We start from the raw sequence: 57267 nt of genomic DNA on the forward strand, positions 1-57267 counted from the left end.
GCGCACACCTTCGATCAGGTCGCCACGCTCGAACCATTGCCGGTCCAGGTGCAACTCCAGGTCGAAACAGTTCTCCAGGCTCAGATGGCGACCGCGGCGGAGCATTTCCAGGGTCACGGCCATGGCCAGGGGCGAGCGGGTGTCCAAAAGGTCGGCGGTTTCGAGCGCCCAGGCATGGCTGTTGGCGACGGTGACCTGGCGTAACTGCTCGACGATGCTCGGCACATCGGGAAGGGCAAAGAAATGGTCGATGGCCGGACGCAAATCGGCCAGGGGCGCGGCCGGGAGTTGTTGCACACCGAGTTTGGCGAGCAGGCTTTGCAGGTCCTTGAGCGGCGTGTCGTGCCACTCCAGCCGATCGAGACGCTCATCGAACCGTTCGAGCTTACGGCTTTCCACGTACCAGTCGGCCAGGCCGCAATACAACGCATCGGCCGCGCGAATCTGTACGCCGCTGACGCCCAGGTAGAGCCCCAGTTCGCCGGGAATCCGTGGCAGGAAATAACTGCCGCCTACGTCGGGAAAATAGCCAATGCCGACTTCCGGCATGCCCAGGCGGCTGCGTTCGGTCACCACCCGCAGGTCGGCGCCTTGCACCAACCCCATGCCGCCGCCCAGGACAAAACCGTCCATCAGGGCCAGGACAGGTTTGCGGTAGTGGTGGATCGTCAGGTCGAGGGCGTACTCCTCGACGAAGAAGGTTTCATGCAGGCTATCGCCCTGCTTATGACTGTCGTACAGCGAGCGGATATCACCGCCAGCGCAGAACGCTTTGCCGCCGGCGCCACGCAGGACGACGGCGCGGATCTGTGGATCGAGGGCCCAGGCATCGAGTTGCTGTTGCAAGCGGCGCACCATGTCCAGGGTCAGGGCATTGAGGCCGGCGGGGCGATTCAGGGTCAAGTGGCCAATATGATTGCGAACTTCGACCAACACTTCACAGGCCACGCTTGCAACGGGGCCTGTGACTTGGGATGAAACCTGAGCAGTCATCGCTAACTCCCTGCTTTTATTGTTCTTTATAAATTTTGTCGCACGTCTCCGCTCAGGATCGTAACAGTGCAAATTTGCATTGCACAACCGGGATACATGCAGGTCCTGTCTGCATATTTATAGCAGTCACAGGATCAGCCGCGACCCGAAAGCACTTCCGTGATGCTACGGCGCTTGGCATTCCGCTCGCTGGCGTGGATCAATCGTTCAAGGTCTTCAGGCGTGACGTCGAAGAACGCCTCCATTTCCGCCAGCGCCAGTTTCAGGTCTTCGGCGGTGATGGACTGGCGGTCCACCGGTGCATGGTCCGCCGGGATGACGGCCACGGGCTCGCTGGCTCGCTTGGGGTAGCGCACCCGCGTCAGGTTGTTATAGGCCAGCGCAAAGGCGAGCAACCCGGAACCGGCCAGCATGGCTGCGCCGACGGCTTGCCAGTCCAGAGCGACAATGGACGCGTCCGCCAGTACCAAGGTCGCCGCCACGGCGCCTGCCGGTGGATGCACACAACGCAGCCAGCACATCAACACCAGCGCCAAGCCGGCCGCCAGGCTGGCGCTGCCCAGGGTGCGCCCCAGCACATGGGCCACCAGCAACGCCACGACGGATGCGCACAGGTAGCCGCCGAAAATCGACCAGGGCTGGGCGAGGGCCCCCGAAGACACGGCGAACAACAGCACGGCGGAGGCACCCAGCGGGCCGATCAGGTGTTGCGCTACCTCAAGGCCGAAGGCCTGGCCACACAGCCAGACACTGAACATCGTTCCCAGGGCCATGCCGATGGCCGCGCGGCTCCATTCGGTGGGGCGGGTATTGATAGCGGCGGGGATCCAGCGAGAGAGCATTCAGCGGCACCAAAAAACGAACAAAAAAAGGGGCTTACCGGAGAATTCCTGAAAGCCCTTTAAGTGTTCCAACAGTTGGGGGAGGAACGCCACACAGTGTGCCGCCGGCAACCCTGGCTTACAAATTCATATTAATGCTGCTTGAGTTCATTAATTTTGAAGTAACGCCTATGCGCTCTTGGAAGCCGCGAACCACGTCGTTTCGGCGACCGGTAGCTGGCACGACTGTCCACGGCCCATCGGGAAGTAGGTGAAGCCCCTGTCGGCCATGCGCTGCGGGTCATACAGGTTGCGCCCGTCAAACACCACGGCAGCCTTCAGGCGTTGCAGGATCAAGTCAAAATCCGGCGCCTTGAACGGCTGCCATTCAGTGCAGATAATCAGCGCATCGGCCCCCGGCAAGACGGACTCGGGGGTGCCCATCAGCATCAGTTTCGCTTCGTTGGGGTACAGCTGCTGGGTCTGTTGCATGGCTTCGGGGTCGAACGCACGGACGCTCGCCCCGGCGGCCCACAGCGACTCCAGCAGCGCGCGGCTCGGTGCGTCGCGCATGTCATCGGTGTTGGGCTTGAAGGCCAGGCCCCACAAGGCAAAGGTCTTGCCCCGCAGATCGCCCTTGTAGAACGCCTTGATCCGTTCGAACAGCTTGTGTTTCTGCCGCCCGTTGATGGCTTCCACCGCTTGCAGCAGGTCGCTGGAGCAGTGCGCCTGTTCGGCGGTGTGGATCAGCGCCCGCATGTCCTTGGGAAAGCACGAACCCCCGTAGCCACAGCCGGGATAGATGAAGTGATAGCCGATGCGTGAGTCGGCGCCGATACCCAGGCGCACGGACTCGATGTCGGCCCCCAAGTGTTCGGCCAGCTCGGCGATCTGGTTGATGAAGCTGATCTTGGTCGCCAGCATGCCGTTGGCGGCGTACTTGGTCAGCTCGGCGCTGCGCAGGTCCATGAGCAGGACGCGGTCGTGGTTGCGATTGAACGGCGCATACAGGTCACGCATGGTTTGCCGCACTTCCTCGCGTTCACAGCCGATGACGATGCGATCCGGGCGACGGCAATCGGCCACGGCCGAGCCTTCCTTGAGAAATTCGGGATTGGAGACGATGTCGAACTGCAACAGCCGACCGGCCTTGAGCAGCCCCTTCTCGATGTGCGCGCGCAGCAGGTCGCCAGTGCCCACCGGTACGGTGGACTTTTCCACCACGATGAGCGGTTGCTCACGATAACGCGCGACCGCATCGCCGACCGCCAGGACCTGGCTCAGGTCCGCCGAACCGTCTTCCAGGGAAGGTGTGCCCACGGCAATGAACAATACCTGGCCATGCTGCACGGCCAGTTGTTCGTCACTGGTGAACCGCAGCCGACCGGCTTCTAGTCCCTCGCGTACCAGGGCGGCCAGGCCAGGCTCAAAAATACTCACCTGGCCTTGGCGCAGGTTCTCGACTTTTCGTTCGTCGATGTCCATGCACACCACGTCATGACCGACCTCGGCCATCACGGCGGCTTGCACCAAGCCAACGTAACCACTTCCCAATACACTGATTTTCATGGCGGACTCCCTGGAGCTCCGAACGAGCGGACTTGCACAACCAGCGGTTCGCCGCCGTGCGAATCCCAGAATAAGTCGTGGATGTTGCAGTTCACTGACAGTTTGGGATTCTGGCTTTGAGCGGCAGGAAGTACCCCGCCCAGCCGACGCTCATCGCCAGCAGGTTGGTCCCGTCGTGCAGCAACAGGCGCGCCGTCGAGCGACGGACCTGGGTGGCGCTGACACGGCCACGGGCCACGTCCAGGCGGGCGAAACCGCGCATGTGGCGTAGCACGTCGAACGTCAGCAGCGTAGACGCGGCCAGATAACAGCCGATGCGTTGCCAGTAGGGAATCTTCAGCGCCCGCAGCAGGTCGGTGGTGACATGCTGGTGCGCCACCTCTTCCTGGCAATGCCAGCGCCACAGGCGGGTCTGTGTCGACGGCTCGGCCGAGAGCAGGCCGCCGTTGCGCAACGCGACTTGGGAAACCACCGCCGTTATATGCTCGAAAGCCGCGGCCAGGGCCACTTGCGCAGCCGGTGACCATTTCGATTGCAAGGTGTCGAGGTCTTTTGCGATCGCCAATTCGTATTGGCTGATCTCGAATCCCTGTTTTTCCAACTGTTGGTTGTAGAGCCGGTGCGCTCGCTGGTGAGCGCGTTCCTCGGCGACGAAGCGGCGCGAGTCGTTGGCGAGCGTCGAGGTCTGTGGCAACCGTAACGCGGCGGATTCCACCACCGAAATCACGAATTGCTCGCCTGCCGGGAGCAGTATCGAGAATGCGTCGAACAGGTAGGTCTTGATGGGTGTTTCGTTCCAGAAGGGCTTGAACCCGGTGCCTTCGCCGACGCTGTCGGTGGCCTGCTGTCGGAGGATATCCATGGATCAGTTCCTCGCGCTTGAACTCACATTGATTGAGGCAGAGACCTCACGAATCAGCCCCGTGCAATAACCACGGGTGACGTGTGCTCGCTGGAGGTACGCCTCGTCTTCCATGAGCGCGGCATGCACCTGTGCCAGGCGAAAGCCAGGTACGGCGGGATACAAGTGGTGTTCGGCATGAAAGCCCACGCCGTGAGGAGCGATCAGCAGGCGCTCCCACCAGGGCGCAATGACCGTTCGCGAGACGTCGTGTTCCGGTTGCGCGATCGCGAAGTGTTCGGCCACGTCGCGCCAATACAGCAGCACCATCAGCACCGTGAACATGGGTAGCAGCCAATACACCGCGACAGCCAGCCAAAGATTGAACCCGGTGAGCAGCGCCGCGACTGCAATCGCAAAAATCCATTGCCGGTAGTGCGTGGAGGGTGGGCATTGCGAGGCCATTCTTGAGGTGACCAGGGCCGTTTTGAATTCGTGGAGGGTGTACAAGCCGATGCCGTGTTTCAGCAGCAGGCCGAGCATATCGAGAGTGGATTTTGGAAAGGTGAAGCGCTCCTGCCCCTTGCACGACACCCAGTTGGGATCGCGGTCGGTGGCCGTGTGCAGATGGTGAGCGGTGTGGTCGCGGCGAAAGCCGAACAGGGTGATGGTGAAGGGCAGTGCCGTCAGCAAATCCCCCAGCGTATCGTTGAGTACCGGGCGGGTCCGGCTGAACTGACGGTGGGAAAACTCATGCATCAGGATCAACAATGCGTGCTGTCGCGTACCGATGAACAGGATGGCCAGCAGCGTGGCGAAAATCGATTCTGCCTGGATGGCCATGCCTGCCGCGCACAGAATCAGCACCCACTCGGCCACCGTCAGGGCCAGTAAACGTAATGGCGCCGGGGTGCTCCATGCCAGTAGTCGGGTGCGTTCCACGGTGCCGATGCGCTGGCGAGCCTCGGCCATCGTGGGGCGTTGCGGTTCGATGGTTGTATCGTTCATGGTTTATTTCCAGAGTCGGGGACCCAGACGCATCCAGGTCGCGACGAAGGTGGGCAGGTCTGTCGCGCCGCCGGGTTTGTGTTGCTCCAGGGCCACTGATCGCGCATGCGCCTGGAACCAACGGGTGGCTGGCGCGGCATGGTGGGTGCGGTGCAGCGAGCGATGCAGGATCAGCCAGGAAATGGGCCTTGGCAGATACAGGTCCGTCGTGATCGTGGCGGGATCGCGGCGCGCCCCCTGGGCTGAGATCGGCACGCCATAGTGCTCGGCTTGTGTCAGCCAGAAATCCAGCCAGGCAAACATGCAATACGGCAACAGGTAGCTGTAGATGACTTGTCGCGGCGCCGCGTAGAGACTCGCCGCGAGCGCGACAATGAACACGACGATCAAGACATTGCAGAAACGCCACTGCCACATCGCGTGAGGCGGTAGGTAGGGGCGTGCAATGCGATTGCTGGAAAAGCTGATCCATAGCTGTTCCACGGGACCTAGCAGGCAAATCAGGCGGGTTCGCCATGACTTTTCGTACATCAGCCCTTCGGGATCGTCGGCCTGGCAGGTCTTGCGATGATGCTCCAGGTGAAAATGGCGATAGCCGACGAAGTTGGCGGCGAAAATGGCCGCTGCCACCATCCCCACCGCGTCATTGAGCCGCGTGCCGACGAGGAACTGGCGGTGTACGCCCTGATGCTTGATCTCCTGGACCCCGATCATCAGGATCGCCTGGAGCAGGATCAACGGTGCGAGCACCTGCCAGCCGAACGTGTCCTGGCCGGACAGCCAGGCAATCAGCGCGGTATTCAGGATGCACAGGGCCACGAACAGGTAACTGGGCAGGTTGGCGCGCGAGGCACGCTTGAGGGCATTCACAGGCATTTTTTCAGGCGTTGCAACCAGGGCAACGGTACTCTTTTCCAAATGAAGGAAAGGCTCGACAGTGGCACTTTCCCCTGGATCAGGACGCCGACGTCCAGTGAAGGACCGTGGGGGAAATAGTTGTCCTTGACCGCGATGATCCGGCGAAAGCCCTTCTTGAAGTAGTAACGCAGTTGCGGGTCCACTGGCAGGCCCTGGCGTGCGCTTCGCACGTATTGGTTAACCGGGGTATCCGGGTTTTTCCTGAGCCAGTCGCGCAGGCCGGGCACCGGCGAGCCGAGGTAGATATCGGACCATCCGTGTTTGAGGGCGTAGGGCCAGAAAAACTCGAAAATCGCGTTCGCCGCTTTTGGATCGACGCTGCTCAGGCTGATGCCGAACAGGGCGCCGGTCCTAGCCGACTCGTCGCCCTGCCGGTGCCGGGTGCAGTCGGCCCAGGTCGAGCACTGGCGTATCACCTCGTGACGGGTCGGCTTCATGAACAATGAGGCCAGCGCAGCCCCGCTGCGGGCGCAAAATGCGCCGACGCTCAAGGCCGGAAACGCGTTGATCCGCGAGGCCAGCGCGGTGGCGTCGGCACGTTGGTCGTCCGTCCATTTGCGCTGTTCGAGTTCCAGCAGCAGGGGGATATCGGCCTGCGATAGAAAGCGTACATGGATGGGGGGCGCGTCAGACGGGGTACGCTTTGGATGGATGGGGTTTTCGTAAGTCTTTTTATTCGGTATCAGCTGCTTCACGTAAGGGCTCACCGACAGGGCTTGAGGGGCAGGCGGCGCTAACGGTAGGGCATGGTTGTGAAGATCTGATGACGAAGCGGGCGTCTATCGCCTCGGGTACAACAGTCGACTTGCCTGAAGAGGGGCAGGGGCCCGCTGCGCAGGCCAGCGGGAGCGAGCTCCCTCGCCACAAGAACCCTAATCCGCATCCAGGCGGTAGCCTGCCGGCAGTTGTGCCACGAACTCGCCGACCACGTCCCGGGTCAGGCTGACGATGTCTTCGACCCGTTCCATTCCCGCGCCGGTTCGCCAGCTGGCGACGATGTCCATGACCGAGGGCAGTGGCACGCCCTCAACCAATGTCAGCGTGCCTTGGGCGAGTTCGCCCTGCACCAGCGCCGCCGGCATGGCGCCGATACCGAAGCCGTCGCGAACCAGGCGGGTGATGGCCGATGCCGAGTTCACGCAGTTGATCCGCGGCGAGACGATGTTGGCCGAATGCAGCAGGTTGAGAATGTCCTGGTGGGGCCTTGAGTTGCGCGAAAACGTCACGATGCGTTCCTGGGAGAGATCTTCCAGCGACGCATAGTGACGGTCGTAGACCGAGCCGCGACGCACCACCCAGTGCATCGGATAACGGGTCAGCAATGCGTTGCGCACGCTGTCCAGGCGCAGGATATCGGTCTGGAAAACGATGTCCTGGTAGCCTTTTTCCAACTGCGAACACAGGTTGCTCGCGGTGTCGGCCGACAGCTCGATTTCCAGGGCCGGGTAACATTCCATCAGCCGCGTCACCAACGGGCTGAGCCAAGTGTGGATCACCGTGTCCATCGCGCCGATGCGGATCCGTCCGCGTACCTGGCGCGGATCCTTGATCACTGCCTTCATGCTTTGCACCGTGTCCATGATGCGCTCGGCGTATTCCAATACCCGTTGTCCTTCGGAGGTCAGCGACACCCCTTTGGAGTCGCGCACGAACAGGCGCACGCCCATCTCATCTTCCAGGGCTGCGATCCGACTGGAAATGGAGGCCTGGGTGGTAAACAGCTTTTCCGCAGTGAGGCGAAAGCTCTTCAGGCGGGCCACCCAGACGAAGGTTTCGAGAAACTTGATGTTCACTTGGGGCGGTTCCTTGGCAATGTCATGGGTGAAACGGCTGCAGGAAATTATCTCTGCCTGTGGCACTCCCAGGGAACCGAGGCGCCTGCATCGCGAGCAAGCTTTGCTCCCACAGCTGAATTCCCCTCGCCACAAGGGTCAGCGTTTGACGCCACTTTCTTCATTCATGGGGTTAACCACGAATTGGATCACGTCCTGAAGCATGCTCAGATCCGGCACGTTATCGACCACAGCTTCAGGCCGGCACCATGGATAGTCCAGGCTCGATGCCCACGCCATGATCCCGGTTAGATCGGTGGCCGGCAGGGTCTTCATGTGTTCGATGGTGATGGTCAGTCGCTCGGCCAACCGTGATTGCGGGTTGAACTGCCAGTCATACAGGCCACAACCGACACGCGCTTCGCCGCTGTTCTTGTCCGACATCGCCACCAACCATTTGCACTGGAACGCGTTGGCATCCGCCGCGGGAGGCGCCGCGAGGCAGAACGTGTAGACGTTTTCGAACGTCTGGCCGAAACGACGGACCAGTACGTCGCCAATGGCGCCACGGCCTTCGACATGGTCGGGAAACGCAATGGAACCGGTGCGCACCACCATGTCCAGAATAGCCGTCGGCGTAAACGCCTCGCCCAGCAGGTGAGGGCGGTTGCCATCCTTGGCACGGATGTACTGTTGAATCGACTGCTGGGCGGTGCTCATCGTGTATCCCTTCAGGTTGAGAAAACAGTCTCTTTCAAGACCTTATAGTTCACTGTTCCACAAATCCGTCACCAGCATGCAGCCTGGGGCGTGGGTAATGCAAAGCGGTGGGCGCGAGGCCTGGACCACCGACTGAGGCGTCACGCCGCAGGCCCAGAACACCGGGATCTCATCGGCTTCGACCGGCACGGCATCGCCGTAATCAGGTTTATCCAGGGATTGGATACCGATCAGCGACGGATCGCCGATGTGCACCGGGGCTCCGTGGACGTTGGGCATGCGCCCGGTGATCTGGATTGCCTGGATGGCGGCGGCGGCTTTCATTGGCCGCATGGTCACCACCATCTTGCCAGACAACCGGGCGGTGGGGCGGGTGTCGATGTTGGTCTGGAACATCGCGACATTGCGGCCCAAATCAATATGCCGTAAGCGGATGCCAGCCTCCAGCAAGGGTTGTTCGAAAGAGAACGAGCAACCGAGGGCGAAAGCCACCAGGTCGTCCTGCCACAGGTGCTTGATGTCCTGCGGCGCTTCGCTCAACTCGCCATGGCGATAGACCCGGTATTGAGGTACTTCATGGCGGATATCTATGGGGGCGCCCAGGTTGCGAAAGAACGGATCGCCGGGCTCGGTCACGTCAAGCACCGGGCAGGCCTGGCGGTTGAGGGTGCAGAAACGCAGGAATTCGTTGGCCCAGTCGCCGGGCAGGATCACGATATTGGCTTGCACCCGACCCTGGCCCAGCCCGCTCGTATGGCCATGGTACTGGCCGGCGGCGATGTGTTGACGCAAGGTTTGCGGTGCGCACTGCTGCAGTTGTTCGAAGGACAGGGGGGACTGATTCATCGAGGGGGCTCCAGGCATTGGTCAGCTACTTTGAGAACAGCAGCGCGATGGCGTCCAACAAGGAATATTGATAGCCCGCGACAACTAAAAGTTGTTTCACATTTTCTTATGCCCGATCCGGCTTTTTTCTCGTTTGACGCTTCCGGACGTGCCGCGAAGAATCCGTCCACCCAACGTTTTCCCACAACAATAACAGGGCGTGCGCGGCACTTGTTCAAGGTGCGCTCGCGCCTCAGGAAAGGAGCGCGCCATGCAATCTCTCACCACCCCTCGATGGATCTGCACACCCATAGGAACCTTGCTGGGGTTAAGCCTGATCGGCGTACCGGTCGCTCGGGCCGATTTCATCGCCGACAGCAAAGGCAGTCTTGAAGCCCGGAGCTTCTACTTCAACCGCGACTTCCGCCAGGACGGCGCGCGGGACAAGGCTGAAGAATGGGCACAGGGTTTCCTGCTGCGGATGGAGTCGGGGTACACCGCCGGCACCGTTGGTTTCGGCCTCGATGCCTTGGGTATGGCCGGTTTCAAACTGGACTCCGGCGGCGGTACGGCAGGCACCAATCTGTTACCAGCGGATTTGTCGGGTGGTTCGCAAGACCGGTATGGCGAACTGGGTCTGACGGCCAAGGCTCGCATTTCCAACAGCACTCTGAAACTGGGGACCCTGCAAATCAAAGACCCTGTGGTGAGTTCCAACGATACGCGCCTGCTACCGGCAACCTTCAAGGGCGGGTTGCTGAGCGTGCAGGAAATCGATCGCTTGAAGCTGACCGCCGGCCAACTCACGCAGATCAACGTTGTCGACTCTACCGATTACCAGGACATGACCGCCAACCGCATTGGCGGTAGCAGCGACAAGTTCCAGTTTGCCGGCGCGGACTATCAGTTCTTGCCCAACCTCACGGCGCAGTACCGCCATAGCCAGTTGGAGAATATCTACCGGCAGAACTACCTCGGGTTCGTCCATACCCTTGACCTGGGCGCGGGCCAGTCGCTCAAGAGCGACGTACGTTATGCACGCAGTGCCGAGGACGGCAACTTTCGTGACCTCGACAACCAGGCCTTCGGCGCGATGTTCACCTACAGCCTGGCGGGCCATGCGCTGGGCCTGGGCTATCAACGCATGAGCGGCGACGATCCGTTCCCCTACATCGGCCGCAGCGATCCGTACCTGGTGAACTTCGTGCAGATTGGCGACTTCGCCAACATCGACGAACATTCCTGGCAAGCGCGCTATGACTACAACTTCGCGGCTGTCGGCGTGCCCGGCTTGACCTTCATGACCCGCTACATCTCGGGCGACAACGTACAGCGCAGCGCCCCCGGCGAAGGCCAGGAGTGGGAACGTAACACCGACATCGCCTACGTGGTGCAAGACGGCACACTGAAGGGGCTGGGGTTGAAATGGCGCAACGCGACGGTGCGCTCCAATTTCGGCAATGACCTGGACGAAAATCGCCTGATTGTCAGCTACACGATGGCGCTTTGGTAAACGAGGCCTGCAACGCAGGCGACCACGCTTCTCAAGAGAAGCGTGGTCGTTGTGCTGCGTAACGGTTGAATCTCAGAACAACAAGCCTGACAACGATGCCTTGACCGCCGCTTCAGTCTTGTTCGACGCACGCAGCTTGCGCATCGAGTTCACCAAATGAAACTTCACCGTGCGTATGTCGATATTAAGAATAATTCCGATTTCAACATACGTCTTTCCTGAGGCTGTCCAGCGCAGGATTTCTTTCTCGCGGGCGGTCAGTGGTTTGTATGCATCGACGAGGTTTTTCGCGGAGAAAAAACGTGTCATGGCCTCATGCACCAGATGAGTCAGCCAGATCAGTTTGGTCTCCTTGCTTTCCATTTCCAGTACTGAAATGCGTTCGCTCGAACGAGAGACGGAGAGCAGGCCAATCGAGTTGTGTTCGCGCCGCGAAGACAGGCACCAGCCATGGTTGAGGTTGTAATGCCGTGCTTCTTCCCAGAACTCGCGTCCCGGACTTTGCTGTTGCGCAGACCAGCGCAATGGAATCGAACGGGTCAGCCCATGTTCAACGGTAGGGTCCTGGGAGAAGTAATGACTGGCGATATACTTCTTCTCCCAAGCGTCCGGATAATTGGAAAGCAAGAAGTATTGCGCGGGTGCCAGTGGCGAATTAAGCCTTAAGCCATAAGAGCAAAATTCAAAACCCAGATTCGTCGTTACTTTAACCAGCTCGTTAAATAATTCATTCTCGCAAGTGCAGCCAGACACTAACGCTATAAAGTCTTCACGCCAATCAATCACCGATATTACCTTCCTTGGTCAACGCTCTTTCGTCACAAGAGTGGGGACTCATCATACCGCATCGGAACGCTGCCGGGAGATGCCCGGGCTTATCCAATGGCAATCGCTTGCCAGACAAGGGCTGTAGCCAGGACCGCCCATGCGCAAGCGTCGCCGGACCTTCCGACAATGCGATTGCATCTATGTTTCCTAGTACGCCAGTACTAGAAATACTGGCGATAGGCGGCATTATTCTTTTGTCGTAGATACAACTCGGTACTTTTAGAAAATACGTTTTGGCGCCGCACTAATTTACCTGACCTGCCCATTCGGGCAGCTACTCACAAAGAGCCCGGTTTGTTGTACTGGCGGAATAATTTTCGTCAGGTGGTAGTTATGCTGACCGCGGTAACAGGGACTGTTAGCGATCTTTTGCCTGGAATGGCAACCGCGCTAGCTAAATATAGGTATCAGGTATTCGTTAAAGAGTTGGGCTGGCCTCTGCTTTGTGAAAAAGGTATTGAATTAGACGCCTTTGATCGACCTGACACAGTGTACGTTCTGGCCTGTGATGATCATCAGGAGATCTTCGGTTGTGCCCGATTGATTCCCACTCATCGACCTTATCTGCTGGGGGATGTCTTCCCGCATTTGATGGGCGACAAGCCGTTGCCGTCGTCGCCGCAGATCTGGGAGCTTTCCCGGTTCGCCATCAGCAAGCCGAAAGGGCAAGTGCTGACAGCTGAGCAGGCCTGGCGCAATACGGTGAGATTGGTCAAGGAAGTGATCGACGTCGCACGTTCTAAAGGCGCGTTTCGACTGATTGCCTTTACGGCTGTAGGCAACGAGCGTCTGTTGAAGCGGATGGGCGTCAACACCCAAAGGATTTCGGCGCCGCGGCTCATCGACAATAAAAGTGTCGTGCCTTTCTGGATCGAAATCGACGACGAAACCACCAGCGCCTTGTCTCTGGCCGCCTAGTGGCCTGTACGGTTAATTCGAGTACTCAAATTAGCCACACAGGCCACTAGTCATTGCAGCGAATCAGGATTGGGAAATCGATGAGTAGAGTTTCGGGTTTGGCGGCGTGCGATTGGGATGCCCTGGCGCGCCTGGATGAACGTATTTCGGCCGTGGGACGTTCCCGGCAACAGCTTGAGCAGCGGTTCACAGCGGCCTGCACCTACTCGGCGACCGAGCACAATGTACCGGTGGCGTGGAAGGACGAAGAGGGCGAGCTCGTCGCCTTCTGCATCGTGCATTTCGACCGGCACGGCACGGTCAATGGCGTGGGCAATGCGTATTTCTCTACGCTGATAGCCCTGCCGGAGGCCGGCGTGCTGAAACAGCTGCTGTGCAGCTGTGTCGAGTACATCAACAGCACGGGATTGTTGTCCGGACCGGTGACGGAGCTGGTGGGCCCTCTACACAGTTCGTTCCTGATTGAGCGCGGTTTGCGCACGTTCGAGTCGGACTTCCATGTGTTTTCGTTGCCGTCCAACAGCCCTGAGCTAACCGACGCCTTGATCGAGGCCGGCTGCGAAAAGGCAAAGGACCTGATTGAAATTGTGTTCCAGCCCCCAGCCGAGGGCTACCAGCAGCACGACCTGGAAGAAAAGCTGACCCGGCGCTTGACGGGTATTCAGTTCCATCGTTATGGCCAGGACGAACTGGTCGCCAAGAGTCAATCGCTGGCTGACTGCTACAACCGCGCCTGGCAACGGAACTGGGGCTTCAGTCCTTCTTCCGCCGGGCAGTTTGAAGTGGCGGCTCGCAACATCAAGGACATATCGGCACTGATTGCCGAACAGGACGGCGAAATCCTTGGTTTCACCATGTTTGCTCCGGCGATGAACGAGCAGGGGTTGTACGGCCGGGCGTTCTTTACCGGGGTAGCCCCGGAATATCAGAAAAAAGGCCTGTCGGTTGCGCTGACATTGAAACTGTCCGCCATCGCCTTGCACCAGGTGGGACGCAGCAAAATCAGCGTGTCCTGGATGCTCGAGGATAACGTCATGGTGCTTCGAACGATGCGCCACCTCACCCGCGATGGCATTTGCACCGAAAGGGCCTATCGCATTTTCAGATACACCGCATCGGTTGAGTGAGAGTTTTATGCGTATTGATGATGTCGCGTTCAAATCGAAAGAGTTGGGTTTCTACACGTATTTCCCGCAAGTGCGCTCGGCGTGCGGCCGGGACATGACGCTGCTGGATGGCCGGACGATGCTGAATTTTGCATCGTGCGACTATCTGGGGCTTTCCAATCACCCGCGCATGAAAGAGTCGGCCATTTCCGCCATCCAGAAGTACGGCTCGAACATTGGCGGACCAATGATTTTCAGTGGATTCACCGAGTACCACGAGCGTCTGCAGCAGCGCTACAGCGAGCTGTATACCGGGCGCACCGCGTTGATGTTCACCACCTCCTACCAGGCGAACTTCGGCGTTATTCCATTGGCGGCTGAACGCGCCGACCTGATTCTGCTGGACAAGCTGTCCCACGTTTCCATCTGGGACGGGGTGAAGTTATCGGGCAGCCCCTTCAGGGCCTACAGTCACGCCAACGTCGAAATGTTGGAGCAATTGGTCCTGCTGAATCTGGACAAGAAAATCCTGATCGTGACCGACGGGGTGTTCTCGGCGGACGGCGATGTCGCCGATCTCGAGAAAATCACCCGCTTGAAGCAGCTCCATCCGGCGCTGGAAATCTACATCGACGACGCGCATGGCGTTGGCATGTTGGGCAACAGCGGCCAAGGGGCCTGCGAAGCGGCCGGGGTGCTCTCGGACATCGACTACATTGTCGGCACCATGAGCAAGGCGTTCGGCTCATCGGGCGGCTTCGTGGTGTTCAAGGACGAGGAGTTCGCGGAAAAAGTCAGGTTCCGATGCCCGACCTACAATGCTTCGCGCTCCGTTTCGCCAGGCGTTGCCTCGGCGTCCTGCACTGCGCTGGAAATCAATGCCGCGGAAGGGAGCGTGCGCCGGGCCGGACTCGCTGAACTCACTCGCTACACCCATGAGCAAATCGACGCGCTTGGTGTCGACAAGCTTTATTCGAAAACAGCGGTGATTCCGGTGGTGTTCAAGGACCCGATGGAAGCTGCACGAGTCAACGCCGGGTTGGTTGAGAAAGGGATCATGGGGTCGTTGTTCGTGCCGCCGTTCGTGCCGAAACACCAGTCCAGGATCAGGTTGTGCCTGACTTACAACCACACCCGGAGCGATGTGGACTATTGCATCGATGCGCTGCGCCAAGTCATTTGAACGGACGAAAAACGAAATGATTCAAGTGGGTTCGGCGCTGTTAAGTATCGTTCTTTTCTACTTCATGCTATGCAAGGGATTGGGGCTGCTGGTCATCAACCGAGGGGTGCGCGTCAATTACACGAGAAAGGTCGGGCACTTTGCGATGTTCATGCTGCCCAGTCTGTTTTTTGCGTTGTTCAATATCCAGGACACCCATGAACGGCTGCTGCTCTCGGCACTGTCCACCGCCATCCTGTTCTTTGCCATGTGTGGCTGGTCACGCCGTCGGTCGCTGACTGCGCAACATATGTTCGCCAGTATTGACCGGCCAGAAGACGCGCCGAACACGCTGTCCTGGTTGGTGAGCCAGACGGTTGCGGGCTTGTTGGTGTTGTGGGTGACGCAATATATCTGGCTGGCCATCGGCATCCCGGTGGAACTGCTCTACATCACGATCCTGGCGACGACGTTTGGTGATGGCCTGGCAGAGCCTGTCGGTATCAGGTTTGGAAAACATGAGTACACGACCAAAGGTTTTTTTGTCGACAAGACATTCAAAAGAACCCTTGAAGGCTCGGCCACCGTGTTTGTGATGTCGATGCTGTTTTGCGTGTTGTTCAAGGATTACTTCTCGGGGCTTCAGTTCGTACTGCTGTGCGCGCTTTTCCCTCTTGCAATGACTTTGACCGAAGCTAAGTCTCCTCACACATGGGATACGCCGTTCTTGTTCATGGTCGGCAATGCCATTGTCACCGGTGTCTATTTACTGTGATTTATTTGATACGCCACGCCACCCCCCTGGTTGACTACGGACGCTGCGGTGCTGTCTCGGCCAAGGTGCTGCTGGATGAGTACAACCAGACTTCGTCGATCGACGAGGCCGAAATTGCCGAGTTCCTGAGCCGTGCGGAGTTGTCCGGGCCGCTGATGACGCCAGGGCTGAATATCATTTCATCGCCGATCAATCGAGCCTATGCAACAGCCTGCCGGCTGTTCGATGCCGGACGTATCCGGCAAGACAACCGATTGAAGGAATTCGACCTGCGGCTGGGTCGCGTGCCTTTGTTGAAGATGGGCTTGAGGCAATGGTTCGCCTTGCATCGTGTGCTTTGGCTGATGGGTATTTCGTTGGGGGCGGCATCCCGAAGATCGGAACACCTGCGTGCCGTGGGGGTGGCCGATGAGCTTTATACCGCGTGCACTACGACCGGGGAGACCACGGTCGTGGTCTCCCACGGCATGTTCCTGAGGACTGTGCGCAAGACGTTGCAAAAACAGGGCATGCAGTTCCGTACGGTGTATCGCTCGGGGTGTTTTACGGTTGAGGCTTTAGCGCCAGGAAAGGGATGACTGACAGGTGAAGAAGGTACTGCTTTTAGGCGCCAGTGGTTTCATAGGGCAGGGTGTCTACGAAACCCTCAGGCAGGAACAAGACCTGCGGGTTACCCGTCACTCGCGTTCGCCAAAGGCGGGTTTTGCGGTGTGCGAGGTCGGTTCGAGGGCGTTTATCGAACTGGTCAAAGACCACGATTTCATTGTCAATTGCACGGGCATAGGCCTCAGTCGCCTGGGGACGAGCAGCGCCAATAACGAGACACTGACCCAACAGATAATGGCGTCCATCCGCGTCGGCGCGCTCGATAAGAAAAACCTGTTCCATCTGAGCAGCGTCAAGGCCTATAACCCGGAGAAAAGGCAGGACGCGTACGCGGACGACAAATGGGCGGCCGAGCAGGTTATTCGTGCCAATGACCACAAAGTGCAGGGCGTTATCCTACGGGTGCCGACGGTACTGGGCCGCCACGATAAAAACCTGCTGCCGATGATTTCGATGTGCAAATTGAAGTTATTGCCATTGGTCAGCAGCGAACTTCCAGCCTTGCACGTCATTGGCGTGGAGAGCATTGCCCGATCCATCCTCCAATGGCTCTCACGTCCTCCTGAGCGGATCTTGCAGACCTGCTATCTGCTGAGCGACGACACGGTTACCTATAACGATCTGGTCGACGAGGTGTACCGCCGGCTCCAGGGCGCCGAAGGCCGGGCGAGGTTACGCACGGTAAGAGTGCGCACACTGTTCAGGATCTACAAGGTGCTGTCTTTCGTCGATGCCTTCAGGCGCCAGCGCAAGTTGTTTCCCTGGGCGCGCTTCAATGACTTGTTCGTATACCCCTGGCGGGTCGAAAAGGATGTCAGGGTGATCATGACCCGTTCAACGTTATCGGTATTGGTGGGGGCTTATTTTGAAAACGTTCAGGATTGATGTCGCCGCCAGTTTACTGGTGCCGGTCGCATGCGCTTCCTGGGTGCTGTATGCCTGCACGGGGTTTGCGTTGTTCCAGTCAGTCGTCATGGCCGCCATCCTGCTCGCCGCGGAGTTTTATTTCCTGCGCGAAACCGACAGCGGCAGCCAATTCGACAAAGGCCTGAAAAGTGGCTTCATGGTGTCGTGCGCCATCGCGATCGTCATGCTGCTCCAGTTACTGACGCGCAGCGATGCGATGCTGCAACTGGCCGGATCGCTGCTGATCCTTTGCGGCATCGGCCTTCGAGCCCATGGAAAGATCATATTGGGACGGCACTTTTCCCATTCGCTGCGGGTGCTGGATGACCATGAATTGATCCGCGCGGGCGCCTTCCGCTACATCCGCCACCCGGCCTATTTCGGCACGCTGCTCATTGTGACCGGATTCAGTTTGTACGCCAGCGTATACGCGGCGGCGATCATCTTCGCCGTTGCACTGGCATTGATTCTTAAACGGGTCGACGGCGAAGAAAAAATGTTGGTCGGTTTTTTTGGCGAATCCTACGTTCGTTATCAGGCCGACAGTTTCAAGGTCATTCCTTTCATTATTTGATTGCGTCATTCCAGGAGGTCTCATGACTCACGTTCACGAAGCAAAAATCAAGGAAATCGTTTCCCAGGTCTTGGGAGTCAACGCCGAGGAAATCCAGAACCACAAGGACTTCATCGAAGCCTATGGCGCCGACTCGATGTCGGGGATAGAAATCCTCGCCGGCATCGAAGGTGCGTTCCAGGTGCGGGTCGATGAAGCCTACATCCCCAGGATCACCAGTGTGGAATCGATACTCTCGTTTATCGACAAGACCCTTGAGGCTGAGTGTGCATGAACAGCTCCGGTAAGGGCACAAGGGTGGTGGTGACGGGCCTGGGGCCGGTCAGCCCGATCGGGGTCGGAAAAGAGGCTTTTTTCCATGCCTTGAAAACGGGGGTGAATGGCACCGTGCCGCTGTCGAAAATCGACACGCAGCGCTTCGAAAGAAAGTACGGCTGCGAGGTGAAAGGCCCCATCGCTGAATGGGTCGCTGATTTCGATGCGTTCGCCGAATCGGGCACGCCGAGTCATTTTGCCCTGGCTGCCACCGGGCTCGCCCTTGCCGATGCCGGGATCGAGCGGGCCGCGATTGCTGGCCAGCGGGTCAATTGCTACTTCGGCACGACTTATGGTGAGTCCAACCTGATCGACGACATGGTCACGGCCATGGCGCAGCCCCAACCAGGCCGGCATGCGTCCCTGGGGCGCACGTTTGCTTCCGAGATCAGTCGAGACGTCGCGAGATCGATAGGTTCCACCGGCGAGGCCGTGACGATTGGCAATGCCTGCTCGGCCAGTAATGCCGCGTTGATCTTCGGCTACGAGGCCATCCAGGCGGGTGACTGCGAGCTGGCCATCTGCGGTGGGAGCGATGCGGTGTATAAGGCGACCTTCGCGACGTTCCATCGCCTGGGCAGCATGACCGACAAGGACTGCACGCCGTTCAACGCCGGTCGCAAGGGTGTCCTGACCTCCGAAGGCGGCAGCGCGCTGGTGCTCGAAAGTTACGAGCGGGCCATTCGCCGTGGGGCACACATTTATGCAGAAGTGCTCGGCTTCGCGATGAATTGCGATGCGGACCACATGGTGAGGCTCAATCACCACAGCGTTGGCGACTGCATGAAGGCGGCACTTGTAAACGCCAGCGTCCTGCCCGGGACGGTGGGTTATATCTGTGCCCACGGCACCGGTACGGCAGCCAATGACAATAACGAGTACAAGGCCATCGAAGCGGTCTTTGGCCATTCACCGCCACCGGTCAGTTCGATCAAGTCCATGATGGGGCATAGCATGGGCGCGGCGGCGGGTTTCGGTGCCATCGCCTGCATGCTTGCCCTCAGCGAAGGGTTACCGCCGACGATCAACGTGAGCGAGCAGGATCCTGAAATACCCATCGACGTGGTTTGCGAGGGTTTCAGGGCCGGAAAAGTCGACGTGGTCATCAACAATGCCTTCGCTTTTGGCGGAAATAATTCAATCCTGGTATTCGGTAATCTCAAATGAGCAATGACGCTATCGTTGCACTGGCCGTAAACGATTGGGTCATGTTGCAGATGCCCGGCGCATTCGAGCAAGGGGGCACGGAGTTGCATCATGGGCTGGCGCCCCGGTGGAACCTGACGGCGGGCGAACTGGTGCCCAGCCGGGAGTTGAAAAATTTCGATCGACAGTCCCTGTTGCTATTGGCGGCGATGTCGTTGATCGAGGATGCCAACCAGGGGGAATCCCTGGCGCGCGCGGCCGTCATTGGCGGCACGTCCAACGGTTCGATCGATACCGTCATCCAGTTGATCAAGGAATCGAACGAAAGTCGTTTTGCATTCCAGGTCAATCCGGCACAGATCCCCAATACCGTCATAAACTCCTCGGTGGGGCAGTTGGCGATCAAATACGGCATCAAGGGTGCCAACGTTTCGCTTTGCGCCAAGGAGTTGAGCTTCTACAGCGCGATGGTGCAAGGGCTGAGATTCGCCAGGCGCGGGGACTGCGAGCGGATCTACGCGACAGCCATGGAAACCTTCAGTGGGGAATTCGGTACCCTGTATGCCGACAGCCACGAGCTGGACGCGGCAGAACGAATCGATACCGCCGCGATTTTCAGTTTCCGAACTTGTTCCGACTCGCAAACACCGGGGCCGGTGGTCAGGTCCTGCGTTACCGGGCGTTTGTTCTCCACGAGCGGCGCCAGCCTGGGCGACCTGATACTCACGTTCGCGGCGGGTAATGGGGTGGAGCCTGATAGACTCGGTCGGATCAGCGTGTCGGCAGCGGATTCGTGGCGGGCCGCCCTGGACGATCTCGGCCAGGCATTCGGGGAGAAACTCGATGTCCTGGAGCGGACGAAAGCGTTGAGCCTGTCCCTGGTCGGCGCCTACCAACTCGCCGACTTGGCACAGTCCGTCAAGGCCGGCGATGTTGGGGTAATGGCGTGTGTCGATGAGGAAGGCTTCTATGGCATCGCATTGGTGGGGTGTAGCGAAGCCCAGGCCGGTGCTGCCAAGGGTTCAAGTGATTCAGGCAAGGTAGGGTGACGTATGATTCTGGTAGTGAGATGGCTGTTGGTCGGGCTGTTCATCGTCCTGAGCTTCCCTTTTTTATGTGTGTTCATGTTGATCAATCCGAAGAAGAATCGGAACCTGCACGTCGCCTGCCGCGCCTATTCGGTGATCAATCGAATATTTTCGGTTCGTGTCGCTGTCAGGGGCTTCAACACGATTGCCGAGGGCAAGCCATATATCTATGTGGCCAACCATCAATGCAACTATGACGTGATGATCGTTGCCGAGGCGCTCAAGCCAGGCACGGTCATTGTCGGGAAGGAATCGCTCAAGTGGTTGCCCTTGGTGGGGCAACTGTACTGGCTGACCGGCAGCCTGTTCATTGACCGAAGCAATCCGCGGGCCTCTATCCAGAGCATGCGCAAGGTGGCCAGGAATGTCGCGGCCAACAATACGTCCCTCTGGATTTTCCCTGAAGGCACCCGGAACAACGGCGGGAACATGTTGCCTTTCAAGAGCGGCGCGTTCCGACTCGCCAAGGATATGGGAGTGGGGATCGTTCCCGTGACGATCTGCTCCGCTGTCAGGGATGTTGCCTACAATTCATTACGCGCCACTGACGTCAGCATCGTCGCTCACCCGCCCATCGAGGCGGATGTCGTGGCAAGCATGAGTAGCAAGGACCTGGCGAGCCACGCGCGCGAGATCATCAGTAACATGATCCCGATCGTTTGAGCCAGCGGCTCACACGGCATCCTGTCCAGGCGCGGTGTACGGGTCGTTCCGTCGCTCCGCCACCAGCAACAACGACTGCGGCGCGGGGCTCTGCGGATGTTGCGGTTCCTGCAGGCCCGCCAGTTGAAAGCCGGCCATGTCCAACGCATTGAGCCAACTGGACAAGGTGCGAAAATACCAGGGCATGGGATGCCACTGCCCCTGGACCCCGCTGAACGTCTCTTCTCGCCAGCCATCCTGATAGTCACCCGCCGCCACGCTCCATGGATGCAGCGTCTGGATCACCAGGGCGCCGCCAGGGCAGAGCAGGGCACCCACGGCGCTGAGCAACGGGATAATGTCCTGGTGCAGTAAAGAGAAATTGGCGCAGACCAGATTGTAGTCGCGACCAATGTCCACATTCCTGTCCACCAAGGCTTCATAGCTCGCCAGGTGCACCGGCGAGCAGCCAGAAGCCCGGGCTGCGTCGACCAGCGTCGCTTCGCCATCCACGCCGACCGTCTCGATGCCTCGCTCAGCCAGCGCCCGCAACAGCCAGCCTTCGCCGCAGCCGAGGTCGAGCACGCGTTCGGGCTGGCGGCTCAACGCCGCGAGCAGGATGGCCTGGTCCGTGACCTTTTGACGGCTTTCAATGCTGGCACTGCGCACGGCTTCGATCCAGGATCGGGCGTTGTGGTGCCAGCTTTGCCGGAGAGTGGCTTCAGACGCCGACATGTTCGTTGTTCCATCGTGGTGGCTTGCGTCAAGGATAGGTCAACGCGCCGGGTCGATGATCAAAGTGGACGATCGAGAAACAACAGGCGTGCCGCCAGCGCGGTCATGACCCCGGCGAAACCATAGGTTCCGAGGCGCCTGGAGAGTGTGCTGCCGATCCGTTTCCTTCTCAGCAGCCCGGCGCAGACACCGAGCAGGGTATGGAAGACCAGCGCGATCAGCGCCAGCAACGCGCCGAGGAATACCAGCTGAAGGCTGACGTTTCCGCGCGATACGCTGACGAATTGCGGCAAAAACACCATGAAGAACAGCAACGCCTTGGGGTTCAAGAGGCTGTTGAGGGCGCCACGGGCGAAAATCTTCCAGAGCGATGCCAACGGCGGTTCAGCGCCCGGCGCCACGCCAGGGGATTTGAGCGCTTGCCAGGCGAGCCACAGCAGATACGCGGCCCCGGCCAGGCGCAATATTTCGAACGCCGGTGCCCAGCTCATCACAAGGGCGCCAATCCCGGCGCTGACCATGAGGGTCATCAGCACATCGGCGAACGTAATGCCCAGGGCGGCGGCCAGGCCGGCACGCCAACCGTAGGTCAGTGCATGGCTGGTGACGAACGCCATGTTGGGCCCGGGAACGATGAGCAACAGCAGGGCGGCGACAACGAACAAGTACAGATTGGCTGCATCGGGCATGGCATCACCTCATGGGTCGAGCCATGACAGTAGGCCAATGGTCGCGCGGGCGGTAGCAACAGTCAGGCTTGATCTGACAGCAACAGTCAGGTGCTCTTCATGCAGTTGGCTTTAGAGTCGTAACGCTGGCGCCTGTACTTTGACACTATCGCGATGAAGTACCGTTTGTCGCTACACTGCGGCCCTTGAATTACAGCAAGGAAGCGGTCGATGCGTTCACTGATCAAGAGTGTGTTGCTTTCCACGTGCCTGGCGGCCCCGGCCATGGCCGAACCTTTATCGTTTGCGGTCAATGATCGCAGTGGCCAGTACCTGGTCGAAGTGGTGTTCCCGGATCCGCCACAAGACCGGAAGCAACTGGCGCAAGCGTTCATGACCGTGCGCGACAACAAGACACGCGAGGTCCTGCAGCAATTGCAGACCCCGGCCGGCAACATGGCGGTAGATCGTAACGGCAAGGCCGACGCCTGGTTGCTCGGGCCCTTCAGCCTGTTGTACTTCGATGATTTCAACTTCGACGGTCGCCTGGACCTGGCGATTCGTAACGGCAGCGATCCGGTGGCCAGCTACAAGCCGAAGTTCGACGTCTATCTCCAGACACCAGCACCACAGAAAGCCCAATGGATTCTCAACCAGCCCCTGACGGACCTGGCGAGAGAGACCACCAGCGGAATGTTCTCCGTCAGCCCGCTGGACGGCATCCTGCTTTCGCAAGTCGACCGTGAATGTTGCTGGACGCGCACCACCCAATGGCAAATGCGCGGCGATGAGCTGGTGCGGCTGCATGCGTCCACCCAGGAAGAAGTCCAGCCGAGCGAGCCGGGCGAAAACTCCAGCATGCCCCGCGGCTATAGTCTGCGTACCACGGGCGAATGGAAGGACGGGCAATGGCATGAACAGCCCAGCCTGGAAGGACCGGTCTACGAGGATCCGCAGATGTTCAGCGGCACCCTCAACGCCAAGATTCCGGTCGATGTCTGGTATCAGGAACAGGGCGCGGTCATCATCGGCGAAGTGCGCTATACCCGCGGCGGCAGCGGCAAGCCGATCAAGCTGGTGGGCTCCCGGGACGACAGTGACGAGACGGCCATTACCCTTTACGAATACGCCGACGATGGTCGCCAGACCGGTATCTGGCGCCTCGCCCGGCAGCAAGTCGAACCCTACGACTACACCGGTACGTGGGTCAGTGGCGCCAATAGTGACGAAGGCGGATTGGCGGTCCGGTTGCACACTGCCGAGCGCGAACCGGACGCCGAGAAGATCGACGGCGTCGCCCGGGACCAACGCAGCGGTCACTACCAGATGCGCCAGGACGCCCTGGGGCGCGACGGCGACCTGGACTTGAAGATCCTGCCCGAGCGTGATGCCAACGGTAAGGAACTGGCTGAATTCACCGTGACCCTGAAAGGTATCGTCACCGAACATCACGTCGTGCCGATGGAGACCGATAACCTGATCATCGTGCGAGCGCCGCAAGCGCCCGAGAAAAACGGGCCGTACCACATCCAGCTGGTAAACAACTTCGCGGTGATCAACTACAACACCGCGCCGAACGCCCAGGACATGCTGACGGGGATGTACGTCAAGCAACCTTGAGAACGATCTTCTTGTAGAGTGGGGCGCCAGTCGCCCCCTGACATTGCAACCGCCGTCAGGCCATCCAGCTCTTCAAGCCCCACAAAATCCCCATCCCGACCCCCAGCGTGAGCAATGCACTGCGGGTTCGCCAAGCCACCAGGGCGGCGAGGAGCGCTGCTGGAATCTGCGGATTGTGCCAGTCGAACACTGCGGGCCTATCCTGGTAAACCACCGCTGGCAGCACCAGTGCGGCCAACACGCTCGCCGGCACATACAGCAGGGCCCGCCTGAGCAACGGCGGGATACGCAACACCCCGTAGAGTTCGATGAAAGACAGGCGGATCGCGAAGGTGCCTGCGCCGATCAACGCGAACAGGCCCCACTGGGCGAGCTCACTCATGATGCCTCCTGATCGATGTCGTTGTGGCGTGCAAGACGAGCGGTCTGCTGAAAGTGCTCGACGGTCAGTCCCGTGACAATCCCTCCCAGGGAGGCGGTCAGCATGCCCAGGTTGTAGGGCAAGTCGATGGCCAGCAGCGCCAGCGCACCTCCTGCCAGCGCCGCACAAAGGGTCGCTGCGTTACGGATGCTGGGGACCAGCAGCGCCAGGAACGACAGGGGGATAGCAAAGCTCAATGACCAGGATTCGGGAATCCGTGCCCCCAGCAGTATTCCCGCGAGCACCGATAGATTCCAGCCGATCCACAAGGTGACCGCTGCCCCGGCGTAATACGGAAAGGCGAATCGCCCCAGCTCGCCGGAACCCAGTTTCAGGCTGCAAAGTGCGAAAGCCTGGTCCGACAACATGTACGAAAGCGGCCAGGTCTTGCGGCGAGGCAGACGTTGCAGGTAAGGCGCCAGGGAGGCGCTGTACATCAGGAAGCGCAGGTTGATAACCAGTGCCGTGACCACCATCGTGATAGGCAGCGCAGCATTTTGCATCAATTGCAGGACGGCGATCTGCGCCGACCCGGAATAGAAAAACAGCGTCATGCCCATGATGGTCGTCGGTGACATTCCCATCTCGACAGCTGTGACGCCGGCAATCAAGCCGAAGGGAATGATCCCGGTGGCGAACGGCAGAACGCCGCGCGCACTGTCCATGAACGCATGGGTCGCGTTTCGATATGGCATTTGATTTCCTTGGCAGTTCCAGGCTGTTGTTGCGCTCGGCCTCAACAGCGACGCCAGGTCAAAATAATGCGCCCGCCCGGTGGGAACAACGCTAGATTTCTGGAATATTAGGCCTAGAAAAACTGAGGCTCATGCCATGCTCCTGGACTCACCGATCCGCCACACCTTGCAACTCAATGCGCTGCGCGCCTTCGAAGCATCGGCCCGGCTTGGCGGTTTCGCCCGGGCAGCCGATGAACTGAAGGTGACGCCTGGGGCCATCGCGGCACAGGTCAAGTTGCTGGAAAACCAGTATGGTGCGGCGTTGTTCGAGCGTCATGCCAAGGGAGTCAGGCTTACGGCGCTGGGCGAGAGCATGAAGGAGCAATTTATCGAGGCGTTCGATGCCGTAGAGGAGGCCGCCCGAACGCTGCGGCGGCTATCGGCACCGCAGCGAGTGCATATCGTCACTTCGCCGGCGCTGGCCGAGTTATGGATCGGGCCGCGCCTGCCACGTCTCACCGAGCTTTTGGCGCCGATCGAGATCTCGGTCACGGCGGTCGATGAACCACCCAACCTCAAACGCAGCCCATTCGACCTCTGCCTGTTCTACACCGCACAGTTGGAACGCGGGCAACGCATGCTCGCCGTTGAAGAGGTGCTACCGGTCTGCGTGCCTGCGCTGGCCGCGCAAATCAAACATCCGGGTGATCTGGCCAATGTCCGTTGCATCGCCGATGTGGTGTGGAACGACTGGGAGGTCTGGACGCGCTCGGCGATGCCCGGCGAGAAGTTCGTCGCCCGTGGCCCGGGTTTTTCGCTGTACTCCATTGCTGTACAGCAGGCCTTGCTGGCGGCTGGGGTATTGATTGGGCGTCGCAGCCTGGTCCAGCGCTACCTGGACACGGGCGAACTGGTTGCGCCTATCGATCAAGCGGTTCCGCTGGGCATGATCATCGCAGCCTGGCAGTCGCCCGGAGCCAGGGGCAACCGCGTGGTGGCGGCGGTGGAAGAAGCGTTGATGCAACTGGCGTAGTGCAGTGTTGCGATCCATATTGAGATTCGCCGCAACGCAGCGAACCTGGATCTTCCCACAACAAGGAGCAACACCATGAACCTGCATCGTTTCAAGCGCTACCCACTGACCTTCGGTCCTTCCCCCATCACGCCCTTGAATCGCCTCAGCGCTCACCTGGGCGGCAAGGTTCAGTTGTATGCCAAGCGTGAAGACTGCAACAGCGGCCTGGCCTTTGGCGGGAACAAGACGCGCAAGCTCGAGTACCTGATTCCCGAGGCCATCGACCAGGGTTGCGACACCCTGGTTTCCATCGGCGGTATCCAGTCGAACCAGACCCGCCAGGTCGCCGCCGTCGCCGCTCACCTGGGCATGAAATGCGTGCTGGTGCAGGAAAACTGGGTGAATTATTCCGACGCCGTGTACGACCGCGTGGGCAATATCCAAATGTCGCGCATCATGGGGGCCGATGTGCGCCTGGACGCCGCCGGATTCGACATCGGCATCCGTCCGAGCTGGGAAAAAGCCATGGCCGAGGTGGTGGAGCAGGGTGGAAAACCGTTTCCGATCCCCGCCGGTTGCTCCGAACATCCCTATGGCGGCCTGGGATTCGTCGGGTTTGCCGAGGAAGTGCGTCAGCAGGAACAGGCGCTGGGCTTTACGTTCGACTACATCGTGGTCTGCTCGGTGACCGGCAGCACCCAGGCCGGCATGGTGGTGGGTTTCGCCGCGGACGGAGGCTCGCGCCGGGTCATCGGCATCGATGCCTCGGCCACACCGCAGAAGACCAAGGCGCAGATCCTGCGCATCGCCCGGCACACCGCCGAACTGGTTGACCTGGGCCGCGAGATCACCGAAGAGGATGTCGTTCTTGATACACGTTTCGCGTATCCGGAATATGGCCTGCCCAATGAAGGCACATTGGAAGCCATCCGCCTGTGTGCCCGGCTCGAAGGGGTGCTGACGGATCCGGTGTACGAGGGCAAATCCATGCACGGGATGATCGAAAAGGTCCGCGCGGGTGAGTTCCCCGAAGGTTCCAGGGTCTTGTATGCCCACCTGGGCGGTGTGCCGGCGTTGAATGCCTATAGCTTCCTGTTCCGCAATGGCTGAACCGTCGCGTCCAAGGCAAAGGTGCGGCATTGCTTGACCTTGAACTGGACATCAGTTGATTCACGGTTGTGCCCCTTAAACGTTTAAGCCAGGGGCCAGCCTTTTCGAGGCGCAATGTCAATAAATCTAATGCGAATTATTTGTATTTACTTACAAAAGATAATCGTTATCATCCGCGCGATAAATCCATACAAAAGGTGTCCATGGTGGCTCGATCGCGCATTTTCCCAGTCTCTCTGTCGTTGCTGGGTGTCTTGGTTGTACCTGATCTACAAGCAGAAACGGAATCTGCCTTAACTCTACCGGCAACCGTTGTAGATGGTGAATACAACGAGCAGAGCTATGCGGCGACCGAGAGCCGGACGGCGATGAAGATCGATGCGCCGTTGCGGGACATCCCGCAGACCGTGAACGTGGTTCCCCAGAGCGTGATCAAGGACCAGGGGGCACAGTCGATGGAGGCGGTGCTCAAGAACGTTCCCGGCATCGGTCTCTCCAATGGTGACGGCCAGCGCGACCAGGTCACCATTCGCGGCTTCAGTGCCATCGGCGACATGTACGTCGACGGTATCCGTGACGATGCGCTGTACTTCCGCGACTTGTCCAACGTCGAGCGCGTGGAAGTGATCAAGGGCCCGGCCGCGGTGCTCTATGGTCGTGGCTCTTCGGGCGGCCTGATCAACAGCATCAGCAAGAAGCCCAATTTCGCTCCCGAGCAGGAAGTCGGTGTCAGCTTCGACAGCGAGGGCAAGCGGCGCACGCAGTTCGACGCCGGTTGGGCCGATGAGCAGCAAAAGGATAAGGCCTTCCGGGTGACTGGCGCCCTGGAGGACAGCGATACGTTCCGCGAGGACGGCTACATCGATCGCAAGGCGATTGCGCCTTCGGCCTACTTCAAGCTCTCCGATGACCTGGAGCTGAACCTCGGCGCGACCTACCTGTATGACAAGCGTCTGATCGACTTCGGCATTCCGGCGCGCGGCGATCGTCCGGTCAACGTTGACCGCGACAAACGCTTCGGGTCCGCCGATCCGGATGACGATTACACCCGCAGCGAGGTGTTCTCGTTCACCGCCGGTGTCGATTACCGGATCAACGATGACTTCAGCCTGAGCAACACCAGCCGCTACTACCACTACGACCTGGATCGCAACAACACCCTGGCGGATTCCAGCGCGACCCGCTTCGTCACCGCCCCGAATGGCGAACTGCTGATCAAGCTCAACCGCGGCAACGTGCAGCGCACCGAGGATGGCTGGTTCAACCAGACCGAGTTGAAGCAACAGGCCACACTCGCCGGGATGAACCACAGCCTGCTTTATGGCGTGGAGCTGGGACGCCAGGTCAAGGACCAATCGGTGTTCAGCCAGAGCAATGTCGCCCAGGTCCCGGTATATCGCGATGGTTTGGTCGACGTGCCGTTCCAGGCCAACCGACAGACCGCCAAGGGCACCAATACCCAGGACACCGCCGGTTTCTACGTGCAGGACCTTATCGAGTTGGCCCCGAAGTGGAAGGCGCTGGTGGGCGTGCGTTATGACGTGTTCGATCAGGAATATGCCGATGACCTGACCAACAATGAGCTGTCGCGCACCGACATGACCTGGAGCCCGCGCGTCGGCCTGGTCTACCAGCCGGACCAGATTCAGTCCTACTACGTTTCGGTGAGCCGTTCCTACCAGCCGTCTGCCGAGATGTTCGCCCTCAGCACGACGAACCAGGATCTGGAGCCCGAAGAAACCACCAACTTCGAGATCGGCGGCAAGTGGGACCTGCTCGATAACCGCCTGGCGTTGACCGCGGCGCTGTTCCGCCTGGAACGCACCAACATGAAAACCACCGACCCGGCCAACCCGAGCCAACTGGTGTTGTCAGGTGAGCAACGCACCGACGGCCTCGAGCTGACTGCCAGCGGACAGTTGAGCGACAAGTGGCAAGTCTATGCCGGCTACGCCTACCTGGATGCCGAGATCGTCAAGTCCAACAGCCGTACCAACGGCGTGGCCAACGAAGGCCAGACGCCGACCTTGACCCCGCGCCACAGCGCCAACCTGTGGCTGGTGCGCTCGCTGGACAACAACTGGCGCGTGGGCATGGGCGCAAACTATGTCGACGACCGCTACACCGCTTTGGACAACCGCGTGGTCATGCCGGCCTACACCACCGTGGACACGGCCTTGCTCTATAACCAGTCGAAGTGGGACATGGCGCTGCGCCTGCGTAACGTCTTCGACAAGGACTACTACGCCTCGGCCCATGGCTCGGTGGACCTGATCACGCCGGGTGCGCCACGGACGCTGGAGTTGAGCACCAACTATCGGTTCTGAATCGGAACCTGAGATTGGCGCCCGGTCGTGTGAAGCGGCCGGGCGCTTTTGTTTGTCGGCCTAGGCCATCTGGCTCATCAATTGACTCAGCGACCAGGCCGGTTCGTTCAGGTTCTGCTTGGCCCGGTGCACCAGGCCGATGTCGCGATGGAACGTGTGCGCCCCCAGATCGATGGCCCTGACCCCGGGAGGCCACTGGCGATAGCTGGCTGTCTGCGGAACCAGGGCTACCCCCACGGCATGGGCCACCAGGTTGACCAGTGCGTCGAGCTCGTCGAGTTCGCTTTTTTCCGTGGGGGAGAAATGCATCTGGCGAAGGAAGCGGTCGACTTGCCGACCGCCGAACGAGGAGCGGTCGTAGCGAATGAAGGGTTGCGTCGCCAGCAGCTCTGCCCAGTCATTGCCTTCAATCTGTTCTGGAACCAGCAAGCGATAGGGCTCACGCACCAGTGTGGTCCAGCGCAGGTCGCTTTGTAGGGAAAAGGGCGGGCGGATGATGGCCGCCATGTCGATCTCGCCAGAGTCGACCATGTTGACCAGCTCCATCGACAACCCCGGTATGACGCGCGTACGGCAATGGGGAAATTGCTGGTGAAAGACCGCCAGCACCTCGGGTAGCCATGCGCGTTGCACCGAAGCAATGGCACCGATGTTGACCAGCACGGTCGGCGGTAGATCGGGAGAGCGAGAGCCCAGATCTGCATAAAGGCGCAGGAGTTCCTGGGCTTGCAGGAGCACCTGCTGTCCACGGCGATTCAAAGTGGCCGTGCGCCCCGTCCGGTCGAACAGTTCAAACCCCAGTTCAGTCTCCAACCGATGCATTTGCGCGCTGACGGCCGCCTGGGTGAGGCCTATGCGGGCTCCGGCAGCGGCGAAAGTGCCCTCGCGGGCTACGGTGACGAGCGTCTTGAGCTCACGAATCATTCACAAATTTCCTTTGGACTCATCTCAAAATCATATTGTTTTTTTTATTCCGTCACGAACCATAGGATGACTTCAGCCAATAAAACAACATGATCCTGGAGATCCCCTGATGAGTCTTTCTCCTTTCCACCTGGCAATCCCTGTCTACGACCTGGCCGCCGCCCGCCGATTCTATGGTGAGGTGTTCGGCCTGGCGGAGGGGCGCTCCAGCACCCAATGGGTCGACTTCGACTTCTACGGTCACCAACTGGTGATTCATGAGCATCCGAAAACCGATTCCCAGGAAAACGTGCATAGCAACCCCGTCGACGGCCACGACGTGCCCGTCCCGCATTTCGGCGTTATCCTGGCGTGGCAGCAGTGGGAAGCCCTTGCCGAACGCCTGAAAACTTTCGGCGTCCAGTTTGTGATCGAACCCTACATCCGTTTCAAAGGCCAGGTAGGCGAGCAGGCCACCATGTTCCTGTTCGATCCTTGCGGCAATGCACTGGAGTTCAAGGCGTTCAAGGACATGAGTCAGCTGTTCGCCAAATAAGTGAAATGGCACAGCGCTGGTTGTGCCATTTCATTTTCAATGAGCTGGAAGCTCATGAATCGGCCTGGCAGGTGACGGGCAAATATCGAGCAAATGGCCGGTCTTGAGATAAATCATCGCGCCTTGGGCTCCGGCGAGGATTTCAAGGGCGTCGCCTTCGGGCTGGCGCATCCAGCTGCCTTGCTCGTAGGGCTGGTCCGCCACGTTCAGTTGACCGTGAAGCACCAACAGCTCTGCGCTGGTACGGTGGCTGGAGAACAGTGGTTCTCCAGGTGCCAGGCGTTGCAGGCAGACCTGTTCGTTGTCATTGGAGAACAGAGGGCAGGTTGCCCGGCCATCTTGCTGCCGCCAGGCGGACGGGGCGCGTGTATCGATACGCACTCGGTCTTTTTCTTCGAGCTTCATCTGCCAGAGCTTGACGAAGATCGTCGCGCCTTCATGACTGAACGGTTGTCCGTCAGTTGCGGCCCGCCATCACGCCGCCGTCCACGTCCCAGATTGCGCCCGTGACCCAACCGGCCTTGTCGGACAGCAGGAAGGCGACCACTTCGGCCACGTCTTGAGGGGTGCCGACGCGTCCGATGGGGTGAAAGTCATTGAAACCTTGCAGCGCGCCGTGTACTTCCGCCTTGGGAATGAAACCTTCATAAATAGGTGTCTGTACGACAGCAGGCGAAACGGCGTTGACGCGGATGTGTTTCGAGGCCAGTTCCATCGCCAGGTGCTGAGTCAACGAGTGCAGGCCGGCCTTGGCCATGGAGTACGCCGAAGATGGCGTGGCGGCGATGGCCTGCTTACCCCACATTGAACCGATGTTGACGATGGCGCCCGGGCGGTCGTTGGCAACCATGTTGGCCGCGACGGTCTGGGTGATGAAGAAGAACGCTTTGTTCAGCTTCATGTATTGGTCGTAGTCCGCGCCTTGGTGTTCCAGGAACGGTTTGGGGAAGAATACGCCAGCGGCGTTGACCAGCAGGTCGATGTCCGAATGCTGTTCGTCGAGGGTCCTGATCAGCTCGGCCAGGCCTTCTTCACGGGTCAGGTCAGCAGTCAGTGAGGTGACCGGGCCCAGGGCGGACAGTTCTTTGCGAGCCTCTTCGGTCTTCTCTGGACGGTTGCCAACGATCACAGCGCTGCCGCCTCCGGCGAGTACCATCCGGGCCGACTCCAGCCCCATTCCACTCGTGCCGCCGACGACCAACAGCTTCTTGCCTTTGAATTGATTGCTCATGGTGGGACCTCTCGGATCTTGATCAGCAGATAAACTTTTTCATTCAAGTCCGTATTGCCATACGTACTTGCTACACAGTCATTTGTCTGTGATGGAGCCTATTTTTGGAACTTCCCCTCCGCGCCACAAACGATATAAAGTGTCTTTAATGCAAAGAAAAAGTTTATCGATATGAAGATGCCTGTTCACCTCAATGCTCTGCGCGCCTTCGAGGCCAGCGCCCGTCACCAGAGCTTTTCCGCGGCAGCGGCTGAGCTCAACGTCACACCCGCCGCTGTCGGGCAACTTGTCCGCGCCTTGGAGGACTGGCTGGGAACACCACTTTTTCATCGGGCGTCCAGCGGTCGTGTTCGACTGCTGGCGACAGAGGCGGCCGAGCATGCGCTGCCGGATATCCGGGCCGGTTTCGACAGGCTTTCGCTGGGCCTGGAGCGGTTAAAGGAGGGGGCGACCGGTGGTGCTTTAACGGTGACGGTCAGCCCGGCGTTTGCCGCCAAATGGCTGCTGCCACGTATCGAAAGTTTCCACGCCGCCTGGCCGGACATGGACGTCAGGCTGGACACCAACCTCAGGGCCGTAGACTTCGTTGCCCAGCGCATCGACATCGGCGTGCGTTACGGGCCAGGCACCTGGCCGGGGCTGGTGGCGGAAAAACTGATGGATGAGGAAGTGTACCCGGTGTGCTCTCCCCATCTGCTGCGTGATGCTTCGCGCTTGCAAACGCCGAATGACCTGGCTGGAGAAACGCTTATCCATGATTTGTCGATGGACAGCCACACGGGCTTTCCCTCCTGGGAAGCCTGGTTGGAGAAAGCTGGCATCGCCGACGTCAGCACCACACGCGGGATGAAAATCAACAACTCCGCCGCAGTGTTGCAGGCGGCAATCGATGGGCATGGCGTCGCGCTGGCTCGTAGCGTCATGGTGCGTGACGACCTGGCTGCCGGTCGATTGGTGCGTTTGTTCACGCACATCAGGTTTGAGTCGGCGCTGGCCTATTACGTGGTATATCGCCCAGGTTGTGCCAGCCTGCCCAGGCTGAAAGCCTTTCGCGACTGGTTGTTTGACGTAGCCGCCTGCTAAGTGAGCGTACCGTTATCCTCGGGAAACATTTTCTTTTACGGTAAGAAACTTTATCTCGTTTGTAGAAGCAGATCCTCCTTCACAAAATCGGCCTCTGATGCTCAGCAACGGTGCAGGGGCGGGAAGGCTGGGAGGAAATTGAGCATGACAAGAAGCACCTACAAAGCGATGCAGGTCACCCGGCCGGGTGCGTTGGAACTGGTAGAGCGCGACACGCCAACGCCCGGGGATGGTGAGGTGCTGATTGAAATACAGGCCTGTGGCATCTGCGGGGCGGATGCCGGAGCTATTGAAGGACTGGAGGCGGGGTTGCAGTTTCCACGCACGCCGGGTCACGAAGTGGTCGGGCGGATCGTGGCGCTGGGTGCCGGTGTTCTAGGGCACTGGCGGGTCGGCCAGCGCGTTGGGGTAGGGCGCCTGGGAGGGCATTGCAATGCGTGTGAGCAGTGCCGTCGCGGACATTTCAACCTGTGCAGCGACCAACCGGTGATGGGCAGCTCCCAGGATGGCGGTTATGCGCAAATGATGATCGCCCGCGCCACCGGGCTGGTGGCGATTCCGGACGAGCTGAGCGCGGTGCAGGCGGCTCCACTGTTGTGCGCCGGCATCGCTACCTTCAATGCGTTGCGCAAGTCTGGCGCACAGGCGGGCGACCTGGTCGCGATCCAGGGCATCGGTGGTCTTGGGCACCTGGCCGTCCAGTACGCCTGGAGAATGGGTTTCAAGGTCGTCGCTGTCGGGCGCGGGGCCGATATTGCCAAGGACGTACTGGCGCTGGGGGCCTACCACTACATCGATACGCATGTGGAAGATCCGGTTGCCCGGCTCAAGGAAATGGGCGGGGCCCAGGTCATCCTGACCACCATCACCGACAGCGCCGCCGCATCCTCGCTCATGCCGGCCCTGGCGCCACAGGGGCGCTTGCTGATCGTCGGTGTGGGACGGCAACCGCTCTCGATCATGCCGGGGGCCTTGGTCGGGGGAGAGCGTAGCGTCCAGGGCGCCATCACCGGTACGCCCTTCGAGTCCGAGAGAACTCTGGATTTCAGCGTCATGACTGACGTTCGTGCGTTGATCGAGACCCGGCCCATGGAAGAAGCCTGGGACGCTTATCAGAAGGTCAAATCGGGCCAGGTGAAGTTTCGCATGGTGCTGACCATGAATGATTGAGCGATGTTGTGTCATTCAGAAGGACAATCAGCAAGTGTATGCCTGGCGCGAGGAGGGGGTAATGCTGCCCAGGACCTGCCCGACCACGCACAGGACACTGAAAAAACGCTCATCCCACACTGGTCCGCTTGGACTCATAAATAGGAGTTTTACGTCCGATGGCCTGCCTTGATCGTTACAGTCTGCCTCTTTCGACCTCTTGCGAAACCGCGGCCGAGCGTTACCGGACGGGGGTGGACCTGCTGCTCTCGCTTTGGCCGGGTGTGGCAGAAACCCTGGAAGAGGCGATCGCGGCCGATCCTGAGTTTGCCCTGGCCCACGCCGCCCGAGCCCGGTTTCATGCGGTGCGGGCCGAGGTCAGCCAGGCCAAGGCCAGAATCGCCAAGGCGGTCGAACTGGTACACGCCAACGGCACCGAGCGTGAGCGCAGCCACGTCCAGACGCTGGCGCTCGCGATCAATGGCCAGCCGGCCAAGGCACTTGCCAGCGCATTGCAGCATGCCGACCGCTGGCCCCTGGATATCGTCATCCTGTCCTTGCCGCTGGGTGCGTTCGGCCTGTTCGCTTTTTCCGGCATGGCCGACCACGACCAAGCGCGGGTCGACCTGTGTGAGCGGCATGCCCGGCACTTTCCCGAGGATGATTGGTGGTTCCTCAACTATCGGGGCTGGGCCCATGGCGAGAATGGCGACGTCGCGCTCGGCCGTGCGCTGACCCAACGCTCGCTGGAGCTGCGTCGCAACAATGTCAACGCCGTGCATGCCGTGGCCCATGTGCTGCACGAGTCCGGCGCCAACGACGAAGCGGCGGTGATCATTCGCGACTGGCTACCGGGTTATGACCGCAGCGGCACCCTGCATGGCCACATTGCCTGGCACGGCGCCCTGGCGGCACTTGAGCGTGGCGACACCGAAACGGCGCTGGGCATCTACGCCGAGCACGTGGCACCTTCTGTGTCGGGCGGGGTGCCAATCAACGTGGTCAGCGACAGTGCCTCGTTCCTCTGGCGGATGCAGGCGTATGGGCATGAGGTGCCAGCCGGCCTGTGGGACGAAGCGGCGCGCTATGCGTCCAACTATTTCCAGCAACCAGGCTTCCCCTTTGCCGATTTCCACATGGCCTTGCTGGCCGCTGCCACCGGCAATCAACTCGCCTTGGAGCAACGGGCCGATGCACTGACTGTACTGGTGCGCGATGGCCATTTGCGGGCGGGGCCCGTGGTTCCGGCGCTCTGTCATGCAGTCCAGGCTTTTGCCGATGGTCATTACGCCGACTGCGCTCGGATTCTCGAGCCGGTGGCCCACGAAGTCGTGCGCCTCGGCGGCAGTGGCGCCCAGCGCGAAATCGTGCAGGACACGTTGCTGGTTTCCCTGATGCGCGCGGGCGAGGCGGACAAGGCGAGGGCGCTGCTGGACCGGCGCCTGCACCGTCGACCATCGCCACGCGATAGCCAATGGCTGGAGGGCCTGGCCGCGAGCTGATTCGCCGCGCAGTGTACAAAGGGATGCTCCTGTGGGAGCGAGCAAGCTCGCGTCCATAGGGGGACCTTTCCAAACACGGGCAGCGTTACGCCAAAACCGGAACGTACAGCTCGGACTTGACGTTACTCATCGACACCAGCGTCTTGAATCGCTTGACGTTGTTGCTTTCAAAAAAGAGTTCACGGGTCAATTGCGTGTACTGCTCCATATTCTTCACCAGCATGATCAGCAAGAAATCGCACTCACCCGCGACGTAGTAACACTGCTGCACTTGAGGGCAGGCGAGGAAGGCGCGTTTCATCTCATCCAGCAGGTCAAGACGTTCGTTTTCAACCTCCACCTCGGTAATGACGGTCAAGGTGTAACCCAGGGCGACCGGGTCGACACGTGCGACCGTTCCCAGGATCACCCCTTCGCTGTTCATTTTCTTCAGGCGTCTGTTCACTGCGGCGGCGGAGAGGTTTACCCGTTCGCCGAGATTCTGTTGGGAGGTGGTGGCATCACGCTGAACAGCATCCAGCAAGGCGTAGTCGAAAGCGTCGAGATCCATGAAAACGTGCTCGTTAAGGCAACGGCGATGAAAACGCAATAGAAGTTCATCCATGACCTGAATATCAAGCTTTTCTTGCATTGCAAGTGAATAGAATTTCTCCGCAACGACATACCGCCACAGGAGAATCTGATGACTGATCTGCAACTCAACGGCTCCCTCATGCTTCAGCAGATACAGGCCCTCGGTCAGTTGGGGGCCGATGCCGAACACGGTGGGCGGACGCGGATCGCGTTGACCGACGCGGAAAAAGCTGGCCGTGATCTGCTGGTTGGCTGGATGCGCGAGCTCGGTCTGGATATCCAGATCGACCGGATCGGCAATATCTTCGGCACGCTTCGCGCTGCCAGCGACCAGGGTGACCAACAGCCCCTGATGATGGGCTCCCACATCGATACCGTGACCAATGCCGGCGCCCTGGACGGCTGCTACGGTGTGCTCGCCGGCTTGGCGGTTATCCGTGCTTTTCGTGATGTCGGCGAGTCACCGCAGCGTTCGATTACCGTCGGGGCCTTCACCAACGAGGAGGGCGTACGCTACCAGCCCGACATGATGGGTTCGCTGGTGTACGCCGGGGGACTGTCCGTTGCCCGGGCCCTCGACACCCTTGGAACCGACGGCACGCGTCTGGGTGATGAGCTCGAACGCATCGGCTACGCCGGCACCCAGGAGCCCGGATTCATGGTCCCCCATGAATACCTTGAGCTGCATATCGAGCAGGGGCCGATCCTTGAAGCCGAGGGCGCGTTGATTGGTGTCGTCGAAAACCTCCAGGGCATTTCCTGGCAGCAGGTTGAAGTGCAGGGCAACGCCAACCACGCCGGCACCACGCCCACCCATCTGCGTCATGATGCTGGCCTGGTTGCCAGTGCCATCGGGGTTGAGCTGCGTCGCATCGCGCTCGAGTCTGGAACGACGCTGGCCACCGTCGGCTGCATGAAGTTTGAGCCGAATGTCATCAACGTGATCCCGCGCAAAGCGACCTTCACCGTGGATCTGCGCGATCCCGACGAAACCAGACTGGCCGATGCGGAGTGCCGGCTTTCCGAGTACCTGGACAAGATCGCCGAAGAGAAGGGCGTCAGCATCGCGACTGAACGGCTGGTGCGTTTTGAACCGGTTGTGTTCAACGCGGGGTTGGCTGACGAGATCGAAGCCAGCGCAAAAGGCTTCGGCTTCAGCCACCGCCGGATGACCTCGGGTGCCGGGCACGATGCGCAGATGATCGCCCGCATCGCCCCGGCGGCGATGATCTTCGTTCCCAGCCGCGACGGCATCAGCCACAACCCACGCGAACATACCGACGACGATCAACTGATCAAGGGCGCACAGGTTCTGCTCGATGTTGTCACTCGGCGTCTCGGCGCTGCATAGCTCCCTCACCGTGACAGTTGCCGCCCGTACATTAATACCCCGCTCGATGGAATTCTTTATGTTGATCACCAACCCCAAAGCTACCCGCCAGCCGTACCCCGAAACGCTACGAAGGATCATGAGCGTCGACAAAGCCAACGAGAGCCGGCAATGGCTTTCCCGTTGGTCACGCTTGAACGCCGCGGCGACGCCCCTTTATGAGCTGCCCGATCTGGCCGCCCAACTCGGCGTGGCGCAGATTCTGCTCAAGGATGAGTCGAAGCGTTCGATCCTGGGCAGTTTCAAGGCGCTGGGTGCTCCCATTGCCCTGGTTCGCCTGATCCTGCGGACCTTCCCTGAGCAGGGTTTCTTGCCTCGCGATTTGCTGGAAGGCAAGCACGCTGGGGCGTTGGCGGACTTCACCGTGATCAGCGCCACCGATGGCAACCACGGTCGGGCCCTGGCTGCGGCGGCACAGAGCGTGGGTTGCCAATGCAACATCGTCTTGCACGCCAACGTCAGCGTTGAACGTGAGGTGGCGATCGCCGCCTATGGTGCGAAGATCGTGCGCATCACCGGCAATTACGACGAATCGGTCGAGGAGGCAGCGGCACTTGCTGCGGCCAATGACTGGATTGTCGTGTCCGACACCTCGTACGACGGCTACGAAGTCATTCCGCGGGATGTGATGCAAGGCTACGGCACCATCGCCGCTGAAAGCGTCGAAGCGCTAACGGCCGGCGAGGCGGGCAGTGCGCCGTTCACCCATGTGTTTTTGCAAGGCGGTGTCGGTGGCCTGGCCGCCGGGATCACGAGTTATCTATGGGAATACTACGGTGAGCAGCGGCCCATGTTCGTGATGGTCGAGCCGAAGCAGGCTGACTGCCTGTATCAAAGCGCAATCCTTGGCCGGGCGGCGAAAGCCACCGGCTCGGTCGACTCAGTCATGGCGGGTCTGGCCTGCGGTGAAACCTCACCGTTGGCCTGGCGTTTTCTTGAGGGCTGCGTCGACTTCTTCATGACCATCGAGGATGAGGCCGCCGTGATTGCCATGGGGCGCTTGGCGAAAGGAAGCACGCGCGACATTCCGCTGGTCGCAGGGGAGTCGGGCGTGGCCGGGCTTGCCGGGCTGATGCAGTTGTGCGCAACAAAAAGCGCCTTGGCGGACCTCGGCATCAATGCCGATTCCCGCATTCTGCTGATCAACACCGAAGGTGCCACGGCGCCTGCCGTGTATGCCGAACTGCTGGGTGAAACCGAGGCCTCGATCCTGCAGCGACAGCAAGCCTGGCTAAGCGCGTCCTGATGTTCATTTTGGCTGTGGTACTCATCAGAATGCCAAAAATTGCTTTTTCGACACCGTAAACCATTATTGAAGGAGCATGGGCGGCCATGGAAGGCCGGCGCCTTGCGCAAGCGATGGCGCTGGATCGGCCATCCTACGAACAGCGTTATGCCCTGATTGAAACTCAACCGGTACCCACAAGAACAATAGTCTCGGGAGAAGCTTCATGTTCAAGTCAGCCCTTCGATTCAGTCGCTGCATGTCCGTGGCGGCCACTGTGGCCGCGATCTCGTTTACCACGTCCGCCATGGCCCTGGACACCGTCAAGTTCATGGCCCCGGGGTCCGTAGGGGGCGGGTATGACCAGACCGCGCGGGTATTGGGCAAGGCCCTGGTCGAGGCCAACGCGGCCAAATCAGTCACGTTCGAGAACAAGGGCGGGGCGGGCGGGACGCTGGGGCTGGCACAATTCGCCAACAGCACCAAGGGCGATCCCAATGCGCTGCTCGTCGTCGGCGCGATCATGGTCACGGCCGAGGAACAGAACAAGCCGCAGATCACCATGAAGGATGTGACACCTATCGCCCGGTTGTTCACCGAATACAACGTGTTGGCGGTGCGCAAGGAGTCGCCTTACAAAAACCTGGATGACCTGCTGAAGGACTTCAAGGCCAACCCTTCCAGCGTCACGTTTGGCGGCGGCTCCAAGGGCTCGATCGACCACATCGGCATTGCCGAGCTGGCAGGCAAGATGGATGTACCGATCAACAAGGTCAATTACGTGGCCTTTGCCGGCGGCGGTGAAGTGGTGGCCCAGGCGTTGGGTGGCCAGATCAAAGTGATCACCGGTGGCTACGGCGAATTGGGTCAGTACATCAAGAACGGTCAGTTCCGCGTATTGGCCATCGGCGCGCCTGAACGCGTCCCCGGGATCGATGCGCCGACCCTCAAGGAAAGCGGTTTCGATGTGACCATCGGCAACTGGCGCGGAGTCTACGGCGCCGGCAATCTGACGGCCGAGCAACGCAAGCAAGTGACCGACGCGGTGCTGGCCGCCACCGAAAGCAAAGTCTGGCAAGACAATCTCAAGACCAACCTCTGGTCGCCAAGCGTCCTGACGGGCGATGAGTTTGGCAAGTTCGTCGATGAGGAGCATGCGCGCCTGCGCGCGATGCTGGTGAAGGTCGGGTTGCTTTGAGATGGCCCGGCCCGGCGGAGTCAAGCCAGCAGAGCTGGCGATCGGCGCAGGCCTGGTCGCCATCAGCCTGATCCTGGCCATCGGCGCGCTGCGTTTCCCTCCCGAGATGGGCTTCGTTGTCCTCGGGGCTCATGTCTATCCCTGTGCCGTCGCGCTGTTTCTTGGCGGGGTGGGGGTGTTGCTGAGCTACCAGGCGGTCACGGGTGGCTTTCGCGATGAAAAGAACGGTGAGGAGCGCGTCCTGCGCGGTGGGGTAGCGGGGGCCATGTGGGTCACCGCCGGCCTGATATTGATCGCCATGCTGATCAACGTCCTCGGTTTCGTCCTGGCGGCCGGGCTGCTGTTTGCCTGTTCGGCTCGGGGTTTTGGCAGTCGTCATCCGCTTCGCGACATCGCGATCGGCATGGCCCTCACGTTACCGATCTATTGGCTGTTCAACGCCGGGTTGGGTGTTTCCCTGCCGGCCCTGATCAATGCCTGGATCTGACTCGGGCTGAAGGAGAAGTGCAGTGGACGTTCTCTTGAGCTTGGCCTCGGGTTTTGCCTTGGCGCTGGATCCGATCAATTTGATGTGGGGTTTTATTGGCTGTCTGCTGGGCACCGCCATCGGCGTCTTACCGGGGATCGGCCCGGCGTTGACGGTGGCCCTGTTGCTGCCGCTCACCGCCAAGGTCGAGCCAACCGGTGCGCTGATCATGTTCGCCGGGATCTACTACGGCTCTCAATTCGGCGGCTCCACCACTTCCATCCTGCTCAATACCCCCGGCGAATCGTCATCCATGGTCACCGCCCTGGAAGGCAACCTGATGGCGCGCAACGGTCGGGCAGGGCCGGCGCTGGCCACGGCAGCGATTGGGTCATTCGTGGCCGGTACCATCGCCACCGTGCTGCTGACGCTGTTCGCCCCCCTCGTTGCCACGCTGGCACTGAAGTTCGGACCCGCGGAGTACTTCGCGATTCTGGTGTTGTCCTTCACCACTGTTTCCGCGGTGCTGGGCGCCTCCATGCTGCGCGGCTTCGCTTCTCTGGGAATCGGCCTGGCCATCGGCTTGATCGGCCTGGACTCGACCTCGGGCATCGCACGCTACACCTTCGGCGTGCCGGAAATGGTCGATGGTATTGAAGTCGTACTGGTGGCGGTCGGGCTGTTTGCAGTCGGGGAGGCCCTGTACAGCCTGCTGTATGAAAGAGTCGAGACAACCGGACGACATAGGATGACGTCGTTATGGATGACGCGCGCGGACTGGAAACGCTCGGTGCCGGCCTGGATCCGCGGCACGATGATCGGTTTTCCCTTCGGCTCGATTCCTGCCGGCGGTGCGGAGATTCCAACCTTCCTGTCTTATTCGGCGGAGCGAAAGTTGAGCAAGCACCCGGAGGAATTTGCCGCGAGCAAAGGCAAGGGCGCGATCGAGGGCGTGGCGGGGCCTGAGGCCGCCAACAACGCAAGCGCAACCGGTTCCCTGGTGCCGCTGCTGACCCTGGGCATCCCAACCTCCGCCACGGCGGCGATCCTGTTGGCCGCTTTCCAGAACTACAACCTGCAACCCGGGCCGCTGCTGTTCCAGACCTCGGGCGAGCTGGTCTGGACGTTGGTCGCGTCGTTGTACATCGGCAACCTGATATTGCTGGTCCTCAACCTCCCGCTGGTGGGGTTGTGGGTCAAACTGCTGCAGATTCCCCGGCCATACCTCAATGCTGGCATCCTGGTGTTCGCCACCATCGGCGTATACGGCATGCGCCATTCCTCCTTCGACCTGATCCTGATGTTGGTGATCGGCTGGGGCGGGGCGCTGATGCGGCGCTTCGACTTTCCCGTCGCCCCGATTATCGTCGGCATGTTGCTCGGGCCGATGGCGGAAAAACAACTGCGCAATGCGTTGTCCATCAGCCAGGGCGACTGGACGGTATTCCTGACCCAACCTATCTCGGCCTTTTTCCTGGCGATGACATTGTTGGTGCTGCTGGTGCCGCACTTGCTGCATGTGCGGGGGATTCGTTTGCAGGAGGATGATTGACCATTCGTGCCTTGGCCACCGGGCATCGCCTTGAAATGGGATGGTACTTTTGTACCAGGAAATTCGGGGATATCTGCGGCAACGTGGACATGAAGTATGCCCGGTTGGTTACTATTTTTTTGCCTTTCCGAGCGCTAAACTCGACCGGAACCATTCGCAGACGTAGCTGTATCTGCCCAGTTCGCTGCGGAGAAGGAAAACCGGAGTATGCAAACCCCATCGTTTACGCAACGTCCTGCGTCGCGTTCTTCATCTCTCCTGAAGTTTTTGGTGGTCGTAGCCATTTCGCTGAACTTGTTGGGTCTCTGCGCACAAGCCGATGACGGCAAGACAACGCTTCGTTATTTTCCCTCGGGTCCCATCTATGAGTATCGTTGGCAACTCCTCGAGTTGGCGCTTGCGCATACGCGGGCTAGCGACGGCCCTGTCCGTCTGGTGCCGTATACGGAAGAGGTCAGTCAGAATCGTGGCATGGAGTTGCTGCAAGCAGGGCAGATCAATGTAATCGCCCTGGGGACCAACGCCGAGCGCGAGTCCCACATGCTGCCGATCAAGATCGATATCCTGCGGGGGCTTGTCGGCTTTCGCCTGCTGGTGATTCGCGCTGCCGACCAGGCTCGCATCGCACAGATGGATGAGCAGGCGCTACGCAAACAATTGACCTTCGGCCTCAACAGTCAGTGGGCCGATGTGCCAATCATGCAGGCCGGTGGGTTTACGGTGGTCACCGCGACCAACTATGAAAATCTTTTTGGCATGCTTGCCGGAGAACGCTTCGATGCCTTCCCGCGCGGATTGAATGAAGCGGCTCGTGAACTCGAAGAGCGCAAGGATAGCTATCCTCAACTGGTCGTTGAGAAAAGCAAGGCGCTGTTCTTTCCTTACCCCGTGTACTTCTGGGTCAACAAGAACGACACGGCACTGGCGCAACGCATTGAACGTGGGCTCAATCTTTCCTTGGCGGATGGATCCTTCCGCAAGCTCTTTGAGACTTACCACGCAAACGAGATCGCGGCGCTTGCCAAGGAGCATCGACAGGTCATTCGTCTTCCCAACCCTGTCCTGCCTGAAAAAACACCAGAGCCGGATACCCACTGGTGGTGGAAATAAGATGCCAATGACTGGGTGGGAGTAACCAGGATGTTTTCCTCTCAGACGCTTTTCAGGCGACTGCTCTACACCATGTTCCCGTGGTATCTGCTGATTGCGGTCAGCATGACGGGGGTGCAGTTGAGCATCCAGTATTTCAGTGTCAGCCAGGATATCAGTGATGACCTGGCCTCCCTGGGCAGGACCATCGGCCCCAGCGTCACCAACGCCGTGTGGGAGCTGGATAAAACGCAACTCATGAACATCGTCACCGCCGTTCGCCAGAACGCCATTGTCACCGGTGTCCAGGTGGCGTCTGCCGACGGAGATATTCTGGCGGTCTCCGGCAATGTTCCAGGCGTGATGAAAGAAGGGGAGAGTCTCTTTCCCGCTAGCTTCCGCCAGGCAGAACTACCGCTCACGTCTCCTTCGCAGAAAGGCGAGCATAACGTGATCGGCGTCCTCAAAATGTATTCGGATCGAGGCGTGCTATGGGACCGTACCAAATACGCCAGCCTGTTCATCCTGCTCAATTCGATAGTCATTACTTCTGCGCTGTGGTTGATCATTCTCTGGGCCATTCGTTATCGACTGTCCAACGCCGTTACGCGAGTCTCCCTGGCCGTGGCGAACTGGCGTTTCGGGCCGGATAATGCCCCCGTGGAGAAAGTCGAATACCCCTACAGCGACGAGCTGGGCGAACTGGTCAATGCCTTTAACGAGAGCCGCAGTCGTCTCTTCGATTCGTTGCAGGCGCTCAACCAGTTGAATCACAACCTTGAAGACCTCGTTGCCGAGCGGACCGAAGAGCTGGTTCTTGCCAAGGAAGAAGCGGAGCGACTGACCCAGGTCAAGAGTGATTTCCTGGCGAACATGAGCCACGAGATCCGTACCCCCATGAATGCCATTCTCGGCATGCTCTATCTTGTCTTGAAAAAGGACTTGCCGCCGGCCCTGCGTATCCAACTGGGCAAGGTGCAAACCGCTGCTCACTCACTCTTGGGTGTGATCAACGACATTCTCGATTTTTCCAAAGTCGAGTCGGGCAAGTTGAAGCTCGAACAGATCGAGTTCGGCCTGGATTCGGTGCTAGAGCAACTGACGGATGCCATTGCGTTCCAGGCCGAAGAGAAAGGTATCGAGTTTCTTATTCGCCATGACCCCACCATTCCCGCGCGGTTGATAGGCGATCCATTGCGTCTGGGGCAGATCCTTCTCAACTTGTGCGGGAACGCCGTTAAGTTCACGGATAAAGGCGAGGTGGAGTTGGCTTTCCGCAGCCTGAGCATTCGTGACGACACGTTGCACATGCAGATCAGCGTGCGTGACACGGGCATTGGCATGAGCCCCGAGACGCAAGCGCATCTCTTCGAAAAGTTTACCCAAGGCGACTCATCCACGACCCGCCGATTTGGTGGAACCGGTCTCGGACTGGCCATCAGCAAGAGCCTGACGGAGCTGATGGGAGGACGCATCTGGATTGAAGATTCGCAACCTGGCAAAGGCAGCACGATCAGTTTCACCGTGCAGTTGCCCAGCGCACGCCAGGCGCAGGTCCGCCAACGAGAACTGGTCGACCAGACAGGACCGTTGCTCAAGGGCATCCGCGTCTTGCTCGTGGATGACAATGCCGTGTCTCGCGAGATTCTGGCCGAGATGCTGCGCTTCTTCCAACTGGATGTCGTCACGGTTGCCAATGGCCCGGCGGCCCTTGTCGAGCTGCAAAACGCCAGCGCCGCGCCCTACGACCTGGTCCTGATGGACTGGCGCATGCCCGGCATGAATGGCGATGAAACCACCCAGCGCATCCGCCGCGATCTGCGTTTACCTCATCCTCCCAAGGTAATCATGATCACTGCCTACGGCCGCGAAGACGTCTTGCGCCTGGCCGAGCAGGCCGGTGTGGAAGGTTTCCTGATCAAACCGGTTTCACCTTCTGTGCTGCTCGATGCCATTCTTTCCGTCCTCGGACGGGGCCGTATTCTCGGAGTGGATGCGCCAAGTAGACCCGCGGTGCTCAATGCTGCGAACAGCGGACAAATGGCGGGGGCGTACATCCTGCTGGTCGAAGATAACGATATCAATCGCGAGTTCGCCACCGAATTGCTGCGCAGCGAAGGCATGGAAGTGGAGGAGGCCGTGAATGGGCAGGATGCCCTCGACAAGGTTCAAGGCAATGATTATGACGCGGTCTTGATGGACATCCAGATGCCCGTGATGGACGGGCTGGAGTCCACCCGCCGCATTCGGGCGCTGGCTGATCATGGGGGAGGAGAGCGCTTTGGCGCACTTCCGATCATCGCCATGACCGCGTTGGCAATGACCCAGGATATCCAGGCCAGCCATGCCGCGGGAATGAACGATCACATCACCAAGCCGATTGCGCCGGATCGGCTGATGACGGTTCTGTCAAAGTGGGTACAGTTACCCAGCCGGCGCAGCGCCGAGCGGCCTTCGGAGCCGGATGTCGAGACATCGCCGGTGCAGGGCCTGCCTGCCGATCTGCAGCCAATGACCCACATCAACGCACGAGACGGGCTACGTCGTATCGGCGGAAAAGCCGATGCCTATCGAAAACAGCTCAGGCGATTCCGCCAGCACTATGCTGATGCGGTAGGAAAACTGCGGGACTTTGTGACCAGCGGCGACCAGCACGGCGCGGAGAGTTTCTGTCATTCACTCAGGGGCGTCACCGGCAATATCGGCGCCCAGGGCCTGTATGACATCGTCACGATCATCGACGACCAGCTCAAGCACGACATCACCCCAGATGCTTGCATCCTGGATGAAGCCGAGAGCCTCCTGCAGCAGGTGCTGCGGGAGATCGACGGAATCGCCAAGGATGAAGGCCTCCCTCAGTCGGATGTCGCCGAACCTTTTTCGTCGCCGTTGCTGCACACGTTACTGAGCCAGCTTGCGCAAGCCCTGGAATCGGATCTTGGTGCAGCCGAACCGATACTCGCACGACTGCTCATGGGAACTCGCGGAACCCGGATAGAGCAGGAAGTATCCGCGATTGCCGCCTTGATCGATGATTTTGAGATTGACGCAGCACATTCCCGATTACAGCACCTGAATATGATCGATCCGGATACGTCACCATGACCGAACTTGCTCCCAACAACAAACGTGCGCGCATTCTGATCGTCGATGATGTTCACGAAAACCTGCATGCCTTGATGGGAATGCTGCGCGACGATTTCTCCCTGTGCGCCGCCACCAGCGGTGAAAAAGCGCTTGAACTGGCTAACCGTCAGCCACAGCCAGACCTGATCCTGCTGGACATCAAGATGCCCGGCATGGACGGCTACTCCGTTCTTTCAACACTCAAGCTTGATCCTTGCACCACGAATATTCCGGTGATTTTCGTGACAGCCCTGGCTGATGCCATGGATGAGGCGCGTGGCCTCGCAATGGGCGTCGCCGACTACATCACCAAGCCGTTCAGCCCTGATTTGCTCAAGGCCCGTATCCACAATCAGCTTGAGCTCAGGCGTCTTCGCCAGAACCCCATCCGTTTCGATATTGCCGCGAACACAGACCCGGCCAATCGCCCGACGCTCCTGGTTGTCGATGACATCCCGGAAAACATCCACGAACTGCTCGAAGCGCTCAAGGACGACTACCGCATCATGGTCGCACGCACCGGCGCGCAAGCACTGGATGCCGTTCAGGGCGGCACGCCGCCAGACCTCGTCTTGCTGGATATCGTGATGCCGCGCATGGACGGCTACGAAGTCTGCAAGCGCATCAAGGCCACTCCGGCCGGCAGTCGCATCCCGATCATTTTTGTCACCGTCATCAATGCCACGGCGGAGAAAGTCAAAGGCTTTGAGATCGGCGCCGCTGACTACATCACCAAACCCTTCGACATAGACGAGGTGCGGGCGCGTATTCGTACCCATCTGGAACTGACCAGACTGCATCGATTCCTGGAGGACCTGGTGGCGCAACGCAGCGCATTGCTGCAACTGACTGAAGACAAATATCGCATTCTTGCCCACCGTGACCCTTTGACTGGCTTGCCTAACCGCGTGCTCTTCGCCGAATTGCTGGATCACGCGATCCTGCATGCCGAACGCGATCAGTCGCAATTTTCCTTGCTCAACATAGACCTCGATAACTTCGCGACGATCAATGAAAGCCTGGGCCACAAGCTCGGTGACCAGTTGCTGACCCAAGTTGCGCAGCGGTTGCAAAGCTTGTTGCCCGAAAGCGATAGCATTGCGCGCATTGGCGGGGATGAATTCAACATTATCCTGGAGCACGTCGACGTTCCGGTGGACCTGATGTCCCAGCGCATCATCAATGCGTTGTCAGAACCCTTCATTTTGGGCAAGCAGAACGTCTACATCGGCGCCAGCATCGGAATTACGCTCTATCCCGAGGATGGAACGGACTCAGAAACCCTGCTCAGCAACGTTGACGCGGCACTCCATCGAGCCAAAGAGCAGGGCAGAGGAGGCCTGTGCTTTTTCTCACCAGAGATGACCGACCACGCCAAGCGACGCTTGAAACTCGAAGCCGAATTGCGCAATGCCCTTGAACAGGGAGAGCTGCGGGTCTACTACCAGCCTCAGGTTGATCTAGACACAGGAAATGTTGGCGGCCTCGAAGCACTGGTCCGCTGGCAACATCCCGAACGCGGGATGATCTCTCCGGCTGAATTCATTCCCCTTGCCGAGGAAAGCGGGCTGGTCATTCAACTCGGTGACTGGGTGTTGCGCGAGGTCTGCCAGCAAATCAAGACGTGGTCGGAAGCCGGTCTGGCGCCGCGTCAGACAGCGGTGAACATCTCCGCTGTCCAGCTAAGCGCAGGGAGCCTGGTAGAGTCCGTCAAAACCACCCTGGCGCAAACCGGCATCAACCCCGGCCAGCTTGAGCTGGAAATTACCGAAAGCTATGTGATGGTCGACCGGGATCAGTCATTCAAGTCCCTGACCGAACTCAAGGCCCTCGGCGTCCGCCTGTCCATCGATGATTTCGGCACGGGTTACTCGTCGCTGGGCTATCTGCAGCAGTTGAAAGTACACCGGCTCAAGATCGACCTCTCGTTCGTCCGCGATATGACAACCAACTCGGGCAATGCCTCCATCGTCAAGGCGATTATCGCGCTTGGGCACAGTCTCGGCCTTGAAGTAGTCGCGGAAGGCGTCGAAACCCCGGGCCAGGCGCGCTATCTACGATCCATGCACTGTGATCTGATCCAAGGCTATCTGATCAGTCATCCCATGCCTGTCGAAGACACTCAGCACTTTCTATCTTCCTATCAGTCAGCGCATGTTGCACTTGAGGATGAAACCTCATCCACCTTGTTGCTGCTGGACGATGACCCGGACATTCTGTTCTCGCTCAAGCGCCTGTTGCGACACGAGAACTACAACATCCTCACTGCGACGACTACGCTGGAAGCATTCACGCTTCTGGCGGAGCATCAGGTCGGCGTGATCATTGTTGACCAATGCATGCCTGGCATGAGCGGCACCGAGTTACTCGCCTGTATTCGAACCATGCATCCCAATACGGTTCGGATGGTCCTCTCGGGCTCTGCCGCCGTGGATAACGTGACCGAGGCAATCAATCGCGGCGAGATCTACCGCTTTCTGACCAAGCCCTGGCAAGAAGCAGAGTTGATCGAGACTGTGCGCGAGTCTTTTCGGCATTACCGAACATTGACTGAGGTGAAACGCTAGGACCTGGCATTGACCGTCGTAGCGGACAGAGGCTGCACAGCGAAAAAGCCTGCACAGGGCGTCAACTGAGCTGATCCATAGGTTCGCATAATGTATATTATGTTAAACCAGATGCTATGTCAGAAATGTTCATGAGCCTCGTAAGGCACTGATTCGACAAACCCGCTTCTGACGTCCACTCTCTCAACGGGCCATGTCTTTCGTGTTCATAGCGAGTCATTGCATGAGGTGGCTGCCAATGAAGCTGATTCAGTGTCGTTTCTCGTCCGGTCAGCGCGTGCCACTGCTTGTACAAGATGGTCTAGCAGCGCCATTGCCCAAGCTAGTCCCGTTCATCTACGTCCAGCTCAAGCTCGGGCACCGCGCATACAACACTGCCGCAGCGCACCTGCGTGCGATCCAAGCTTTCTACACCTATGCCAAAAGCCGGGAGCTGGATATCGATGAGGCCATCTTGGCCTGTCACTTTGAAGCGATTCTGGCTCTACTGGACGGTTACGCCCTTTGGCTCCAAAGCGGCCGTCAGGCCGATAATCTGGTCGCCCGAATAGGCACAGCTGCAATGGCATCTTTTCCACAGATCGATCCGCGCACCCGTGACCAGCACCTGCGGCTGTTGAAGCAGTACCTGTCCTGGTGCGTCACCCGATACATCCCGCGCGCTCGTCAGAACTCAACCACTCTGGCTAACATCGAGGTGGCATTTGCAGATGTCGCCGACGTCATTGAACGACGTTTTGAGAGCCATATCATCAATGTTCGTCCCGACCACATTCGTTACCGCAGCCTGACAGATACCCAACTCCAGATCATCCGCACACTGATTCGCCCAGGCGCTGCGGAGAATCCGTTTCCGGAACGATTGCAGTTGCGCAATTGGCTAATGATTGAATTGTTTCTGGAAACCGGTATCCGCCGCGGAGAGCTTCTGAAGCTCTACACCACGGATATCAACCAAGGTTCTCAGCATGCCTATGTCAGCATCAATGACCGCGAACATGACCCAGACGACCCGCGTACTGAAGAGCCTGCGCTGAAAACACACGGACGAACCGTAGGTATCTCCGCGCAGTTGTATGAGGTCTACGAGCACTATATCCAGAGCGAACGGCGCCCTCTGCGTAACGGCAAACCGATGAAATTGCTGTACCGCTATCTGTTCATCTCTGACAGAGGCCGCCCGCTGTCGATTCGCGCATTGTCGAATGTCCTTGACCGGCTGTTTCTGACCATTGAACTGGCTCATCCCGGGTTGTTGCCTAGTCTTTCTGCGCATGACTTTCGCCACACCTTCGCCGACCGTTTCTTAGCTTACCTGATCGAGCAACGTGGGCACGATCTGGAGCGCGCCACGGACGAACTCCGACGAGTCTGCGGTTGGTCTGACACTTCGGCGATGCCGCGCCGTTATGCGAGTCGTTATCTCGCCGAGTCGGCCAACCGCCATAACGCGCAGCGTGCCTCGGCAGCCTGGAGCCGACTTGAGAGTTAAGGAGGTTCGTCGTGACCAAATCAGCCGATCAAGAACTCGCTTCACCCTCCTCCCCTTTTCCTGCCTACGTGTTCGAGGGTCCGGCTCAGGTTGCGATTCGAACTCGCACCAATGATCAGCCAAAGTACGTCGATACCCGTTTGCCGATATGGACCTGGTACGACGGTGGGCTCGCAATGACAATCGATTGGGCTGCGCTCCATCTGAATCCCGACATCATGCAAATTGCCAAAGCGTTCGTTGCATATGCACTCGAAAAGTACGCACCGGTAACGGCATTTAAAGCATCCGGAGTGTTTGAACGGCTAGCTGAAAGCGAGATCTCATCCAAATTTCCTTGGACAAGGCAAGAAGTGGTCACGATAGTAAGCACATGGACAAAATCTCGCGAAAGTATCATCTTTTTTAGAACTTTCTATCGATGGGCCCTTGGTCGAGGAATATTGGGCTTCGACAAAGAAACATATCTCGCACTTAAAGAAATAAAGACAAACCGCGTTGATCCGTACGAACGTATATTCTTATCCCAGTCCGGCCTAGCCCTTGATGAAGAGATTCGACTCCTTAAGCGCATTGAACGAGAGCTTTCATCTGATTCTTGGGAGGAATTCCAGTTTAATATAATTCTTCACTTAGGATTCGAGCTCGCGCCGAGGTCGATTCAATTTCATTCACTAGACATTACGGATTTTGAGTTCATTGAAAGCGCTGATCATGAGAAGTACTACACCCTATGGCTACCCATGGCTAAAAAGGTCGGCCAGCGCAGACCTGAGCGACGTCCTCGTAAAATAACCACCCGCCTGGGTGAGAAAATCTCACGACACGTTGCAGAAGTGCAACGACGCTTTGGTAGCGACTGCGAACCATTATTTGTCAGCCGTCGTGGAAAGCGCCTTTCGGTTCAAAAAATCGGTTTAGGTCTCAAACATGAGCTTCTTGAAGCTGGGGTAGAAAAGCCGAACCAGGTGAGCATGTTGCTGCGTCATCATCTCGGACAAGGTTTGGCGGATCAGGGAACTCCGGCAGACATGATTGCTGATCTACTCGGCCACAACAGCACCGTTGCAGCGCGTGCTTATGTGACGGCAACGCCCAATATTGCCAGGATCAAAGAGAAAGCGCTCGGTAAGAGCCCCTCCTATCAGCGCATAATGCGGAGTTTGTTAACCGGGGAAGTCGTTCAACGCAGAGATACGGCTCCCGAAAGAGCGATCCGCGGCGTCATCGATACGCAATACATCGGGGATATAGGTGCTTGCGCCCTCCCTGTCCACACTCACTGCCCCTACAATCCCGTCTATGCCTGCTACACCTGCAAGAAATTTCACCCCTTTGCTGACGGCCGTCATGAGCAAGTAAGAGAGGCGCTGCAACGAGAAGCTCAGCGGTTCATTGATATGGCAGAACAATCCGGAGATATCATTCACAACCGGCCCCTCGCCCAGCATCAGACAACCATCCTGGCGGTAAGCGCTACGATCGAGCGCTGCCGGCAGCACACAGAGGATGCCGCAGATGGCGCCATCTAGGGCAAGGCAAGGCCTCGAAAGCTTTATTACACAGGAGCAGGCAATTTTCCGGTCATTACCGATTTTGACACCATGGTCGGAACCATTGTGGGGTGTCGGAAATTGGCTACCGCAAAGGGATCCTGCCAAACATACATTGACTTTCGAGACCCACCGACAATCCCTTGAGAAGACAGGTTATCCTGCTCCGAACAAAGGGCCACTCCCCTTCGAATTCCAAGAATTTAGCAAGGCCCTGATTGTTTACCTGCAACGCACCCGAAATCTTAAATTTTCGATGGTTGTTGCATACAACATTGCCGTCCGCCGACTCTATAACCCGTTATTTGAGCGCGGCGTATTTGACCCCACACTATTAACACGGAGCGATTTCGACCGTGTTGTAGATTTTCTCCGCGAGAGTGGCTACAAGAATTTTTATGACGCAATTTCTCATCTACAAGTAATCGCGGATACGATTGATAATCTGCAGCTAACCGAGCTAGCTATCCATTTTGAACACGATGCGAAACCAGAGAAACGCCGCCACGATTATATTTCATTGCATGATCCCGATCGTGCGGTAAAACAGCGAGAATCTAATGACCGGTTACCTTCTCGTGAGGCGATGGAAGCGTATGCCCTATGCTCGAATAACCCCTTCAGTGAGGGCGAGGAAATCTTGCTGCGTGTGATCGACTTATTGATCGCAACAGGACAGCGGGGCAATGAGGTTGCTGTCATACCCTTTGACTGCTGGGTTGAAAGAAGTATCAAAGATGCTGAAGGAAATATTGTAGTTGACGCCCACGACAAGCCTATTCTTGAGTGCGGAATAAGATATTTTGCTGAAAAGCAATTTCAATCCCGGGTGCATTGGCTAGCAGAGAGCGACATCCCCTTAGCGAAGCGTGCAATTGAGAAACTAAAAGCACTGACATTAGAGCAGAGGGAAATTGCGGCTTGGCAAGAGAATAATCCAGGCCGCATATGGCAACACGCGCCGGAAGAAATTTTAACGGACGATCAGGTCATGGAGTGGCTGGGTTTTAGCAACGAACAAGAATATGGAAGAAATCTTTATCTATATTTATCCCGTAATGGAATCTTCCCGTATGATGGTGTGTCCTCTCCTCGAAGCGGGAGAATAAAACGGCATCGATACTTGGCAGGTGAAATTGAACGGCTTATTGCTCCTAAACTTAAGGGGCACGTGGTGCTTACAGAATACAACGCAGGCAAAATTCGCACTGTGCTCAAGACCAGCGAAACACTTGCTATCGCTTTCGATGGTCAGTTTCGTTTCGGCAAACGCAATGAAAATGTATTCCGAGCCGTTCCGCGGCGTGTCACCCTTGTCGATATCAATCGGGCCCTGGGAGCTGACCCCAAGTATCCGTCGATCTTTGAGCGGCGCTCATTGGTTGAAGCAGATGGTTCGCTAATTCGTTTGACCAGTCACCAACCACGCCACTGGCGAAACACCATCTATCACCTGACGGGCATGAGCGACGCCCAACAGGCTCTAGCACTAGGCCGGAAGCGTTTGGAGCAAAATAAGTATTATCAGCATACAACTGTTGAAGAGGACACCGCGGCTCATCAGGAATTCTTAACGTTCAACAGTTATCGTGATCGCATTGACTTTCTTCATACAGAAATCAGAAAGGGCACGATCCAAGGGGCACTAACCGACAGCTATCATGCACTATTGCAGAGTAAAGGCATGAGTACAGCTGAAACATTTCTCACTGTTCACGCCACGGCGCTACATGTCACTCCGTTTGGCGGTTGTGTCCATGATTTTTCACAGGCGCCCTGCCCTAAGCATCTGCAATGCTGGAATGACTGTTCGCACCTACACCTGCTGGGTACATCATCAGAAAAGAAGAACCTCCAAGAACAAGCGGATAGGCTGGCGGAATCCATCATCATTATGCGCGACGCCGGCAGCGGTGAGGCTGGTAGTGACGTCTGGTTGGAGGATCAGGAGCATAAGCTTAGAAATTTGCAGAAAGCACTTGCAAGTGATGTCGGGAAGGGAGCGCGCCAGGTGTTTCCTTCAGGCCGCCCTATCACTGCTACCAAGGAGACTCAGCGGCGAAGCTCAGTTTCAGAGGAATAGAGACTTATGGCTAAACAGAAATTATTGAGAGGGGCTGCTCTGGATGAGGCTATTGATGCCCTCCTCGCCGAAATGATCAGTTTGGGGCTTGAATCTGCACCTATATCACGCTCCGAGGTACAAAAACGCTTGGGTTTGACGAGTCGTGCAACCTTGGTAGGTAAGCGGGGTGAGAACATAGACCGAGCTAGAGTTGCACAACTAAAGGAAAGTGGCAAAGATCCTGACCGAGAACGCCGCCGCAGGACTTTTGAAGAGAAGATAAAGTACCTGCAGTCTGAGAATGCTAGCTTGATCAAACAGCGTGATCAACTTTTTGAGGCTTTATGTTTGATTTCTAATCGCTGCCTGGTGAGGGGATTAGATGTAGAGGACGTTCTCGCTCCGCTGCGTAAACGCTCAACCGATAGTCCGTGAAAGATAGTACAAAGAGACGTTCCGAAAGCACTAATGGACGCAGGTCGAGCTATTCAGAGTAACCAGTTTTCTTCCCTGTTGTTGCTGCAAAGTGTCGAGTTTGGTATTCGAGCAGGCTTTTCATCTGCATAGTTATGTCGCCCTGAAGCCCCCACTCAAACGCTTTCTTATCTAGCCTGTGCTCTCTAAAAAGCTGCTCGGATTTTTTTGATGGCGGATTTATTTTTAGTCGCGCCTCCTGCAGCTTAACTATATTTTTCAGTAACTTTGCCTTATTGCGATTCAAGCATGGAAAACTGATCATCCTATCCACAAGATATATGGCTCTTCTGGCCTGCAAGGGACTTAAAAACTCACTTGACAGTTCTTCATTTATTAATTTTTCGATATCAAGATCCCCATACCAAAATTCCAGTGCGAGTTTTTTCAGAAGCTCAACAGATGCCTTATTTGGAGGATCGCTGTAGAATCCTCTAAAAAAATAGAGGAACTCCCCATCTGATTTGCAGCCGACGCCCATAATTTCTCCAATTATTGGATTAGGCTTTTCATATATTGCCCTAAGTTTTATCGATTTCTTCTTTTGGATGTGACCTTCGTAGTATTCATTGCCATCGATCAGTCGATATACGTATGCTAGATGCTTGCCGTAATGATCCTGCACCTCGCTCAGACTAATTAGCTCTTCCATTCTCCAATTCGTACTTAGATTCAACCAACCAGGGCTTACTAGCTGGACGTTATCGACCACCGTACTGGGGCCGGTTTCCGGTCTCAGGAAATTCTCAAACAGATGGATGTCCGCAATTAGTAGCATTCTACGTATTGGCAGCTCAGAATTTGGTTCAAGACAAGAGACATACAGCCATGGGCAGTGAAGGACGTGCTCAATGTAACGCCAAACCTGGACTCCCTCACAAGAGAGTGTAGTGACGTCAAAACCGGTCATCTCAGCTTGCTTGTGCGTTCTGAACATGATCGTGGTCGCCAAAAATGAACACTATAGATTGTAGTCCTAAAGAGCGCGAGAGGGCTTTATCACTCATTTTGCGAGATGAGCAAAATGGAGCTGAGAAAGGCCTTTGGCCAGGCTTTGAAACGAACCCGAACCAGCCACGGCCTGACGCAGGAGGATTTCTCCGAGGTGAGTAGCAGAACCTACCTGAGCACCCTGGAGAGAGGACTAAAAAGTCCTACGCTGGACAAGCTTGACGAAATTGCGGCAGTACTGGATGTGCATCCAGTTTCTTTGCTGCTCCATACCTACGCTCTCCATTGCTCTGATCAGAGCATTGATCAGATTCTTTGTCGCGTTCGCAAGGAGCTTTCAGAGCTTTCGTGAGCCGAGAGCCGGGGGCAGTCAACAGCTGCGGTAGAGCGTCTGCTGAGACAGTCCAGCGCTACCAATTCGGGTAGGAGCCCTGCTCCTTCGGCCAAGCCGTGTGGATAAATTCCTGGATAGACCCCTGCCCCGTTGGGCATTGGCGCCGAGCAAGGCTGTATCACTGAATGGGACGATGTGGTCATCTACCCGCCCAGGTCTCCCTGCCGAGCTCATTAGACGATGGTCACGCATTAAGGCACTGGCTCATTAACGAGGCAATGGCCGATAGTAGTGGCCACTTTTCAGACAGTTCAAAGTGACTTGGTGAACTATGTCATTGGATGTGGCCTACAGCATTGAAGCTAACGACTTCGTCGACCCTGATCGCGCCTATGATTTGTTCTGGTCTGGGATAATTACTGACAAGCGCGCATTCGTGTGTCCAGCTGCTGACTGCTCCGCCCAGGTGACCTGCGCGAATCTGGACAAAGACGTCCAGAATATGAAGGTAGTCCCTCATTTCAAAGTCTATGGAACCCACAGTGACGCTTGCGGAATCGCTAATGGTGACCCCGTCGACCTAGAGCTCGAGCCCTCCGAAATGGACGGGCAGGAACGCAGAACAGTCGACCAGTCCATCGTGGATGTCTTCAAGCTCGAACGGCCTGCCTCTTACTATGACGAGCACTCGGTCGAGCCAGGCGCGGACGTTCATGTTGCGAAAAAACGGGCCAAAAGCACCAGACCCTATACCTCGAAGCTAGGGGAGTCAGGCATAGTCGGGCCCATCTACTCTGTTCGCTCTGTGGTTAGCAGATACATACGGTACCGTTCTGATGAGACCCTTGAGTTTCGACGGCTCAATATCATCGGGCAGGACGTGCCCTACGCCAGCATCTTCAAATGCATCTGGGAGCAGGATCTACACGACCTGCCTAACCACCCCATCATTTACTACGGCTGGGCGTATGTCGACCGCACGAAAGCCAATAATGGCTATCGAATCAAATTCAAAAAGAGTTTCAAGCGAGGAGATGACAGCCTTATAACCTCATGCTACGTCTCCGACGCGCTCATTGAAAATTACAAGCTCAAAAACCTGATGGCGGTGCGGCTTTCCAAGATCGCCGAGAAGGACAAGCCGACAGCGTTCGTTTTCCTCTACGGCC

The 57267-nt window shown here is 58.4% G+C and carries 54 protein-coding genes (2 of these 54 running past the window's edge); 34 read left to right on the forward strand and 20 right to left on the reverse strand.

What is annotated here, in order from left to right; translation table 11 throughout:
* The 10 genes from N4Q37_RS13830 to N4Q37_RS13875 form a co-directional block, all read right to left on the reverse strand.
* Positions 1-993, reverse strand: the 5' portion of a protein-coding gene (locus N4Q37_RS13830) for an enoyl-CoA hydratase/isomerase family protein (protein ID WP_260958558.1). It extends 114 nt beyond the left edge of the window; 993 of the gene's 1107 nt are visible here — the first part of the coding sequence; it begins with the start codon at positions 991-993; the stop codon falls past the left edge of the window.
* 134 nt (positions 994-1127) lie between these two features.
* Positions 1128-1835 carry an HPP family protein gene (locus N4Q37_RS13835; RefSeq protein ID WP_260958559.1) on the reverse strand — a complete coding sequence of 236 codons (708 nt, stop codon included), beginning with the start codon at positions 1833-1835 and terminating at the stop codon, positions 1128-1130.
* A 168-nt stretch (positions 1836-2003) separates the two neighbouring features.
* Positions 2004-3383, reverse strand: a complete 1380-nt coding sequence (locus tag N4Q37_RS13840) for a UDP-glucose dehydrogenase family protein (protein WP_260958560.1) — start codon at positions 3381-3383, stop codon at positions 2004-2006.
* A gap of 91 nt (positions 3384-3474) precedes the next feature.
* Positions 3475-4245, reverse strand: a complete 771-nt coding sequence (locus tag N4Q37_RS13845) for a metal-dependent hydrolase (RefSeq protein WP_260958561.1) — start codon at positions 4243-4245, stop codon at positions 3475-3477.
* Between the two features lie 3 nt (positions 4246-4248).
* Entirely contained in the window at positions 4249-5232 is a 984-nt protein-coding gene (locus N4Q37_RS13850) for a fatty acid desaturase family protein (protein WP_260958562.1), read from the reverse strand.
* A 3-nt stretch (positions 5233-5235) separates the two neighbouring features.
* A complete protein-coding gene (locus N4Q37_RS13855; protein WP_260958563.1) occupies positions 5236-6108 on the reverse strand; it encodes a fatty acid desaturase family protein in 873 nt (290 codons plus the stop codon).
* Complete coding sequence (locus tag N4Q37_RS13860; protein ID WP_260958564.1) at positions 6099-6845, reverse strand: hypothetical protein; 747 nt, start codon at positions 6843-6845, stop codon at positions 6099-6101. Before N4Q37_RS13860 ends, N4Q37_RS13855 begins: the two co-directional genes overlap by 10 nt.
* Before the next feature lie 177 nt (positions 6846-7022).
* Positions 7023-7943 (reverse strand): LysR family transcriptional regulator, encoded by a 921-nt coding sequence (locus N4Q37_RS13865; RefSeq protein ID WP_260958565.1) that lies wholly within the window; start codon positions 7941-7943, stop codon positions 7023-7025.
* Positions 7944-8081: 138 nt separating this feature from the next.
* Positions 8082-8642: a hypothetical protein gene (locus N4Q37_RS13870; RefSeq protein ID WP_260958566.1), complete on the reverse strand. Its 561-nt coding sequence runs from the start codon at positions 8640-8642 to the stop codon at positions 8082-8084.
* A gap of 42 nt (positions 8643-8684) precedes the next feature.
* Positions 8685-9488 carry a putative hydro-lyase gene (locus tag N4Q37_RS13875; RefSeq protein ID WP_260958567.1) on the reverse strand — a complete coding sequence of 268 codons (804 nt, stop codon included), beginning with the start codon at positions 9486-9488 and terminating at the stop codon, positions 8685-8687.
* A gap of 250 nt (positions 9489-9738) precedes the next feature.
* On the opposite strand from N4Q37_RS13875, the gene N4Q37_RS13880 reads away from it, so the two are divergent.
* Entirely contained in the window at positions 9739-10980 is a 1242-nt protein-coding gene (locus N4Q37_RS13880) for an OprD family porin (RefSeq protein WP_260958568.1), read from the forward strand.
* A 72-nt stretch (positions 10981-11052) separates the two neighbouring features.
* On the opposite strand, the gene N4Q37_RS13885 is transcribed toward N4Q37_RS13880, so the two are convergent.
* Entirely contained in the window at positions 11053-11766 is a 714-nt protein-coding gene (locus tag N4Q37_RS13885; protein WP_260958569.1) for a LuxR family transcriptional regulator, read from the reverse strand.
* 375 nt (positions 11767-12141) lie between these two features.
* On the opposite strand from N4Q37_RS13885, the gene N4Q37_RS13890 reads away from it, so the two are divergent.
* The 11 genes from N4Q37_RS13890 (at position 12142) to N4Q37_RS13940 (ending at position 21067) form a co-directional block, all read left to right on the forward strand.
* Entirely contained in the window at positions 12142-12726 is a 585-nt protein-coding gene (locus N4Q37_RS13890; protein WP_260958570.1) for an acyl-homoserine-lactone synthase, read from the forward strand.
* 80 nt (positions 12727-12806) lie between these two features.
* Positions 12807-13853 carry a GNAT family N-acetyltransferase gene (locus tag N4Q37_RS13895; RefSeq protein ID WP_260958571.1) on the forward strand — a complete coding sequence of 349 codons (1047 nt, stop codon included), beginning with the start codon at positions 12807-12809 and terminating at the stop codon, positions 13851-13853.
* 7 nt (positions 13854-13860) lie between these two features.
* On the forward strand, positions 13861-15015 hold the full coding sequence (locus tag N4Q37_RS13900) for an aminotransferase class I/II-fold pyridoxal phosphate-dependent enzyme (protein ID WP_260958572.1): 1155 nt from the start codon (positions 13861-13863) through the stop codon (positions 15013-15015).
* 16 nt (positions 15016-15031) lie between these two features.
* Positions 15032-15769, forward strand: coding sequence for a hypothetical protein (locus N4Q37_RS13905; protein WP_260958573.1), 738 nt, complete (start codon positions 15032-15034; stop codon positions 15767-15769).
* Positions 15766-16347, forward strand: coding sequence for a histidine phosphatase family protein (locus tag N4Q37_RS13910; RefSeq protein ID WP_260958574.1), 582 nt, complete (start codon positions 15766-15768; stop codon positions 16345-16347). The genes N4Q37_RS13905 and N4Q37_RS13910 overlap by 4 nt, the downstream gene beginning before the upstream one ends.
* Positions 16348-16354: 7 nt before the next feature.
* On the forward strand, positions 16355-17260 hold the full coding sequence (locus N4Q37_RS13915; protein ID WP_260958575.1) for an NAD-dependent epimerase/dehydratase family protein: 906 nt from the start codon (positions 16355-16357) through the stop codon (positions 17258-17260).
* Positions 17241-17855, forward strand: coding sequence for a methyltransferase family protein (locus N4Q37_RS13920; RefSeq protein WP_260958576.1), 615 nt, complete (start codon positions 17241-17243; stop codon positions 17853-17855). Before N4Q37_RS13915 ends, N4Q37_RS13920 begins: the two co-directional genes overlap by 20 nt.
* Before the next feature lie 22 nt (positions 17856-17877).
* The gene (locus N4Q37_RS13925; protein ID WP_260958577.1) at positions 17878-18129 is read left to right on the forward strand and encodes an acyl carrier protein; all 252 of its coding nucleotides are present in this window, start codon (positions 17878-17880) and stop codon (positions 18127-18129) included.
* Positions 18126-19337: a beta-ketoacyl-[acyl-carrier-protein] synthase family protein gene (locus tag N4Q37_RS13930; RefSeq protein WP_260958578.1), complete on the forward strand. Its 1212-nt coding sequence runs from the start codon at positions 18126-18128 to the stop codon at positions 19335-19337. Before N4Q37_RS13925 ends, N4Q37_RS13930 begins: the two co-directional genes overlap by 4 nt.
* Complete coding sequence (locus tag N4Q37_RS13935) at positions 19334-20365, forward strand: beta-ketoacyl synthase N-terminal-like domain-containing protein (protein ID WP_260958579.1); 1032 nt, start codon at positions 19334-19336, stop codon at positions 20363-20365. Before N4Q37_RS13930 ends, N4Q37_RS13935 begins: the two co-directional genes overlap by 4 nt.
* A 3-nt stretch (positions 20366-20368) precedes the next feature.
* The gene (locus tag N4Q37_RS13940) at positions 20369-21067 is read left to right on the forward strand and encodes a lysophospholipid acyltransferase family protein (protein ID WP_260958580.1); all 699 of its coding nucleotides are present in this window, start codon (positions 20369-20371) and stop codon (positions 21065-21067) included.
* A 9-nt stretch (positions 21068-21076) separates the two neighbouring features.
* Here N4Q37_RS13940 and N4Q37_RS13945 read toward each other — a convergent pair whose 3' ends face one another.
* Positions 21077-21781: a class I SAM-dependent methyltransferase gene (locus tag N4Q37_RS13945; RefSeq protein WP_260958581.1), complete on the reverse strand. Its 705-nt coding sequence runs from the start codon at positions 21779-21781 to the stop codon at positions 21077-21079.
* A gap of 59 nt (positions 21782-21840) precedes the next feature.
* Positions 21841-22470 carry a LysE family translocator gene (locus tag N4Q37_RS13950; protein WP_260958582.1) on the reverse strand — a complete coding sequence of 210 codons (630 nt, stop codon included), beginning with the start codon at positions 22468-22470 and terminating at the stop codon, positions 21841-21843.
* Positions 22471-22680: 210 nt separating this feature from the next.
* Between N4Q37_RS13950 and N4Q37_RS13955 the strand changes: the two genes are divergently transcribed.
* On the forward strand, positions 22681-24069 hold the full coding sequence (locus N4Q37_RS13955; protein WP_260958583.1) for an XAC2610-related protein: 1389 nt from the start codon (positions 22681-22683) through the stop codon (positions 24067-24069).
* Positions 24070-24124: 55 nt separating this feature from the next.
* Here the strand turns inward: N4Q37_RS13955 and N4Q37_RS13960 are convergent, their stop codons facing one another.
* Together N4Q37_RS13960 and N4Q37_RS13965 are read right to left on the reverse strand one after the other, a co-directional pair.
* Positions 24125-24451, reverse strand: coding sequence for an AzlD domain-containing protein (locus tag N4Q37_RS13960; RefSeq protein ID WP_260958584.1), 327 nt, complete (start codon positions 24449-24451; stop codon positions 24125-24127).
* The gene (locus N4Q37_RS13965) at positions 24448-25185 is read right to left on the reverse strand and encodes an AzlC family ABC transporter permease (protein ID WP_260958585.1); all 738 of its coding nucleotides are present in this window, start codon (positions 25183-25185) and stop codon (positions 24448-24450) included. Before N4Q37_RS13965 ends, N4Q37_RS13960 begins: the two co-directional genes overlap by 4 nt.
* 136 nt (positions 25186-25321) lie before the next feature.
* On the opposite strand from N4Q37_RS13965, the gene N4Q37_RS13970 reads away from it, so the two are divergent.
* From N4Q37_RS13970 to N4Q37_RS13980, 3 genes are all read left to right on the forward strand, one after another.
* A complete protein-coding gene (locus N4Q37_RS13970; RefSeq protein ID WP_260958586.1) occupies positions 25322-26200 on the forward strand; it encodes a LysR family transcriptional regulator in 879 nt (292 codons plus the stop codon).
* A gap of 75 nt (positions 26201-26275) precedes the next feature.
* Complete coding sequence (locus N4Q37_RS13975; RefSeq protein WP_260958587.1) at positions 26276-27292, forward strand: 1-aminocyclopropane-1-carboxylate deaminase; 1017 nt, start codon at positions 26276-26278, stop codon at positions 27290-27292.
* Between the two features lie 203 nt (positions 27293-27495).
* Positions 27496-29619: a TonB-dependent receptor gene (locus N4Q37_RS13980; protein WP_260958588.1), complete on the forward strand. Its 2124-nt coding sequence runs from the start codon at positions 27496-27498 to the stop codon at positions 29617-29619.
* Positions 29620-29679: 60 nt separating this feature from the next.
* Here N4Q37_RS13980 and N4Q37_RS13985 read toward each other — a convergent pair whose 3' ends face one another.
* Positions 29680-30543, reverse strand: a complete 864-nt coding sequence (locus N4Q37_RS13985; protein WP_260958589.1) for a LysR family transcriptional regulator — start codon at positions 30541-30543, stop codon at positions 29680-29682.
* A 109-nt stretch (positions 30544-30652) separates the two neighbouring features.
* Here N4Q37_RS13985 and N4Q37_RS13990 point away from each other — a divergent pair, with 109 nt between their 5' ends.
* Complete coding sequence (locus N4Q37_RS13990; RefSeq protein ID WP_260958590.1) at positions 30653-31078, forward strand: VOC family protein; 426 nt, start codon at positions 30653-30655, stop codon at positions 31076-31078.
* Positions 31079-31114: 36 nt separating this feature from the next.
* Here the strand turns inward: N4Q37_RS13990 and N4Q37_RS13995 are convergent, their stop codons facing one another.
* Together N4Q37_RS13995 and N4Q37_RS14000 are read right to left on the reverse strand one after the other, a co-directional pair.
* Positions 31115-31483: a cupin domain-containing protein gene (locus N4Q37_RS13995; protein ID WP_260958591.1), complete on the reverse strand. Its 369-nt coding sequence runs from the start codon at positions 31481-31483 to the stop codon at positions 31115-31117.
* Between the two features lie 52 nt (positions 31484-31535).
* Positions 31536-32309 carry an SDR family NAD(P)-dependent oxidoreductase gene (locus N4Q37_RS14000; protein ID WP_260958592.1) on the reverse strand — a complete coding sequence of 258 codons (774 nt, stop codon included), beginning with the start codon at positions 32307-32309 and terminating at the stop codon, positions 31536-31538.
* 171 nt (positions 32310-32480) lie between these two features.
* Here N4Q37_RS14000 and gcvA point away from each other — a divergent pair, with 171 nt between their 5' ends.
* The 3 genes from gcvA (at position 32481) to N4Q37_RS14015 (ending at position 36043) form a co-directional block, all read left to right on the forward strand.
* Positions 32481-33392 carry a transcriptional regulator GcvA gene (gcvA, locus tag N4Q37_RS14005; RefSeq protein ID WP_260958593.1) on the forward strand — a complete coding sequence of 304 codons (912 nt, stop codon included), beginning with the start codon at positions 32481-32483 and terminating at the stop codon, positions 33390-33392.
* Between the two features lie 144 nt (positions 33393-33536).
* A complete protein-coding gene (locus tag N4Q37_RS14010) occupies positions 33537-34562 on the forward strand; it encodes an alcohol dehydrogenase (RefSeq protein WP_260958594.1) in 1026 nt (341 codons plus the stop codon).
* 158 nt (positions 34563-34720) lie between these two features.
* A complete protein-coding gene (locus N4Q37_RS14015) occupies positions 34721-36043 on the forward strand; it encodes a tetratricopeptide repeat protein (RefSeq protein ID WP_260958595.1) in 1323 nt (440 codons plus the stop codon).
* Between the two features lie 85 nt (positions 36044-36128).
* Here the strand turns inward: N4Q37_RS14015 and N4Q37_RS14020 are convergent, their stop codons facing one another.
* On the reverse strand, positions 36129-36593 hold the full coding sequence (locus N4Q37_RS14020; RefSeq protein WP_260958624.1) for an Lrp/AsnC family transcriptional regulator: 465 nt from the start codon (positions 36591-36593) through the stop codon (positions 36129-36131).
* 132 nt (positions 36594-36725) lie between these two features.
* On the opposite strand from N4Q37_RS14020, the gene N4Q37_RS14025 reads away from it, so the two are divergent.
* From N4Q37_RS14025 to N4Q37_RS14080, 12 genes are all read left to right on the forward strand, one after another.
* Positions 36726-37967: a Zn-dependent hydrolase gene (locus tag N4Q37_RS14025; RefSeq protein WP_260958596.1), complete on the forward strand. Its 1242-nt coding sequence runs from the start codon at positions 36726-36728 to the stop codon at positions 37965-37967.
* A 58-nt stretch (positions 37968-38025) separates the two neighbouring features.
* The gene (locus N4Q37_RS14030; protein WP_260958597.1) at positions 38026-39252 is read left to right on the forward strand and encodes a diaminopropionate ammonia-lyase; all 1227 of its coding nucleotides are present in this window, start codon (positions 38026-38028) and stop codon (positions 39250-39252) included.
* 205 nt (positions 39253-39457) lie between these two features.
* Positions 39458-40429 (forward strand): Bug family tripartite tricarboxylate transporter substrate binding protein, encoded by a 972-nt coding sequence (locus N4Q37_RS14035; protein ID WP_260958598.1) that lies wholly within the window; start codon positions 39458-39460, stop codon positions 40427-40429.
* A 1-nt stretch (position 40430) separates the two neighbouring features.
* Positions 40431-40916: a tripartite tricarboxylate transporter TctB family protein gene (locus N4Q37_RS14040; protein WP_260958599.1), complete on the forward strand. Its 486-nt coding sequence runs from the start codon at positions 40431-40433 to the stop codon at positions 40914-40916.
* 22 nt (positions 40917-40938) lie between these two features.
* The gene (locus tag N4Q37_RS14045; RefSeq protein WP_260958600.1) at positions 40939-42447 is read left to right on the forward strand and encodes a tripartite tricarboxylate transporter permease; all 1509 of its coding nucleotides are present in this window, start codon (positions 40939-40941) and stop codon (positions 42445-42447) included.
* 207 nt (positions 42448-42654) lie between these two features.
* On the forward strand, positions 42655-43557 hold the full coding sequence (locus tag N4Q37_RS14050; protein WP_260958601.1) for a substrate-binding periplasmic protein: 903 nt from the start codon (positions 42655-42657) through the stop codon (positions 43555-43557).
* Positions 43558-43587: 30 nt separating this feature from the next.
* Positions 43588-46641 carry a response regulator gene (locus tag N4Q37_RS14055; RefSeq protein ID WP_260958602.1) on the forward strand — a complete coding sequence of 1018 codons (3054 nt, stop codon included), beginning with the start codon at positions 43588-43590 and terminating at the stop codon, positions 46639-46641.
* Positions 46638-49229, forward strand: coding sequence for an EAL domain-containing protein (locus N4Q37_RS14060; RefSeq protein WP_260958603.1), 2592 nt, complete (start codon positions 46638-46640; stop codon positions 49227-49229). Before N4Q37_RS14055 ends, N4Q37_RS14060 begins: the two co-directional genes overlap by 4 nt.
* Positions 49230-49467: 238 nt before the next feature.
* Entirely contained in the window at positions 49468-50721 is a 1254-nt protein-coding gene (locus N4Q37_RS14065; RefSeq protein ID WP_260958604.1) for a tyrosine-type recombinase/integrase, read from the forward strand.
* An 11-nt stretch (positions 50722-50732) separates the two neighbouring features.
* Positions 50733-52253, forward strand: a complete 1521-nt coding sequence (locus tag N4Q37_RS14070) for a tyrosine-type recombinase/integrase (protein ID WP_260958605.1) — start codon at positions 50733-50735, stop codon at positions 52251-52253.
* On the forward strand, positions 52240-54357 hold the full coding sequence (locus N4Q37_RS14075) for a hypothetical protein (RefSeq protein ID WP_260958606.1): 2118 nt from the start codon (positions 52240-52242) through the stop codon (positions 54355-54357). Before N4Q37_RS14070 ends, N4Q37_RS14075 begins: the two co-directional genes overlap by 14 nt.
* Positions 54358-54363: 6 nt before the next feature.
* Positions 54364-54774 carry a hypothetical protein gene (locus N4Q37_RS14080; RefSeq protein ID WP_260958607.1) on the forward strand — a complete coding sequence of 137 codons (411 nt, stop codon included), beginning with the start codon at positions 54364-54366 and terminating at the stop codon, positions 54772-54774.
* A 49-nt stretch (positions 54775-54823) separates the two neighbouring features.
* Here N4Q37_RS14080 and N4Q37_RS14085 read toward each other — a convergent pair whose 3' ends face one another.
* Complete coding sequence (locus N4Q37_RS14085; RefSeq protein ID WP_260958608.1) at positions 54824-55465, reverse strand: hypothetical protein; 642 nt, start codon at positions 55463-55465, stop codon at positions 54824-54826.
* Positions 55466-55837: 372 nt separating this feature from the next.
* Here N4Q37_RS14085 and N4Q37_RS14090 point away from each other — a divergent pair, with 372 nt between their 5' ends.
* Together N4Q37_RS14090 and N4Q37_RS14095 are read left to right on the forward strand one after the other, a co-directional pair.
* Positions 55838-56116 carry a helix-turn-helix domain-containing protein gene (locus N4Q37_RS14090; protein ID WP_260958609.1) on the forward strand — a complete coding sequence of 93 codons (279 nt, stop codon included), beginning with the start codon at positions 55838-55840 and terminating at the stop codon, positions 56114-56116.
* A gap of 313 nt (positions 56117-56429) precedes the next feature.
* Positions 56430-57267 carry the 5' portion of a hypothetical protein gene (locus N4Q37_RS14095; RefSeq protein ID WP_260958610.1) on the forward strand. It continues 113 nt past the right edge of the window, so 838 of the gene's 951 nt are visible here — the first part of the coding sequence; it begins with the start codon at positions 56430-56432; the stop codon falls past the right edge of the window.

Origin of the sequence: Pseudomonas citri (assembly GCF_025336485.1) — a bacterium.
In the GTDB taxonomy this organism is placed as follows: Bacteria; Pseudomonadota; Gammaproteobacteria; order Pseudomonadales; family Pseudomonadaceae; genus Aquipseudomonas; species Aquipseudomonas citri.

Bases quoted from the DNA above. Each gene is read 5' to 3' on its own strand.
- N4Q37_RS13835 (WP_260958559.1), bottom strand. From the start codon at position 1,835: ATGCTCTCTCGCTGGATCCCCGCCGCTATCAATACCCGCCCCACCGAA.
- N4Q37_RS13840 (WP_260958560.1), bottom strand. From the start codon at position 3,383: ATGAAAATCAGTGTATTGGGAAGTGGTTACGTTGGCTTGGTGCAAGCC.
- N4Q37_RS13845 (WP_260958561.1), bottom strand. From the start codon at position 4,245: ATGGATATCCTCCGACAGCAGGCCACCGACAGCGTCGGCGAAGGCACC.
- N4Q37_RS13850 (WP_260958562.1), bottom strand. From the start codon at position 5,232: ATGAACGATACAACCATCGAACCGCAACGCCCCACGATGGCCGAGGCT.
- N4Q37_RS13855 (WP_260958563.1), bottom strand. From the start codon at position 6,108: ATGCCTGTGAATGCCCTCAAGCGTGCCTCGCGCGCCAACCTGCCCAGT.
- N4Q37_RS13870 (WP_260958566.1), bottom strand. From the start codon at position 8,642: ATGAGCACCGCCCAGCAGTCGATTCAACAGTACATCCGTGCCAAGGAT.
- N4Q37_RS13875 (WP_260958567.1), bottom strand. From the start codon at position 9,488: ATGAATCAGTCCCCCCTGTCCTTCGAACAACTGCAGCAGTGCGCACCG.
- N4Q37_RS13880 (WP_260958568.1), top strand. From the start codon at position 9,739: ATGCAATCTCTCACCACCCCTCGATGGATCTGCACACCCATAGGAACC.
- N4Q37_RS13890 (WP_260958570.1), top strand. From the start codon at position 12,142: ATGCTGACCGCGGTAACAGGGACTGTTAGCGATCTTTTGCCTGGAATG.
- N4Q37_RS13895 (WP_260958571.1), top strand. From the start codon at position 12,807: ATGAGTAGAGTTTCGGGTTTGGCGGCGTGCGATTGGGATGCCCTGGCG.
- N4Q37_RS13900 (WP_260958572.1), top strand. From the start codon at position 13,861: ATGCGTATTGATGATGTCGCGTTCAAATCGAAAGAGTTGGGTTTCTAC.
- N4Q37_RS13905 (WP_260958573.1), top strand. From the start codon at position 15,032: ATGATTCAAGTGGGTTCGGCGCTGTTAAGTATCGTTCTTTTCTACTTC.
- N4Q37_RS13925 (WP_260958577.1), top strand. From the start codon at position 17,878: ATGACTCACGTTCACGAAGCAAAAATCAAGGAAATCGTTTCCCAGGTC.
- N4Q37_RS13930 (WP_260958578.1), top strand. From the start codon at position 18,126: ATGAACAGCTCCGGTAAGGGCACAAGGGTGGTGGTGACGGGCCTGGGG.
- N4Q37_RS13935 (WP_260958579.1), top strand. From the start codon at position 19,334: ATGAGCAATGACGCTATCGTTGCACTGGCCGTAAACGATTGGGTCATG.
- N4Q37_RS13940 (WP_260958580.1), top strand. From the start codon at position 20,369: ATGATTCTGGTAGTGAGATGGCTGTTGGTCGGGCTGTTCATCGTCCTG.
- N4Q37_RS13945 (WP_260958581.1), bottom strand. From the start codon at position 21,781: ATGTCGGCGTCTGAAGCCACTCTCCGGCAAAGCTGGCACCACAACGCC.
- N4Q37_RS13950 (WP_260958582.1), bottom strand. From the start codon at position 22,470: ATGCCCGATGCAGCCAATCTGTACTTGTTCGTTGTCGCCGCCCTGCTG.
- N4Q37_RS13955 (WP_260958583.1), top strand. From the start codon at position 22,681: ATGCGTTCACTGATCAAGAGTGTGTTGCTTTCCACGTGCCTGGCGGCC.
- N4Q37_RS13960 (WP_260958584.1), bottom strand. From the start codon at position 24,451: ATGAGTGAGCTCGCCCAGTGGGGCCTGTTCGCGTTGATCGGCGCAGGC.
- N4Q37_RS13965 (WP_260958585.1), bottom strand. From the start codon at position 25,185: ATGCCATATCGAAACGCGACCCATGCGTTCATGGACAGTGCGCGCGGC.
- N4Q37_RS13970 (WP_260958586.1), top strand. From the start codon at position 25,322: ATGCTCCTGGACTCACCGATCCGCCACACCTTGCAACTCAATGCGCTG.
- N4Q37_RS13975 (WP_260958587.1), top strand. From the start codon at position 26,276: ATGAACCTGCATCGTTTCAAGCGCTACCCACTGACCTTCGGTCCTTCC.
- N4Q37_RS13980 (WP_260958588.1), top strand. From the start codon at position 27,496: ATGGTGGCTCGATCGCGCATTTTCCCAGTCTCTCTGTCGTTGCTGGGT.
- N4Q37_RS13985 (WP_260958589.1), bottom strand. From the start codon at position 30,543: ATGATTCGTGAGCTCAAGACGCTCGTCACCGTAGCCCGCGAGGGCACT.
- N4Q37_RS13990 (WP_260958590.1), top strand. From the start codon at position 30,653: ATGAGTCTTTCTCCTTTCCACCTGGCAATCCCTGTCTACGACCTGGCC.
- N4Q37_RS13995 (WP_260958591.1), bottom strand. From the start codon at position 31,483: ATGAAGCTCGAAGAAAAAGACCGAGTGCGTATCGATACACGCGCCCCG.
- N4Q37_RS14000 (WP_260958592.1), bottom strand. From the start codon at position 32,309: ATGAGCAATCAATTCAAAGGCAAGAAGCTGTTGGTCGTCGGCGGCACG.
- gcvA (WP_260958593.1), top strand. From the start codon at position 32,481: ATGAAGATGCCTGTTCACCTCAATGCTCTGCGCGCCTTCGAGGCCAGC.
- N4Q37_RS14010 (WP_260958594.1), top strand. From the start codon at position 33,537: ATGACAAGAAGCACCTACAAAGCGATGCAGGTCACCCGGCCGGGTGCG.
- N4Q37_RS14015 (WP_260958595.1), top strand. From the start codon at position 34,721: ATGGCCTGCCTTGATCGTTACAGTCTGCCTCTTTCGACCTCTTGCGAA.
- N4Q37_RS14020 (WP_260958624.1), bottom strand. From the start codon at position 36,593: ATGGATCTCGACGCTTTCGACTACGCCTTGCTGGATGCTGTTCAGCGT.
- N4Q37_RS14025 (WP_260958596.1), top strand. From the start codon at position 36,726: ATGACTGATCTGCAACTCAACGGCTCCCTCATGCTTCAGCAGATACAG.
- N4Q37_RS14030 (WP_260958597.1), top strand. From the start codon at position 38,026: ATGTTGATCACCAACCCCAAAGCTACCCGCCAGCCGTACCCCGAAACG.
- N4Q37_RS14035 (WP_260958598.1), top strand. From the start codon at position 39,458: ATGTTCAAGTCAGCCCTTCGATTCAGTCGCTGCATGTCCGTGGCGGCC.
- N4Q37_RS14040 (WP_260958599.1), top strand. From the start codon at position 40,431: ATGGCCCGGCCCGGCGGAGTCAAGCCAGCAGAGCTGGCGATCGGCGCA.
- N4Q37_RS14050 (WP_260958601.1), top strand. From the start codon at position 42,655: ATGCAAACCCCATCGTTTACGCAACGTCCTGCGTCGCGTTCTTCATCT.
- N4Q37_RS14055 (WP_260958602.1), top strand. From the start codon at position 43,588: ATGTTTTCCTCTCAGACGCTTTTCAGGCGACTGCTCTACACCATGTTC.
- N4Q37_RS14060 (WP_260958603.1), top strand. From the start codon at position 46,638: ATGACCGAACTTGCTCCCAACAACAAACGTGCGCGCATTCTGATCGTC.
- N4Q37_RS14065 (WP_260958604.1), top strand. From the start codon at position 49,468: ATGAAGCTGATTCAGTGTCGTTTCTCGTCCGGTCAGCGCGTGCCACTG.
- N4Q37_RS14075 (WP_260958606.1), top strand. From the start codon at position 52,240: ATGGCGCCATCTAGGGCAAGGCAAGGCCTCGAAAGCTTTATTACACAG.
- N4Q37_RS14080 (WP_260958607.1), top strand. From the start codon at position 54,364: ATGGCTAAACAGAAATTATTGAGAGGGGCTGCTCTGGATGAGGCTATT.
- N4Q37_RS14085 (WP_260958608.1), bottom strand. From the start codon at position 55,465: ATGGAAGAGCTAATTAGTCTGAGCGAGGTGCAGGATCATTACGGCAAG.
- N4Q37_RS14090 (WP_260958609.1), top strand. From the start codon at position 55,838: ATGGAGCTGAGAAAGGCCTTTGGCCAGGCTTTGAAACGAACCCGAACC.